The organism is Streptomyces longispororuber (assembly GCF_024448165.1).
Classification (GTDB): domain Bacteria; phylum Actinomycetota; class Actinomycetes; order Streptomycetales; family Streptomycetaceae; genus Streptomyces; species Streptomyces longispororuber_A.
On record NZ_JAMOLN010000076.1, the window covers coordinates 1 to 41,485 of the forward strand.

Genomic DNA, 41,485 nt, shown 5'->3' on the forward strand with positions numbered 1-41,485 from the left:
CGGGGCCGACGGGCCCTCCTCGGCGCGGGCCTCGGGGGACTCGCCCGCGTCCACGTCCGCGTTCAGGTCGACCAGCATCTCCTTGCTGAAGCCGAAGAAGTACGTGGCGAGGAAGCCGACGGCGTAGCCGACCAGGAGGCCGCCGCCGTAGATCGCGGCCGTCGTGCCCCAGCCGTGGTTGCCGTCGAGGAGCGGGAAGAGCGCCCAGCCGGACGGGCCGATGGCGGTCGAGCCGACCTTGTCGCCGAGCATCGAGAAGAGGCCGACGAACGCGCCGCCCGCCGCGCCGCCCACGCAGGCGGTGATGAAGGGACGGCCCAGCGGGAGCGAGACACCGTAGATGAGGGGCTCGCCGACGCCGAGGAAGCCCGCGGGGAGCGCCGACTTGATGGTGCTGCGGATCGACTTGTTGTGCTTGAGCCGCTTGTAGACGGCGATCGCACAGCCGACCTGGCCGGCGCCCGCCATCGCCAGGATGGGGAGCAGGACCGTGAAGCCCTGCTGCTCGATGAGGGTGGTGTGGATCGGGATCAGCGCCTGGTGCAGGCCCAGCATGACCAGCGGGAGGAAGAGGCCGCCGAGGACCAGGCCGGCGAACGCGCCGGTGTTGTCCAGGAGCCAGTTGGCCGCCGTGCCGATGCCGGTGGAGACCTCACCCGCCACGTACATCAGACCGAAGATCGTGACCAGGCCGGAGACCAGGACCGTGATGGTCGGGGTGACCAGGACGTCGACCGCCTCCGGTACCCACTTGCGGCACCACTTCTCCACGTACACGGCGAGGACCGCCGCGCCCAGCGCGCCGAGCACACCGCCCTGGCCGGGCGAGAGCTTCTGGCCGAACGCCTCGATGTTCGCCACGCCCGCGTACACGATGATGGCCGCGACCGCGCCGCCCAGGATCGGCGTGCCGCCGAACTCCTTCGCCGTGTTGTAGCCGACGAAGACGGCGATCAGCGCCATGAAGCCGGAGGCGATGGCGGCGAGCGCCGGGGTGACGCCCGGCAGCCACTCCAGGTTGACCAGCAGGCCGTTGATGCCGGCGATGATGCCGCAGCCGATCAGGGCCGGGATCAGCGGGACGAAGATGTTGGCGATCTTGCGGAGGAACAGCTTGAACGGGGTGGCGTTCTTGGCCTTCCGTGCCGCCCGCAGCTCTGCGCCCTGCGCGGCCAGCTCGTCCGCGGTCAGGGCGTGGGCCTCGGGGGCGGGCGCGGCGGCCTTGCCCTCGTTCACCAGCTCCTCGAACTCGGGGGTGACGCGGGCGACCTTCCCCGGGCCGAGGACGATCTGGTACGTGTCGTCCTCGACCACGCCCATCACGTCGGGAAGCGCCTTGAGCGCCTCGTCCTGGACGAGCGAGCGGTCCGCGAGACCCAGCCGGAGCCGGGTCATGCAGTGGGCTACGGAGGTGACGTTCGTGGCACCGCCGATGAGCGGCAGGATCGAGGCCGCCACGTCGCGGTTCTTGTTCTCAGCCATGGTGCGTGCTGCCTTGCTGTGCGGGGAGTGGTTCCGGTGGTTCTACGGGGTGGTGGTGGCCGCGAGGAGAGCGGCCCGCAGGTGACCCTGCGAGTCGTGCAGGAGGCGGGCGGCCGTGGGGCCGTCGACCTCGCCGAGGATGACGAGGATGGCGTTCTTGACCTCGCCGTCGGTCGCGGCGAGCGCGGCCTCGATGGCGGCGTCCTCGGCGCCGGTGGCGAGGGACACGATGCGGCGGGAGCGGGCCCGCAGCTTCTCGTTCGACGCGCGGACGTCGACCATCAGGTTCCCGTACGTCTTGCCGAGCCGGATCATGGTGACGGTCGAGAGCATGTTGAGGACCAGCTTCTGGGCCGTCCCCGCCTTCAGCCGGGTGGAACCGGTGAGGAGCTCGGGGCCGACGACGACCTCGATGCCGTGGTCGGCGGCGGCCGCGAGGGCGCTGTCCGCGTTGCAGGACAGGCCGACGGTGAGCGCGCCGTAGCGGGCGCGGGCGTGCTCGACGGCGCCGATCGCGTACGGGGTGCGGCCGGAGGCGGAGATGCCGACGACGATGTCGTCCGCGGTCAGGTCCAGGCCGTCCAGGTCCTCGGCCGCCAGTTCCTTGGAGTCCTCGGCCCCCTCGACCGCCTTCACCATCGCGGACGGGCCGCCCGCGATCAGGCCGACGACCTGGCCGTCGTACGTGTTGAAGGTGGGCGGGCACTCGGAGGCGTCCAGCACGCCCATCCGTCCGGCGGTGCCGGCGCCCGCGTAGATCAGGCGGCCACCGCGGGCCATCCGCTCGGCGGTGCCGTCGATCGCGGCGGCGATCTGCGGCAGCTGCGCGGCGACGGCGGTGGGGACGGAGGCGTCCTCACCGTTCATGATCTTCGCGATCTCCAGGGTGGAGAGCTGGTCGATCTCGGCGAGCTCGGGGCGGAACGCCTCGGTGGTGAGGGTGTCCAGCTGGGCGCGGAGCTCGGAGTAGGCGGCGTCGTCGGTGGTGGTCATGGCGGACGGCTCTTTCCGGGGTGACGAGGTGACGGGTGGCGGGGCGAGGGTGGGTGCGGGGCGCCGGGGCTAGCGGCCGCCCCGGCCGCGGGGCGAATGTCGGTGCGCGAGGGCTTCGTACGACGCCGAGAGGGCGGGGGCGGCCGTCTCGTAGCTGCGCTGGGCGACGCCCACGAACAGGCAGTCCACGACGAGGAGCTGGCTCGTGCGGGACGACATCGCGGCCGGCCGCAGCTCGCTCTCGCGGGCGATGGAGGTGGTCAGTATGTGGTCGGCGTACTGCGAGACGGGCCCGTCGGGGCGACCGGTGATCGCGATGGTCGTGGCGCCGTGCTCGAAGGCCACGCGCAGCGGCTCGATGACGTCGCCGGTGCCGCCGGAGTGGGTGATGGCGACCGCGACGTCGCCGCCGCGCAGCGTCACCGCGTTCGTGATCGCCAGGTGCGGGTCGCTGTGCGCGTGCGCGACCTGGCCGATGCGCAGCAGCTTCTGTGCGAGGTCCTGGGCGACGAGGCCGGAGGCGCCGACCCCGTACACGTCGACGCGGCGGGCGCCCGCGAGGGCGGCCACGGCGGCGCCGAGCTGCACGGTGTCCAGGCCGGCCGCGGTGTCGGCGAGGGTCTGCTGCTCGTCGTAGGCCAGCTTGGCGACGACGTCGGCGATCGGGTCGTCGACCGCGATGTCGGCGGTGACGGCCGGCGCCCGGCCCGACTGCTGCTGGGCGGCGAGCCCGGCGAGTGCCAGGCGCAGGTCCCGGTATCCGGGGTAGCCGAGGAGGCGGGCGGTGCGCACCACCGTCGCCTCGCTGGTGCCGGTGAGCTCGGCGAGGCCGGTGACGGTGAGGGCGGCGCAGCCCGCCGGGTCGCCGGCGACCGCCTCGGCGACCCGCTGCATCGAGCGGGTCATCGACGGCGCCAGCGTGCGCACCTTGGCCGCGAGGGCGGCCGGGGCGGGCGGCGCGTCGCTGGCGAAACTTTCCTTCACGTCATTGCTCACATAATGAAAGATATTTTCGCGGCGTGTCGCGGTCAAGGGTCCTTCGGCCGGGACGTGGGTCACATGTGAGGGGCGCGGGACAATGGGTGCATGGATTCCGTCAGCCCGCTCGAACAGGCCCTGCACGCCGCCCGCGCCCTCGTCCTCGCCGACCTCAAGGCGGTGGACGTCGCCGACGCGGACGTCGTCTCGCTCGTCGAGGAGTCGATCGCCTCGCGCCGCTGGTGGGTCGAGCAGTGGCCGGAGGGCGTCGAGTACGTGACCGGGCTCGTCGCCCAGGACGTCAAGGACGGCCTCCTGGAGCGCTACGGCCGGTGGCCGCTGTGCCCGGTGTGCGCCACCGGCGACCCGCACGCCCTGGACGTGGAGCCCGAGCTGGGGGCCGACCCGCACTGGGTCTGCTCCGAGGCCGGGGTGGTGGTCGCGCCGGTGGGGGCGCTGGGGACCGTGGCCGGATGACCGTCTACATCGACCCGCCGAACTGGCCGGGTCACGGCCGCATGTGGTCGCACCTGGTCAGCGACGTCTCGTTCGACGAACTGCACGTGTTCGCCGAGGGGTTGGGGGTGCCCGCCCGGGCCTTCGAGCGCGACCACTACGACATCCCCGCGCACCGGTACGCGGACGCGGTGGGCGCGGGCGCGGTGGAGATCGGCTCGAAGGAGCTGGTGCGACGGCTCACCGAGGCCGGGCTGCGCAGGCCCAAGGGGCGCCCCGCGTAAGGGAGTTGCCGGGAGGGAAGGGGTGAGGGGGCCGGCCCGGGACCTCTACTGCGGTGCCAGCAGGTCCAGTTCCGTCGTGAGGTTCTCGCGCGCCGGGGACGCCCAGTGCGCGATGCCGTGCGGAGTCCTGAACAGCCGCGGCAGGTCGAGGAGCTGGCGCAGGATCGCGGCCCGGCCGGCGCGGAACGCCTCGTCGGGGACGAACGCGTACTCCTCGCGGACCGCCCGCGTGTACGCGGCGTACGTCTCCGGGTCCGAGGCCAGGACGGCCAGGTCCGCGTCGCAGAGCGCCTCGCCGTTCGTGTCGCCGTCGGCCGGGTCGTGGCCGACGGTGAGCCGCACCAGACGGGCCACCTCGGCGACCTGAACATCCGTCAGCCCGGCTTCCGCCAGGGCCCGTTCGGCCAGCGCCGCGGACCGTTCCTCGTTCTCCGAGCGGTCCGGGCGGTACACCGCGTCGTGGAACCAGGCCGCCAGCCGCACGAGCTCCGGGTCCTCGGCGTGGTCCGCGAGGACGTCGACGTGGTCGAGGACCGCCGCGAGGTGGGCCGTGGTGTGGTACCGGCGCTGCGGCTCGGCCCAGCGGCCGAGGAGGTTGTCGGCGTACGGGTACGGGTCCAGGTCCGGGGTCCCCGTGGTCGCCCGCAGGGTACGGGCCCAGCGCTCGCGCAATCGGCCCGCGTCGGTCGGCTCGGTCATGGAACGACCTTAACCCCTGACGATTGCCTACCCCCCAGGGGTATGTTACGTTCCTCGGCGTCAGATACCCCAGGGGGGTATAAGTCAGCCAGGGAGGGAACAGTCATGGACGGGGTCAACCCACGGCGCTGGTGGGCGCTTCTCGTGCTCGCCACCGCTCAGTTCATGGTCATCATGGACACCTCGATCATCGGGGTCGCGCTCCCCGAGATGCAGAAGGACCTGGGCTTCTCCCAGGGCGAGCTGCAGTGGGTGTTCAACGCGTACGTCATCGCCTTCGGCGGACTGCTGCTCCTCGGCGGACGCCTCTCCGACCTGCTCGGCGCGCGCCGGGTGTTCGTCGGCGGCTGGACCGTGCTGATCGCCGGCTCCGTCGTCGCCGCGGCCGCGCAGACCGCCTGGGTCGAGGTCGCCGGCCGCGCCGTGCAGGGCGTCGGCGGCGCACTGATCGCACCCGCCGCCATGACGCTCCTGATGATGCTGTTCGGGCACGACCCGAAGGAGCTCGGCAAGGCGATGGCGCTGTACGGGGCCGCGGCACCGGCCGGCGGCACCGCCGGGGTGTTCCTCGGCGGTGTGTTCACCGAGTGGCTGAGCTGGCCCTGGGTGTTCATCGTCTACGTCCCGATCGGCCTGGCCACCCTCGCCGCGACCGGGCTGCTGCCCGCCGTCGCGCCGCGCCGCGGTGCCGTCGACGTGCTCGGCGCGGTGTTCGTGACCGCCGGGCTCGCGCTCGCCGTGTACGCCCTGGTGCGGGCACCCGAGACCGGCTGGGGCTCGGCCTCGACCGTCCTCCAACTGATCGGCGCGGCCGTCCTGCTGGGCCTGTTCCTGGTGGTCCAGAAGGTCGTCGGGCAGCCCCTCATGCCGCTCGGCGTGTGGCGGGTGCCGCGGCTCGGGTCCGCGAACCTGGCGATGGCGCTGCTCGGCGCGGCCTGGATCCCGATGTGGTACTTCCTCAACCTCTACCTCCAGCAGGTCATGGGCTACGGGGCGTTCGCGTCCGGCGCCGCCCTGCTGCCCATGACCGGTCTGCTGATGGTCTTCATGACCGCGGTCACCGGGCGGCTGCTCGGCCGGTTCGGCGCCAAGCGGCTGATCGGCGCCGGGCTGCTCGTGCTGGCGCTCGGCCTCGTGTGGCTGTCGGCGGTCGGGCCCACCGGGTCGTTCGTGGTGGACGTGCTGCCCGCGTCGCTGGTCGCCGCGCTCGGCATGTCGCTCGCCTACATCCCCGCGATGATGGCCGCCATGTCCGGGGCGCCGCAGGAGCAGGCGGGCCTGGCCTCCGGCATCGTCAACACCACCTACCAGGTGGGTTCCGCGCTCGGCCTGGCCGCGCTCACCGCGCTCGCCACCTCGCAGGGTGCCGGGCGGCTCGGTGACCTGCCGGCCCTGACGGACGGGTTCAGCGCCGCGTTCCTCGGCGCGGCGGGCATCGCCGCCGTGGCCGGAGTGCTCACGCTGACCGTGATGCGGGGCGAGCCGGCGGCGCAGGGGGCGGCGGCCGGGGAGCGGGTCGGTGCGTAGCGGCCCAACTGGTCCGTGTCCGGCGCCCGTTGCCCCCTCGCCGGGGCGGCGGGCGCCCTACCGTGTGGGCATGACTGCAGACGCCGTACGCCACGATGCGCCGCGGGACCCCGAACTGCCCGGGCGGCTCCTGACCACCGAGCGGGACGTCCTGATACCGCTGCTGCGGTCCCGCCCCGACGCGGACTTCGCGCTGCGGACCGCGTGTCCCGGGTGGACCGTGCGCGATGTGCTCGCGCACTGTTCGGCGGCGTTGTCCCGGGTGGTGGAGGGGCGGTTCGAGGAGGGGGTGTTCAGCCCCGAGTCGAACGACCGGGACATCGCCGAGCGGGCGTCCTGGAGCAACCAGGACGTCGTCGACGAGCTGGAGCGCGGCATGACCGGGGCGGGCGCGGCCATCGCGCGGGCCGGTGGGGCGCTGGACGGGGTCGCGCTGGGGGAGTGGGTGCATGCGGGTGACGTACGGGAGGCCTTCGGGGAGCCGGGGGCGTATGCGGGGGCCGGGCTGCCGGTGGCGTTGCGGTTGCTGGTGCGGATCAGTCGGGAGCGGGGACACGTGGCGCTCCGCGCGGACGTGGACGACGTGGACGACCCCCTCGTCCTCGGCTCGGCCGGGAGTCCGCCGGGGCGGTTCATCGGGGCTGCGGCGACGCTGGTCCGGCTCTATGCGGGCCGCCCGGTGATCGGCGTCCACTACGAACTGGCCGGGGTACGCGAGTCGGAACTCAACCTTTTCGGTTGAGCGGGTCCTCTGCGGGCCGGTGGGGGCTGGTCGCGCAGTTCCCCGCGCCCCTGAATGCCGACTGCGTCTGCTGGGCGGGGCTCTCGTCGCGGTCTGCAGGTGCGTGGGGCTTCTCGCGCAGTTCCCCGCGCCCCTGACGGGGCGCCCCGTCAGGGGCGCGGGGAACTGCGCGAGCAACCACGACGCACCCGCACTCGGCGGACGAACAGTGGTGGCTACGGCGCGTAGCCGTGCATTTAGGGGCGCGGGGAACTGCGCGACCAGCCACGACGTACCGGTACCCGGCGGACGAACAGTCGTGGCTACGGCGCGTAGCCGTGTTCTTCGAGGCGTGGGGCGTCGCCAAAAACCATTGGCAGACACACCCACCCGTCCCGTACACTCGCCGGTCTTGCCCGCCTCCCTTCGTAGAAGTCGGAGCGCCGCCGGCCGGACGGAAACCGGGCGGCCCGTCACGTACGCGTACCGGAGGCAGAACCCCGTGAGCCCGACCCCGCTCGACCGCGAGCGCACGCACCTCGTCTCGTCCCGCGCCGCCCTGCGCGCCATGCGCGAGGACGCACAGGCCCTGGACATCCGCGACGTCACCGCGAACTGGGTGAACGCCGAGGTGCTGCAGCGCCAGATCGACGAGCGGATCAAGGCGCTCGCCGACCTGAGCCACACCCCGCTGTTCTTCGGCCGCCTCGACTACCTGCACGCCCCCGGCGTGGAGCTGGCCGAGGGGGCGGACGGCGAGCAGTTCTACATCGGCCGGCGGCACGTGCACGACGCCGGCGGCGACCCGATGGTCATCGACTGGCGCGCCCCCGTCTCGCAGCCGTTCTACCGGGCCTCGAAGAAGGACCCGATGGACGTCGCGCTGCGCCGCCGGTTCGGGTACACCGGCGGTGACCTGACCGCGTACGAGGACGAGCACCTGTCCGACCCGGCCGAGGCGGCGCAGACCAGCAAGCTGCTCCAGCAGGAGATCGAGCGGCCGCGCGTCGGACCGATGCGGGACATCGTCGCCACGATCCAGCCCGAGCAGGACGAGATCGTCCGCAGCGGGCTCGCCGGCTCGGTGTGCGTGCAGGGCGGGCCCGGTACCGGGAAGACCGCCGTCGGCCTGCACCGGGTGGCGTACCTGCTGTACGCGCACCGCGAGCGGCTCGCCCGCACCGGCACGCTCGTCATCGGGCCGAACCGGTCCTTCCTGCACTACATCGAGCAAGTGCTGCCCGCGCTGGGCGAGTTGGAGGTCAAGCAGGCGACGGTCGACGACCTCGTCGCGCACGTCGAGGTGCGCGGCACGGACGACCCGGCGGCGGCCCTGGTGAAGGGCGACGCGCGGATGGCCGAGGTGCTGAGGCGGGCGGTGCGTTCGCACATCACCCTGCCGTCCGAGGGTGTCGTCGTCGTGCGCGGATCGCGGCGCTGGCGCGTCGCCTCGTACGAACTGGAGGAGATCGTCCGCGAGTTGATGGCCCGCGACATGCGGTACGGGGCCGCCCGCGAGGCCCTGCCGCAGCGGATCGCGCACGCCGTGCTCGTCCAGATGGAGCGGGCGGGCGAGGCGCCGGACGACCGGGTGCAGAACGCGGTCGCGCGCAACGCCGCCGTGAAGGCCGTGGTCAAGGACGCCTGGCCGGCGATCGACCCGGCGAAGCTGGTGCTGCGGCTGCTGTCCGACGCGGAGTTCCTCGCCGCGCACGCGGACGGGCTGCTGGACGAGGCCGAGCAGAAGACGGTGCTGTGGGCGAAGCCGGCGCGCAGCGTGCGCACGGTCAAGTGGTCCGCGGCGGACGCCGTGCTGATCGACGAGGTCGGCGATCTCGTCGAGCGCACGCACTCGCTGGGCCACGTGGTGCTCGACGAGGCGCAGGACCTCTCCCCGATGCAGTACCGGGCGGTGGGGCGGCGCGCGACGACCGGTTCGGTGACCGTCCTCGGCGACCTCGCGCAGGGCACGACGCCCTGGGCGACGCGGAGTTGGGGCGAGGCGCTGGCCCATCTGGGCAAGGCGGACGCCGTGGTGGAGGAGCTGACGGCGGGCTTCCGCGTGCCGACCGACGTCATCGCGTACGCGTCGCGGCTGCTGCCGTTCATCGCGCCGGGGCTGGCGCCGGTGGCGTCGGTGCGGGAGAACCCCGGGGAGTTCGAGGTGCGTGCGGTCGACGGTGACGCGGACGTCGTCGCCGCGTGCCGCGAGGCGCTGGAGCACGAGGGGTCCATCGGCCTCATCGCCGCGGACGCGCGGTGCGCGGGGCTCGGCGCGGCGCTGGCGGCGGCGGGGCTCCCGTACCTGTCGCCCGGCGAGGAGACGACGGCCGAGTCGCGGCTGACGCTGGTGCCGGCGTCGCTGGCGAAGGGCCTGGAGTACGACTACGTGGTCCTGGACGAACCCGTCGCCGTGGTGGACGGGGAGCCGGACGAGCGGACCGGGCTGCGGCGCCTGTACGTGGCGCTGACCCGCGCGGTGTCCGGGCTGCTGGTCGTGCACGGCGCGCCGCTGCCGGAGCAACTGGGTGTCCAGGGTCCGTGACCGGGAGCCGGGGGCCGGGGGCCGTACTCTCGCACCCGTGACCGAGCGAGAGCGTCTGCGGACCGTCGACCTGGCCCGGCTCGCCGGTGTGTCCACGCAGCAGATCCGCAACTACGAGGACGCGGGCCTGCTGCCCGACGTGCCGCGCACCGAGTCGGGCTACCGCGTCTTCGGCGAAGCGCACCGAAGGGCCCTGCTCACCTATCGCGCGCTCGCGGCGGGCTGCGGCGCCCTCGTCGCCCAGGACGTGATGCGGGCGGTCCGGGCCGGCGACGTGCCCGGGGCGCTCGCCCTGGTCGACGCGGCGCACGCGGCGGCGCACGAGCAGCGGCGCGCGCTGCGGGCGACCAGCGAGGCGTTGACGGCGCTGGCCGCTGCCGACGCGCCGGCCGGTGCGCCGGACGATCTGCGGATCGGCGAGGTGGCTCGGCTCGTCGGTGTGCGGACGTCGGCGCTGCGGGTGTGGGAGGCGGCCGGGCTGATCACGCCGCGCCGTGAACGCGCCACGGGGTACCGGGTGTTCGGCCCCGACGAGGTGCGCGACGCCCGGATCGTCCGGACGCTGCGCGCGAGCCACTACCTGTTTCCGCAGATCGCCCCGGTCCTGGACGAGTTGCGGGCGAGCGGCGGCAGTGAGGCGCTGCGCTCGGCCATCGGGGAGCGTGATCTCGCTCTGACTTCGCGGGCGCGGGCGATGCTGCGGGGCGCTGCCGCGCTGGACTCCTACCTGACGTTCCTCGACGACACCCGTTCCCAGCCCTCGGGGCTCCGCCCCGGACCCCGCTCCTCAAGCGCCGGAGGGGCTTGATCGAGGTGGGCCGCGCCTAGCCGTCCAGCGCCTCGCGCCACACGCGTACCGCGTCCGCCGACACCGGGGCGTCCCAGCCCGCCGGGCGGGAGGCTCCGCCGATGTGGAACGCCGAGATGCCGGCGGCCCGCAGGCCCGGTACGTGTTCGAGGCGGAGGCCGCCGCCCACCAGGATCTGCTGCTCGTACCCGGGCTCCCCGGTGGCGGCCCGGCCCGCCTCCGCGACCAGGACGTCGAGGCCCGCGTCGACGCCCTGCGCCGAGCCCGCGGTCAGATACGTGTCGAGCCCGGGCAGGTCCGCCAGCTGCTTGCGCAGGGCGTCCCGGTCCGCGGCCCGGTCGATGGCCCGGTGGAACGTCCACCGGCACCCGTCCAGTTCCGCCACGACCCGCTCCACGGCGGCCAGGTCGGGCCCGCCGTGCTCGTCCAGGAAGCCGAGCACGAACTCGTCCGCCCCGGCGGCCCGCATCTCGCGTGCCGCCCCGGCCAGTGCCGGCCCGTCGCCCGCGGCGAATCCGTCGGCCAGCCGCAGCATCACGCGCAGCGGGATGTCCACGGCGGCACGGATCGCCGCGAACGTCTCCACCGACGGCGTCAGACCGTCCGCCGCCATGTCGGTGACCAGCTCCAGCCGGTCCGCGCCCCCCGCCTGGGCGGCGACCGCGTCCTCGGCGTCGAGGGCGATCACCTCCAGGACTGCACGCTTGCTCATGAGGCTCCTGTCGCGTCGACCCACCCGGCACACCACAGCGCCGATAGGTCTAGTCCAATGTCCTCTCCAGCCTACGCCGCGTGCACCGTGAACGCAGCCGTCCTGACTTCTCCGTCGTGCTTGAAGTCCAGGAAGAGCCGGTACGTCCCGGCACTCGGCGCGGTCGCGGTGAAGGAAACTCCGGGACCGGGCTTGCCGTCGTGCGGGTGAACGTGGAGGTACGCGAGGTCGCCGGAGCGCAGCGCGACCAGGTGTCCGTACGCGCCGAGGTACGGCTGGAGGTCGGTGACGGGCTTCCCGTCCTTGCTGACGCTCAGCGTCAGCTCGCTCGCGGCGCCCGCCTTCAGCTCCCCGTCGACCCGCACCTCGTAGCCGTCGGCCACCCGCGCCGTCGTCGCGTGCTCGGGCAGCGGCGCCGGGGCGTACGTCCCCGCGACCCCGAGGCCCGCGCCCAGCGTCAGGCCCTCCTCCTCGCCGCGCGGCGTGAAGTCCGCGAAGACGCGGTAGTCGCCCGCCCCGGGCAGCGAGACGGGGGTGGACCAGGTGCCGTCCGCGGCCCGCACCGGGTGCAGGTGGCGGTAGGCGGTGAGGTCCCGGGAGGCGACGATCAGGTGCAGCTCCTTGCCGTGCTCCGTCTTGTACGAGGTCACGGGCTTGCCGGTGGCGTCCTTGCGGATGGTGAAGCGGATCTCGCCGGTCTTGCGGGCCAGCCGGTCCTTCTCCAGGTCCAGCGTGTAGCCGCGCTCGGAGACCTGGAGGCCGCCGGGGATCACGTCGGAGGCGGGCGCGGCCTCCTCGGCGTGCCCGCCGTGCCCGCCGCCGTCCGCGCCCTCTTCGCCGCCTGCGTCTTTCGCCGGCCCCTTCTCCTCGTGGCCGTGCTGCGCCGCCGCCGGCCGCTCGTCGGCGGTGACGTCACCGATCCCGCTGCCCACCCCGTACGCGGTGCCGAACGTGGCGGCGACGGCCGCGGCGAAGGCGGTGATCTTCAGTCCGGTGTGCATGACGGCTCCTCGGCTGCTGGTGGGTGCTCGTGGGTCGGTCGACCCGGCGTCGTAGTCACGAAGATACCCCTAGGGGGTATTAAGTCAAGCGGGGACCGCCCTTGCGTTCGATACCCCCTAGGGGTATAAATGGATCTCGTGACGGGGTACCCGCCCCGGGTACCCGCTCAACAGAGGAGGCACCATGTCGGCGCACACCGTCGCCCCACCCGCGCAGGTGGAACTCGCCATCGGCGGCATGACCTGCGCGTCGTGCGCCGCCCGCATCGAGAAGAAGCTGAACCGGATGGACGGCGTCGAGGCGACCGTCAACTACGCGACCGAGAAGGCCAAGGTCACCTTCGACGACGGCATCGAGGTCGCCGACCTGATCGCCACCGTCGAGGCCACCGGTTACACGGCGCAGGAGCCCACGCCCCCGGCCGCCGCGGCCGAGGGCGGCGCGCCCGCCGAGGCCGGCGACGAACTCCGGCCGCTGCGCGAGCGGCTGATCACCGCGGTGGTCCTCGCGGTCCCCGTGATCGCGATGGCGATGGTCCCGGCCCTGCAGTTCGAGTACTGGCAGTGGCTGTCCCTGACGCTCGCCGCGCCCGTCGTCACGTACGCGGCCTGGCCCTTCCACAAGGCGGCGTTCACGAACGCGCGGCACGGCGCCGCGACGATGGACACGCTGATCTCGGTCGGCACGTCGGCCGCGTTCCTCTGGTCCCTGTGGGCGCTGTTCTTCGGCACGGCCGGCGAGCCCGGCATGACGCACCCCTTCGAGCTGACCATCGCGCGCAGCGACGGCGCCGGGAACATCTACCTGGAGGCCGCCGCCGGAGTCACCGCCTTCATCCTCGCGGGCCGCTACTTCGAGGCCCGCTCGAAGCGGAAGGCGGGCGCCGCGCTCAAGGCCCTCCTCGAACTGGGCGCCAAGGACGTCACCGTTCTCCGGGACGGCGGACGCGAAGAGACCGTCCCCGTCGGCGAGTTGAAGGTCGGTGACCGCTTCCTGGTCCGGCCCGGCGAGAAGATCGCCACCGACGGCACCGTCGTCGAGGGATCGTCCGCCGTCGACGCCTCCATGCTCACCGGCGAGTCCGTGCCCGTCGAGGTCGCCACCGGCGACCCGGTCACCGGCGCCACGCTGAACGTCGGCGGCCGGCTGGTCGTCGAGGCCACCCGGGTCGGCGCCGACACCCAGCTCGCCCGGATGGCCAAGCTGGTCGAGGACGCGCAGAACGGCAAGGCGGCGGCCCAGCGCCTCGCCGACAAGATCTCCGCCGTCTTCGTCCCGGTCGTCATCGCGCTCGCCGTCGCCACCCTCGGCTTCTGGCTGGGCAACGGCGCGGGCTGGACCGCCGCCTTCACCGCCGCCGTCGCCGTCCTGATCATCGCCTGCCCCTGCGCCCTCGGCCTGGCCACGCCCACCGCACTCATGGTCGGCACCGGCCGCGGCGCCCAGCTCGGCATCCTCATCAAGGGCCCCGAGGTCCTGGAGACCACCCGCAAGGTCGACACGATCGTCCTCGACAAGACCGGCACGGTGACGACGGGCCGCATGACGCTGCTCGCCACGCACACCGCCGAGGGCGTCGAGCAGGCCGAGGTCCTGCGCCTGGCCGGCGCGCTGGAGCACTCCTCCGAGCACCCGATCGCCCAGGCCGTGGCCGCCGGAGCGGCCGCCGAGGTGGGCACCCTGCCCACCCCCGAGGACTTCGTGAACGTCGCCGGGCTCGGCGTCCAGGGCGTCGTCGACGGCCACGCGGTCCTCGTCGGCCGCGAGCAGCTGCTCGCCGAGTGGGAGATCCACCTCCCGGTCGGCCTGGCCCGCGCCAAGGCGGCGGCCGAGGCCGCCGGACGCACGGCCATCGCCGTGGCCTGGGACGGCGAGGCCCGCGCGGTCCTGGAGGTCGCCGACGGGGTCAAGGACACCAGCGCCGACGCCATCCGCCGCTTCCGTGAACTGGGGCTGCGCCCCGTCCTGCTGACCGGTGACAACGAGGCCGTGGCCCGCTCGGTGGCCGCCGAGGTCGGTATCACCGACCCGGCGGACGTCATCGCCGAGGTCCTCCCGCAGGACAAGGTCGACGTCGTCAAGCGCCTTCAGGGCGAGGGGCGTTCGGTGGCCATGGTCGGCGACGGGGTCAACGACGCGGCGGCGCTGGCGCAGGCCGATCTGGGGCTCGCGATGGGTACGGGTACGGATGCGGCGATCGAGGCGGGTGACCTGACGCTGGTCCGGGGTGACCTGCGCTCCGCGGCCGACGCGATCCGGCTCTCCCGCAAGACCCTCGGCACGATCCGCTCCAACCTCTTCTGGGCCTTCGCCTACAACGTGGCGGCGCTGCCGCTCGCCGCGGCGGGTCTTCTGAACCCCATGATCGCCGGTGCGGCCATGGCTTTCTCCTCGGTCTTCGTGGTCGGCAACAGTCTCCGACTGCGGAGCTTCAAGCCCGGGTTCTCGTCTGCCGGGTGAGGTCTCGTCGCCGGGTGCACCTGTCGCCCTGGCTGGTCGCGCAGTTCCCCGCGCCCCTGAAGGCATGCGCTGACGCGCAGCCTTCAGGGGCGCGGGGCTGTGTCATGAGCGGCTCCGCCGCGGGGCGCGAGAAGCCTCACCGGGCCCGCGGGCGGGGGCCGACCGGGTGGCCTGCGGCGCATAGAGTGACGTCGCGTGATTCAACGCGCACGGTGCGTAGCGCCGTACTTCCTCCTCGCCGCCTCCGTCGCCACCCTCCTCACCCTCACCACCACCCGGCCCACCCCCATGGCCGACGCCCTCGTCTACCGCGCGGAGGGCGCCGCCGCGGTCGCCGGCGGGCAGGACCTCTACGGATTCGCCGTCACGGAGTGGCAACTCCCCGCCACCTACCCCCCGTTCGCCGCGCTGCTCTTCGTCCCCACCGCCTGGCTCCCGGTCCCCGCCCTCAAGGCCGTCTTCCTCCTCGGCAACATCGCCCTCACCGCCCTCCTGGTCCACCTGTCCTGCCGCCTGGCGGGCCTGCGGTCCACGAGGGCGGCGGTCTGCGCGGCCACGGCGCTCGCGCTCTGGCTGGAACCGGTGTTCCAGACCGTCCTGTTCGGCCAGATCAACCTCGCCCTGACCTGCCTGATCCTGTGGGACCTCGGCAGGCGACCGGGCGCCCGCGGCAAGGGCGTCGCGCTCGGCGTGGCGGCCGGGATCAAGCTGACGCCGGCCGTCTTCATCGCCTACCTGTTCCTGACGGGACGGCGCCGAGAAGCCGCGTACGCCACCGCGGGACTCACCGGCACCGTGGCGCTCGGCGCGCTCGTCCTGCCGTACGCCAGCGTGGAGTTCTGGACCCGGCGCCTCTACGAGACGAGCCGCGTCGGCAAGGCGTGGATCGTGGACAACCAGTCGTTGCAGGGGCTCGTCGCCCGCGCGCTGCACACCACCGAACCGGGCCTGTTCTGGGCCGTCCCCGCCGCCCTCGTCGCGACGGCGGGGCTCCACGCGGCGGTCCGCCTCGCGCGCACCCCGGCCCACGGGATCACGCTCACCGCGTTCACCGCCCTGCTGGTGTCACCGATCAGCTGGTCGCACCACTGGGTGTGGTGCGTGCCGCTGCTCGCGCTGCTGTGGGCGGGCGGTCACCGTCGTACGGCCTGGGCGGTGGCGGCCCTGTTCACCGCCCGCAGCATGTGGCTGCTGCCGCACCAAGGGGATCTGGACCTGCGATTCCCCTGGTGGCAGCAGCCGTTGGCGTCCCCGTACTCGCTGCTCGGGCTCGCCGTCCTCGTGGCTTGGGCTCAGCTCTCGGCGAGCAGGTCGTCGGCGTCGACGATCCGGTACGCGTAACCCTGCTCGGCCAGGAACCGCTGCCGGTGGGCGGCGAAGTCCTGGTCGATGGTGTCGCGGGCGACGACCGAGTAGAACCGGGCCTCGTGCCCGTCCGCCTTCGGGCGCAGCACCCGGCCGAGGCGCTGGGCCTCCTCCTGGCGCGAGCCGAACGTGCCCGACACCTGGATGGCGACCGTCGCCTCCGGCAGGTCGATCGAGAAGTTCGCGACCTTCGACACGACGAGCACGGAGATCTCGCCCTCCCGGAACGCGTCGAAGAGCTTCTCGCGCACCGCGTTCGTCGTCTCGCCCTTGATGACCGGGGCGTCCAGGTGGGCGCCCAGTTCGTCGAGCTGGTCGATGTACTGGCCGATGACGAGCGTCTGCTCGCCCTTGTGCTTGCGCACCAGGGCCTCGGTGACCTTGCGCTTCGTCGCCGTCGTCGCGCAGAAGCGGTACTTCTCCTCGGCCTCGGCGGTGGCGTACGCGAGCCGCTCGGAGTCCGTGAGGTTGACGCGGACCTCCACGCAGTCGGCCGGGGCGATGTACCCCTGCGCCTCGATCTCCTTCCACGGAGCGTCGAAACGCTTCGGCCCGATCAGCGAGAAGACGTCCGACTCACGGCCGTCCTCCCGTACCAGGGTGGCGGTGAGGCCGAGGCGGCGCCGGGCCTGGAGGTCGGCGGTGAACTTGAAGACCGGCGCGGGCAGCAGGTGCACCTCGTCGTAGATGACCAGGCCCCAGTCGCGGGAGTCGAAGAGCTCCAGGTGCGGGTACACACCCTTCCGCTTCGTCGTCAGCACCTGGTACGTGGCGATCGTGACCGGCCGGATCTCCTTCTTCGTACCGCTGTACTCGCCGATCTCGTCCTCGGTGAGCGACGTCCGCTTGACCAGCTCGTGCTTCCACTGGCGGGCGGACACGGTGTTCGTGACGAGGATCAGCGTCGTCGCCTTCGCCTCCGCCATCGCCCCGGCTCCGACCAGCGTCTTGCCGGCGCCGCAGGGCAGCACGACGACACCGGAGCCGCCGTGCCAGAACCCCTCGACGGCCTGCTTCTGGTACGGGCGCAGCGACCAGCCGTCCTCGGCGAGGTCGATGGCGTGCGCCTCGCCGTCCACGTACCCGGCGAGGTCCTCGGCGGGCCAGCCCAGCTTCAGCAGCGTCTGCTTGATCTGGCCGCGCTCGGAGGGGTGCACGGCGACGGTGTCGGCGTCGATCCGGGCGCCGACCAGCGGCTGGACCCGCTTGGACCGCAGGATCTCCTCCAGGACCGGGCGGTCCGTGGTCGTCAGGACCAGGCCGTGGGCGGGGTGCTTGCTCAGCGTGAGACGCCCGTACCGGTCCATGGTCTCGGCGATGTCGACGAGCAGCGCGTGCGGCACCGGGTACCGGCTGAACTCCACGAGCGCGTCCACGACCTGCTCGGCGTCGTGCCCGGCGGCCCGCGCGTTCCACAGCCCGAGCGGCGTCAGCCGGTAGGTGTGGATGTGCTCCGGCGCCCGCTCCAGCTCGGCGAACGGCGCGATCGCCCGACGGCACGCGTCGGCCTGCTCGTGGTCGACCTCGAGGAGCAGGGTCTTGTCCGACTGGACGATGAGTGGACCGTTCACGCGACACCCTTTCTGCATGGCTCGGTGTGGCCAAACGTCCAGTGTGCCGCATCCCGTGGGGTGGGCGCCGTGACTCAGGTCGCCTCCGGCTCCCTCACTGGTCGGAGAGCTCCGCGACCCCCGTCACCCGGTGCAGCGGATACGTGCGGACCTCGTCGGCCGTGTGGTCGTACGCCGTCACGAAGCCGCCCTCGACGCGGATCGGGGCGATGACGCGCTGGCTCGCGGCGCCCTCGGCGTTGACGTAGCCGATCCACAGGGTGTCGCCCGTCATGACCGCCGCCTGCATCGTGGCGAGGGTGTCGGCGGGGGTGGTGCGGGGGAGTTCGCCGTTCGCGGCCGGGGCCTGCTTGCGCGGGGTCGTCGCCGCCGTGTCACCCGCCCTGATCGCGCGGATCGCGGCGTCGAGGAGGGTGCCGTCGGGCAGCGGCGGGCCGTCCGGGACCGGTTCGGGGGCCGTGCGCGGCGGGGTGCGGTGGGCGTGGGCGCGGGTGATCAGGACGTCGCCCTCGGGAGTCTCCGCGGCGGGCGCGAAGCCCATCGAGCGCAGGCCCTCCAGGAGCGTGCCGGGGTCCGCCTGGGCCGCGAGGACCGTGGGGGCCAGGCGGCGCAGGCGCAGCGGTGCCGCCCGCTTGTCCGCCATGATCTCGCCGAGCACGGCGTCGTCGTCGCAGCGCACGTAGGCCGAGGCGGCGCCGATGCGCAGATGGCCGTGGCGGCGGGCCACGTCGTCGATCAGGTAGGTGAGCGGCTGCGGCACCGGGGTGCGGGAGTGCGCGGTCAGGAACGTGTGCAGGTCGGACGCGGTGCGGCCGGCGTCCAGGGCGCGGCGCACCGAGCCCGGCGTGAACCGGTAGACGGTCGCGCCGCCCTTCGACTCGACGTCGGCCAGGACGGCGAGGGCGTCCGCGAGCGGCCGCTCCAGCGGACCGGGCGCCACCGCCGTCAGGTCCGCCTGCAGCAGGACGTGGTCGAGGGGGTCGGGCAGCAGCGGGGACAGCAGCTTCTCGGCGCGGGCCGCGGCGACGGACGCCTCCGGCGCGCCCGCCCCGTTCGCCCCGGTCTCGCCGGGCGTGGGCAGCAGCGCGCGGCCGTGCGCCGCGAGGGCCCCGCGCCCGGTCACCCCGAGCAGCTCGGCCTCCGCCAGGGTCCACCGGGCCAGACGGGTGCGCAGGTCGAGGGCGGCGGGGGAATCAAAGGGGCGCGCAGCGCCTTCGCTGGAAGGGCGGTGGTGGGTGACGGGCGGGCGCTCCCAGGTGAGGCGGGCCGTCAGCGACTCGGGTTCGGGCTCGGTGCCCTCCGGCAGGGCCGCCAGCAGGGCGAGGATCCGGTGGCGGACCTCGGGCGCCGCCGAACGGTCCAGGTGCGGGCCGAGCGCCGACAGCGTCCGGTCCTTGCCGTCCCGCCCGCCGACCAGACCCGAGGTGCGGGTCGCCGTCAGCCACGGCACCACGAGCCGCGTCCACCGCTCGGCCGGGGGCAGCTCCACCCACTCGTCGTACGCCGGGGTCGCCGCGTACCGTTCGTCGGCCTCGCCGTCCGACGCCAACAGCCCGGCCGCGTAGGCGAGTTCGACCCAGAAGGCGGCCGTCTGCTCGGTCGTGTCGAGGGCCGTCGCGGTGCGCTTGAGGTCCCGTACGCTCAGCCCGCCCGCGCGCAGCACGGCCGGGCCGCCCTCGTCCCAGTCCTTCAGCAGCTCCTCGACGGTGTCCAGCGCCGTGTGGGCCTGCGCCGCCGCCGTCGCGTCCACAACCTGTGGACGGTGCGCCGTCCGCTCCCGCACGGCGGGCGCCAGCGGCTCCAGCTCGCGGTGGGCGCGGCCGCCGCGCAGGTGCAGCGCCACCTCCCGGGGCAGCACCACGGTGCCGGGCGTGGTCGGCACCAGCAGGCCCCGGTCGAGCAGCCAGCGCAGGTGCGCCGCGGGCTGCGCGGTGACCTGCCCGTACGGCGGCCCCCACACCAGCCGGTTCAGTACGTCCACGGCCTCGGCCGGTGCCTCGTCGAGCAGCGCCGACATCCGGTCGGGCGTCGTGAACAGCTCGGTGAGCGCCGCCACCGCCGACACCGGGTCGTGCGTGGACGCGAGCCCGGCCGCCGCGACGATCTCCTGCACCCGGCCGGGCGACATGCCCGACGTGGCCTCCGCGACGGTCGGGCCGAGACCGGTGGGCGAGGGGTGCTGCGGGGCGGGGGAGAGCAGTTCGCGGGCGGTGCGGACGAGCCGGAGCTGGTCGTCGGCGCCCCACGCCAGGGCCTGCTCGCGCAGGCGCGCCACGGCGCGGGGCAGCGCCTCCTCGGTGCCGTCGCCGGGCAGCAGGCCGCGCAGCGTCGCGTACGCCGTCGGTTCGGGGGTCACCGCGAGCGCCTGCGCCACCTGCTGCGTGAACCGGTCGAGGCGGTCCAGGGCGCGGATCACCGAGGCGCGGGTCCCGGCGCGGGTGGCGAGCTGGGTGAGGTCGTTCGGAACCGGGCCGAGCAGGTCCGGCCGGGCCCGCAGGAGGCGGGCCAGGGAGGCGTCGTCCCGGGTTCGCAGGGCTTCCGCGAGGGAGCGGGGCGGCGCCGCCGGTGTCTGCTCGTTGGGGCTCATCTGACCCACGGTAGCGGGCCACGGTCCGGCCACCGCCGCCGAAGGCCGGGTGCGCTTCCGTCGTGGCTGGTCGGGCCCGCGACGGGGCCGCCGGCCGGCCCGGCCCCGCACCCCGGCCGGGCGCTGTACCGTCGTGGGGTCAACTGCGCCACCCCGGAGGGGACTTCGTGTCGATCGAGAGTGATCAGCTCGTCTTCGACTATCTGAGCCGGGTCGGGGACCTGGCCCAGCAGCGCCAGCTGCCGTCCGCGATGCGGATGCGCCTGGTGACGGAGCTGCGGGGCGAGATCGACCGGCACCGCGCCAAGGTCACCGTCGACAGCCCGGCCGCCGTGCGCCGCATCCTCGACCGGCTGGGCAGCCCGGACCAGATCGTGGGCGGCGCTCAAGAAAAAGGGGCAAGAGGTGCGGGAGGGGCGGGCGCTGACCCCGCCGCGCCGCTGACCAGGCCGCTGCCCGAGCAGCCCACCGGCAGGAACCCGGCCAGGGGCGGGCTGCGCCGCAAGGTGCCGCGCCCGCGCCGCGAGGCCCGCGACCCCGATCCCGTACGGGACGAGGCGCCCGCCCCGCCGCACCTCGCCGGCACGGACGAGCTGGGCTCGGCGGAGGGCGAGACGGACTGGTGGCGGATCGGAGACGGGCCAGGCGGGGTGCTGACCGAGACGGACAGCGTGCCGGGGTTCGTGGGCGGGGTGGAGATCCCGGACATCCTCAGGGCGCCGGGCAAGCAGGGCGGCAGGCCCGACCTGCGCAAGAAGCCGGTGCACGAGCCCGTGGCCGACGAGCCGGAAGCGGACGAGGACGACGAGGGCGCGGAGGACGCGTCCGGTGCCGCGCGGCGCGGCCGGCGCGCCGCCCGGCCGCGGCTCGGCCCCGTCGGCGGCTGGACGAACCCGCTGCTGCTCCTCGCGGCCGCGGCCCTCGTGGCCGGCGCGGTCCTCGGCAACATCCTCCCGCTGGTCATCGGCTGGGGCGTCGTCTATCTGTCCCGGCGGCTGACACTGGGGCAGAAGAAGCTGGCGGTGTTCGCGCTGCCGGGGCTCGCCGCGGCGGCCGGCATCGTCTGGCTGTGGGGCCGCACCGACGGCCGGTGGGGCGAGCCGATCGCCGACGGGCGGATGAGCGGCGCGCTGAACGAGACCTGGCCGTGGGTGCTGCGGGGCGCCGCGATCGCCTCCGCCCTGTATCTGGTGTGGCGGTCGCAGCGCCCCCGCGGCTGACGGTCTAGCGGGTCAGGTCGGACTGGAGTTCCGCGAGGATCTGGTTCGCCGCGGTGTAGCCGATGCCCTGGAGCCACAGTTCGTCGTCGACCTGGAAGACCTTGCCGTCCTCGACGGCCTTGAGGTTCTTCCACAGGCCGCTCGTCGTGGTCTGCGTGACCTTCGCCTTGCCGGGGCTGCCGTAGGTGGAGGTGAAGATGACGTCCGCGTCGGCCTTGTCGATCTGCTCGGGGCTGACGTCGTACGAGAACCCGTCCTTGGCCTTGTCGGTGATCGCGGGGCGGCCCACGCCGACGTCGGCGAGGATCGTGCCGATGTAGTTCTTCTTGCCGTAGATCCGGATGTCGGCGCCCTCGACGAAGCGGACGACGTTCACGTCCGTGGCGGCGGCCTTCGCCTTGCCGCCGAGCGCCTTGGTGACCGCCTCGGCGTGGTCCTCGTACGCGCTGATCGCCTTCTCGGCCTGCGCGGTGCGGCCGAGCGCGTCGGCGTGGACGAGGAAGTTCTGCTTCCAGGGGTAGCCCGTCGTCTCGGTGAGGACGGTCGGGGCGATGGCGCTGAGCTGCTGGTAGCGCTGGCCGTCGCGGACCTTGCTGCTGAGGATCAGGTCGGGCTTGAGGCCCGCGATCTTCTCCAGGTTGGGGGCGGCGATCTCGCCGACCTCGGTGATGTCCTTCGTGCTGCTCTTCGGCAGGTACGACAGGACGGCCTGTTCGGCGCCGGCCCGGGTGGCGCCGACCGGCCGCACGCCCAGGGTGACCGCCGAGTCGAGTTCGGCGGTGTCGAGGACGACGACGCGCTTCGGGTTGTTCTTGACCTTGACGTCGCCCATGGCGGTCCTGACGGTGTGGGTGCCGTCGCCTGCGGCGGTGCTGCCGGTCTTCTTCCCGGACTCGTCGGAGTCGCTGCAGGCCGTCAGGGCCAGGGCCAGGGCCGTGGTGAGGGCGAGGGTGCCGATGACAGTGCCGCGGTGCGTGTGCATGGGGTGCCTTTCGGGATCGCGTCTACCGGATTGACGTTCCTTGCCACGGGGCGCCGGGGACCACCAGCGGGGATCCGGTCACCGGGTCGGGGACGACCACGCAGTCCAGGCCGAAGACGTCGTGGACGAGTCCGGCCGTGACGATCTCGGCCGGCGGGCCCTCGGCGACGATACGGCCCGCCTTCATGGCGACGAGGTGGTCGGCGTAGCGGGCCGCCTGGTTGAGGTCGTGCAGGACGACCGCGACGGTGCGCTTCTTGTCGTGGTTGAGCTGGCGCACCAGGTCCAGGACCTCCACCTGGTGCGCGATGTCGAGGTAGGTGGTGGGCTCGTCGAGGAGGAGGATGTCGGTCTCCTGGGCGAGGGCCATCGCGATCCAGACGCGCTGGCGCTGGCCGCCTGAGAGTTCGTCGACGTTGCGGTCGGCGAGGGCGGCGACGTCGGTGCGCTCCATGGCCTCGGTCACCGCCTTCTCGTCCGCGTCGGACCACTGCTGCCACCAGCTCTGGTGCGGCTGGCGGCCGCGCGAGACCAGGTCGGCGACGGTGATCGCCTCGGGGGCCACGGGGCTCTGCGGCAGCAGGCCGATCTGCTGGGCGATCTTCTTGGTGGGGAGTTCGGCGAGCGCCCTGCCGTCGAGCAGGACGGAGCCGCCCGCGGGCTTCATGAGGCGGCCGAGCGCGCGCAGCGTCGTCGACTTGCCGCAGGCGTTGGGGCCGACGATGACCGTGACCTGCCCGTCGGGCACGGCGAGGTCGAGGTTGTGCACGACGGTGCGGTCCTCGTAGGCGAGCGTCAGGTCGCGGGCCGAGAGCCGGCTCATGCGGTGCCTCCGGAGCTGGAGCGGACGGTGCGGCTGCGGACGATCAGCCAGATCAGGTAGGGCGCGCCCACGGCCGCCGTGAGGACGCCCACGGGCAGTTCGGTGGGGGAGAAGAGGCGGCGGGCCAGCAGGTCGCCGACCACCACGATCACGGCGCCGAGGAGTGCGGAGGAGACCAGCGGGATCTGGGCGGTGCGGGTCAGCCGGCGGGCGATCTGCGGGGCGAGCAGCGCCACGAAGTCGACCGGTCCCGCCGCGCCGGTGGCGACGGAGGCCAGGATCACGCCGAGGGCGACCAGGCCGAGCCGGACCCGGCCGAGCCGCACGCCGAGGGCGGTGGCGGTGTCGTCGTCCAGGGAGACGGTGCGCTGGGCGCGGGCCGCCCATGCGACGGCCGGGGCGAGGATCAGCAGGATCCAGCCGAGCGGTTCGGCCTCGGGCCAGCCCCGCCCGTTGAGCGAGCCGGTCATCCAGATCTGCGCCTGCTGGGCGACCAGGTAGTCGCCCTTGGTCATGAAGAGCGTGGTGATCGAGCGCAGGGCGATCGCGAAGCCGATGCCGATGAGGACGAAGCGGGTGGCGTGCAGTCCGCCCCGCCAGGCGAAGAGGTAGACCAGGGCGGCCGCGACGACGCCGCCGGCCACGGAGACGTACGGCAGGACGGTGTACGAGGTCAGGCCGAAGGTCATCGCGGCGACCGTGACCGCGCTCGCGCCCTGGCTGATGCCGATGATGTCGGGGCTGGCGAGGGGGTTGCGGGCGACGGTCTGGATCAGCGCGCCCGCGATGCCGAAGGCCAGGCCGACCAGCAGTCCGACGACCATGCGGGGCTCGCGCAGCGTCCCGACGACCAGTTCGTCGGGCGACGGCTGCCCGGTGAGGACCTTGAGGACCTCGGCGGGGCTGGTGAACGTCTCGCCGACGCAGAGGTACGCGAGGCAGCTCACGGCGAGGACGAGGGCCAGGACGCCGGCCACCACGGTCGCCCTGCGGTGCAGCAGGAAGCGGGCGCGGCCCGCGCGGACGACCGCGTAGCCGGCCGGCCGGACACCGGTGAGGGCGCTCATGCGGGCACCGCCTTCCTGCGCACGAGGGTGACCAGGAACGGCACGCCGATCAGCGCCGTCATCACTCCGGCGGGCACCTCGCTCGGCGGGAAGACCACCCGGCCCACGGTGTCGGAGACCAGCAGCATCACGGGCCCGGTCAGCGCCGCCATCGGCAGCAGCCAGCGGTGGTCGGAGCCGACCAGGGCGCGGGCGATGTGCGGGACGGCCAGGCCGATGAAGGCGATCGGGCCGGCGGCCGCCACCCCGACGCCGGTGAGGATCGTCGCGCCGAGACCGCCGACGATCCGGACGGTCGCCACCCGCTGCCCGAGGCCCTTCGCCACGTCCTCGCCGAGCGCGAGCGCGTCCAGGCCGCGGGCGACGGACAGCACGAGGACGGTGCCGAGGAGCAGGAACGGCCAGACCTGGCCGACCAGTTCCGTGTCCCGGCCGGAGAGCGAGCCGACCTGCCAGAAGCGGAACTCGTCGAGCGCGGAGGCCTTCGTGGTGAGGATCGCGGTGGTGACGGAGACCAGCAGAGCGTTGATCGCGGCGCCGCCGAGCGCCAGTTTCACCGGGGTCGCGCCGCCTCTGCCACTGGACGCGATGGCGTACACGGCGACGGAGGCGAGGCCCGCGCCGACGAACGCGATCCACACGTAGCCGGTCAGGGTGTGGATGCCGAGGTAGGCGATGGCCAGGACCACGCCCACGGACGCGCCCTGGCTGATGCCGAGGATGCCCGGGTCGGCGATGGGGTTGCGCGTGATGCCCTGGAGGACGGTGCCGGCGAGCGCGAGGGCCGCCCCGACCATCAGGCCGATGAGCGTGCGCGGCAGCCGCAGGCCCCTGACCACCTCGGCGGCGTCGCTGTGCCCGCCGTGCAGCAGGGCGTCGAACACGGCGGACGGCGCGATCGCCCGGGCTCCCACCGCGAGGCTGAGCAGCACCGCGAGGGCCAGCGCCACCACCGCCGCCACGATCGCGACGGCGCGGCGTCTGACGGGCATGGGCGTGTTCTCTCCGCAGTAGGGTCCGGAATGTCTTGGCTTGGTAAGGCTTAGCTAAGTATTCCTCGGGAAAGCCCATCGTATGCCCGGGCAGAATGGCACCCATGGCTGACCTCCAGGACCCCACGCACCCCACCGGCCCCACGGTCGGCTTCGACCTCGACATGACGCTGATCGACTCCCGGCCCGGCATCCACGCCACGTGGCTCGCCCTGTCCGAGCGGACCGGCACGTACGTGGACGCGGACCTGGTCGTCACCCGGCTCGGGCCACCGCTGGAGACGGAGCTCGCCCACTGGTTCCCCGCCGAGCAGATCCCGGCCATGGCCGATCTCTACCGTGAGATGTATCCCACACACGCGATCACGGGCACGCTGCCGATGCCCGGCGTCCACGAGACGATCGCCGCCGTGCACGCGGCGGGCGGCCGGGCCGTCGTCGTCACCGCCAAGTACGAGCCCAACGCGAAACTGCACCTGCAGCATCTGGACATCGCGGCGGACGCCGTCGTCGGAAACCTGTGGGCCGAGGGCAAGGGCGAGGCGCTGCGCGAGCACGGCGCGAGCGTCTACGTCGGCGATCACGTCGGTGACGTGCGCGGCGCCCGCACGGCGAACGCGCTGTCCGTGGGCGTGACGACCGGGCCGTGCGACGCGGCGGAACTGCGCGCCGCGGGCGCCGACGTGATTCTCGCCGACCTGACCGAATTCCCGGCCTGGCTGGATCGTTACGTACGCGCCTGACGGCGCTGGGCCGCGATGCCGCGCAGTATGCCGGCGGCGGCCAGGAGAAAACCGACGCCCATCAGCATGCACACCGCATAAGCGACGGGCGGGAACGGGTCGGTGTCCAGAAACAGCGGGGCCATCGTGACCAGGGTGGCGATCGCTCCCACGAGGAAGACGATGCCGCCCGCTTTCACGAGTCCGTCGCCGGGTCCAGTATCGGTCGCCCGGGAATTGGCTTGGGTTTTGTCGCGCACCCGGTCAGGGTAGTTCCCAGCGCATAAGGACAAGTACGGAACCCTTCGGCGACGTCTTGTCACCAGCCCCGTTCCCCATAGTCTTGGTGGCGGCGGGTCGGAACACGACCCGCTGTACTGCTATCCAGAGCGTTTTCTTTCTAGTACGAGGACGAGGACTTCACGTGCCTACCGGCAAGGTCAAGTGGTTCAACAGCGAGAAGGGCTTCGGCTTCCTCTCCCGCGACGACGGCGGCGACGTCTTCGTGCACTCCTCCGTACTGCCCGACGGTGTCGACGCCCTCAAGCCCGGCCAGCGCGTCGAGTTCGGGGTCGTCGCCGGCCAGCGGGGCGACCAGGCGCTCTCCGTCACGATCCTCGACCCGACCCCGTCGGTGGCCGCGGCGCAGCGCCGCAAGCCGGACGAACTGGCGTCGATCGTCCAGGACTTGACGACGCTGCTCGAGAACATCACGCCGATGCTGGAGCGCGGCCGCTACCCCGACAAGGCCGCCGGCAAGAAGATCGCCGGCCTGCTGCGGGCGGTGGCGGACCAGCTGGACGTCTGAGCCGGAATCTTCTTACGGGTCCTACGGGAACGCGAGCGCGTCGGGGGCCAGGGCGGGCACCAGGCCCTCGGCCGCCGCCCGGGTCAGCAGTCCCCGGATCGCCGCGTAGCCGTCCTCGCCGAGGTCGGCGGTGAACTCGTTGACGTACAGGCCGATGTGCTGGTCGGCGACCGACGGGTCCATCTCCTGCGCGTGGTCCATCACGTACGCACGCGAGGCCTCCGGGTCGTCCCAGGCCATGCGCACCGACGTGCGGACGGCGTCCGCGTACCCGCGCAGCTTCTCGGCGCCCAGGTCGCGCCGGGCGATGATCGCGCCGAGCGGGATCGGCAGACCGGTCGTCGCCTCCCAGTGCTCGCCCATGTCGGCGAGCTTGTGCAGACCGTAGTTCTGGTACGTGAAGCGGGCCTCGTGGATGACGAGACCGGCGTCGATCTTCCCGTCCCGCACGGCCGGCATGATCTCGTGGAACGGCATGACGACGATCTCGCCGACGCCGCCGCCGGGCACCGTGTCGGCCGCCCACAGCCGGAACAGCAGATACGCGGTCGAGGTCTCGCTGGGCACCGCGACGCGCTTGTCGGAGAGGTCGACGCCCGGCTCGCGGGTCAGCACCAGCGGACCGCAGCCCCGGCCGAGCGCGCCGCCGCACGGCAGCAGCGCGTAGTCGTCGAGGACGTACGGCAGGACCGCGTAGGAGACCTTCAGGACGTCGTAGGCGTCCTCGCGGCGCTCGGCGACGCCGTTGGTGATGTCGATGTCGGCGAACGTCACGTCGAGCGCGGGGGCGCCCGGGACGCGGCCGTGGGCCCAGGCGTCGAAGACGAAGGTGTCGTTCGGGCACGGCGAGAAGGCGATGCGTACTGCCGCGGCTTCGTTGTCGGTCGTCATGAACTGCTCCAACTCGTGAGGACGGGCGCCGACTTCCCGAACGCGTCGGTGAGCGCGGCCAGCGCGTCACCGATCCGCCAGGCGGCGCGGTCGCGGGGCCCGACGGCGTTGGAGACGGCACGTATCTCGGCCACCGGTACGCCGTGCGCGGCGGCGGCCTCGGCGACCCCGAAGCCCTCCATCGCCTCGGCGACGGCGCCCGGGTGGCGCTGGGCGAGCAGCGCGGCGCGGTCGGCGGTGCCGGTCACCGTGGAGACGGTGAGCACGGTGCCGACGGCGGCGGCATCCAGGGACAGGGCCGCGGCGAGGTCTCGTACGAGGGATGCCGGCGGACGGTGGGTGACGGTCCCGAAACCGAGCTCGGTGACCGGGAGGAACCCCTCGGGGGTCTCGGCGCCCAGATCGGCGACGGTGATCGCGTCGGCCACCAGGAGGGCGCCGGGCGGGGCGGTGAAGCCGCCGCCGATGCCGGCCGAGACGGCCAGGGTGTACGGGCGGCCGGCCAGTGCGGCCGTGGTGAGCGCGGTGGCCGTGCCCGCGGCGGCGGCCGCGGGGCCCACCCCGACGGCGACCACGTCGACCGCCGGATGTGCGTCGAGCAGGCCCTGCGCCACCGCGTCCCGTTCGGCCGGGACGGCGGTGGCGACGAGGACGCGTGCCGCTGCCGGGCTACCGGTGGACGTCAGGAGTCCTTCTTGAGCTTGAACGACCACAGGCCGTACGCCTTGGAGTTGGCGCCCGCCAGGATGGTGACCGTGGTGGAGGAGCCGGTGGCGCCGTACTGCTGGTTGAAGAACACGCTGCCGGGAACCGTGCGGTAGGTCTTCTTGCTGGAGTCGGTCAGCGGCTGACCGTTCATCAGCAGCGTCCAGCCCTTGTCCGCGATCTCCGGGTCGACGCCGAAGCGGACCGTCGCGTCGGGGTCCACCGAGATGGACTTGGCGTCCTTGTCCTTCAGGCAGTCCTGGAGGGAGGACGGCTTGAGCGCTTCGCCGTCGTTGTAGCAGGAGGCCTCGGAGTGCACCGTGTTGCGGTCCACCGTGACGGTGGCCAGCGGGGTCGGCTTGTCGCAGGCGGAGAGGGCGAGCAGTCCGGCGCCGACGGCACCGACGGCAGCCATGGCGCGGCGGTGGCGCGCGGCGAAACGCTGGGAGGTCATGGCCGAAGGCTATCGGGAGGCATCGGCCCCGTTGCGAGCCGGGTACGGCGTGCCGCGTCCCTCCGGGTTTGCGTGGTCCCGCGTGGGCGTGTGCCGTGACCTGTCGCGTTGGCGTGTGCGGGTGATCTGTGGCCGGCCGCGCCCCGCGGCGGAGCCGCTGATGACGCAGCCCCGCGCCCCTGAAGGCATGCGCTGCGCGCGGCCTTCTCCCCCGGGGAGATGCCGCACGGAGTGCGCATCTCAGGGGCGCGGGGAACTGCGCGAGAAGCCCCACCGGCCCGCAGAGGCCGACGCGCCAGAAACCCGGCAGACGCTAGGCCACCCGAGCCGAACGCCCCGCCCCACCCCGTGCCGCGGCCAGAAGACCCCGCACCGTCGTCAGCCACCCCACCGCCACGATCCCCGCCGCCACCGAGAGCCCCAGCGCCCCGTTCAACGGCAGCGCGATCCCGATCGCCCCACCCAGCACCCACGCCACCTGCAACAACGTCTCCGACCTGGCGAACGCCGACGTCCGCACCGCCTCCGGCACGTCCCGCTGGATCGTCGCGTCCAGCGACAGCTTGGACAGGGCCTGCGCGAACCCGGCGACCGCCGCGAGGAACGCCGTCATCACCGCCCCGAAGAAGATCGCCGACGTGATCGCGACACCGAGCACCACCGCCACCACGGTCACGATGATGATCTCGGGCGCCCGCGCCTTCAGCCACGCCCCGACCGCCGTGCCCAGCGCGTTTCCCGCGCCCGCCGCCACGCCGACGATGCCGAGCGACACGGCCGCGCTCTGCCCGGTCATCGGATGCTCGCGCAGCAGGAACGCCAGGAAGAAGATCAGGAAGCCGGAGAGGGCCTTCAGCGAGGCGTTCGCCCCGAGGGCGTGGGTGACGGCGGGACCGACCGTGCGCAGCCCGGGCCGGCGCTGCCGCTTGCCAGGACCGTGCAGGTGCTCCTCGTCCGCCGCGAGCAGCGCCTTGCTCTCGCCCTTCGCCGAGTCGACCTTGCGCGGCATCGAGAACGACAGGAACATCCCGGTCACGTACAGCACGAAGGCCCCGAACAGCGGCCAGCGCGGCCCGATCGTCTGCAGTCCCGCCCCGACCGGGGCCGCCGCGGCCGTGGCGAGCAGCCCGGCCAGCGTGACCCGCGAATTCGCCTTCACGAGGGAGAAGCGGGCCGGCAGCAGCCGTGGCACCACCGCCGAGCGCACCACGCCGTACGCCTTCGACGCGACGAGCACGCCGAGCGCCGCCGGGTACAGCTGGAGGCTGCCGCTGACCACCGCGCTCGACAGGACCAGCGCGAGCAGCGCCCGCGCCAGCATCGAACCGGCCATCGCGGCCCGCCGCCCGTGCGGCAGCCGGTCGAGCAGCGGCCCGATGACGGGCGCCAGGAGGGTGAAGGGCGCCATCGTGATGGCGAGGTAGAGGGCGACCCGGCCGCGGGCCTCGTCCGTGGGGACGGAGAAGAACACCGTGGACGCGAGGGCGATGGTGATCATGACGTCACCCGCGCCGTTCACCGCGTGCAGTTCGATCAGTTTTCCGAGACCGGACTCGCCCGCGCCGTGCGCGTGGGTCGCTTTCCGGATGCCGCGCGCCGTGCCGGTGAACGGCAGGTGCAGGGCACGCCCGATCTTGCGGACGGCCCCGCGCACCGGGCCCGCACCGCTGTATTCGTACCGTGTCGCACCAGATGAACCGGACGAACGCGACGAACTCGCCGAGCTGGACGACGACGACCTTGCGGCAGTCACCCAGTCATAGTGCCCCTTGAACGCCCGTACTAGTGCCGATATGGGAGTGCGGGTCGGCTTTCGCGTCAGGTGCGGCTCGTACGTCGGTGTGGGCGCAGGGCGTGGAAGGAGGTAGCGTGCGTAGCGCGCCCGCGGCGGTTGTTCTCGGCCGCGCGCCTCTCGGCCATCCCGCAGAATGGATGGCGTAGGTGCGCCCGGAACGTCGGGCGTGGACGTCGACGCGGCCCCCTGGTCCGCTCCGTCCGCGCTCCCGCTCACCGGACGGCGCACTCGTGAGACGGCGTAGGAGAGAAGCGATACCTGTGAGCGCAGCGACAACGCGAAGCCGCACCCCTGACCGTCTGTGCGCCGAGGCGGTCGACATCGCCCGCGCCGCCGCCGAGGAGGCGGCCGCCCCCGGGGTGGTCGGTGAGCACGTCGAGACGGTCGTCGAGGGCGACCGCGTCGTCACGCACCTCTTCGAGTGCAAGGAGTTCGGCTACCGGGGCTGGCGCTGGGCCGTGACCGTGGCCCGGGCCTCCCGCGCCAAGCACGTCACGCTCGACGAGGTCGTGCTGCTGCCGGGCCCCGACGCGCTGCTGGCCCCCGAGTGGGTGCCGTGGAGCGAGCGGCTCCGTCCCGGCGACCTGGGCCCGGGCGACCTGCTGCCCACCGAGGCCGACGATCTGCGGCTCGAACCCGGCTTCTCCGGCGAGGACGCGCCGCCGCCGAACTCTCCGGTGTCCGAGGACATGGCCGAACTGGTCGAGGCGGAGGACGTCGAGGTGACGCAGGGGCCCGTGGCGGCCCTGCCCGTCGCGCCGGCCCGCGGCTCGATCGCGTCCGTCGCCGAGGAGCTCGGCATGCGGCGTGCGCGGGTCCTGTCGCGGTACGGGCTGCACGTCGCGGCCGACCGCTGGGAGGAGTCGTTCGGCGCGAAGACCCCGATGGCGCAGGCCGCGCCCGCGACATGCGTCTCGTGCGGCTTCCTCACCCCGGTCGGCGGCTCCCTCGGCCAGGCCTTCGGCGTCTGCGCGAACGAGTTCTCGCCGGCGGACGGGCGGGTCGTCTCGCTGTCGTACGGGTGTGGTGGGCATTCGGAGGCCGCGGTCATGCCGAAGCCGCCGCGGCCGGCGGAGCCGGTGATCGACGAGAACGTCGTCGACGCGTTTCCGCTCCGCGCGGAGCCGGATGCCGGGTCGGTCAGCGCTGCCCCCGCGACCGGCGCGGACGACCTCGGTCACTCGTAGGCAGGTCTCTGCCGCGTCGACGGCTGCGGCTCCGCCTCGGGGCGCGAGAAGCCCCACCCACCCGCACCCGGTGACGCGACGCCGGGTTCCGTGGTGCGGAGCGATAACGTTCGGCCCCGGACCTGACCACGCCGCCCAGAGGAGTCACCCGTGAGCGGGAGCAAGATCGCGCGTCCGGCGCCGGAGGGCATCGACCCGTTCGGCACCGCCAGACTCCGCCGAGGCGTGCTGGACGCGTGGACCGGCAGCGCAGCCCGGTTCCGGGAGGACGCCAACGCCGAGGAGGACCTCGCGCTCGGCGGCTACCGGGACCGGCTCGTCGTCGAACTCGCCCAGAACGCCGCCGACGCCGCCGCCCGCGCCGGAACCGAGGGCCGCCTCGCCCTGACCCTGAAGGACGGCGTCCTCGCCGCCGCGAACACCGGCGCCCCGCTGGACGCGGCCGGCGTCGAGTCGCTGTCCACGCTGCGCGCGTCCGCGAAGCGGGAGGACACCGAGACCGCGGTGGGCCGGTTCGGCGTCGGGTTCGCCGCCGTCCTCGCCGTCTCCGACGAGCCCGCCGTGGTCGGCAGGACCGGCGGCGTGCGCTGGTCGCTCGGCGAGGCCCGGCTCGCCGCCGAGGAGACCGCCCGGCACGCCCCTTCCCTCGGCACCGAGCTGCGCCGCCGCGACGGTCACGTCCCGCTGCTGCGGCTGCCGTTCGCCGCGGAGGGCTCGGCCCCCGAGTCGTACGACACCGTCGTCATCCTGCCGCTGCGCGACCAGGCCGCGGAGGCGCTCGCCGCCCGCCTCCTCGACGCCGTGGACGACACGCTGCTGCTCGCCCTGCCGGGCCTGTCCGAGGTCACCGTCACCACGGACGCCGGCACCCGCACGCTGCGCCGCCGCACCGACGACGTGTACACCGTCATCACGGACGACGCCCGGGAACCCGCCGAGCTGCGCTGGCGCACCGTCACCCGCAGCGGAGCCCTCGCCCCCGAACTGCTGGCCGACCGGCCCGTCGAGGAGCGGCTGCGGCCCCACTGGTCCGTCACCTGGGCCGTGCCCGTGAGCGCCGACGGCGCCCCGCAGAAGCCGGCGAGCGCCCCCGTCGTGCACGCGCCCACCCCGAGCGACGAGGCCCTCGGCGTGCCCGCGCTGCTGATCGCCTCGTTCCCCCTGGACACCGCCCGGCGGCACGTCGCACCCGGCCCGCTCACCGACCACCTCGTCGAGCGCGCCGCCGACGCGTACGCCGAACTGCTCGGCGCCTGGCGGCCGGTGGGCCCCGGCATCCTGGATCTGGTGCCGGGCCCGCTGGGCCGCGGCGAACTCGACGGCGCCCTGCGCGCCGCCGTCCTGGAGCGCCTGCCGCGCACGGCCTTCCTGCCGCCCGCCGTCGGCCCGCGGGACGAGGACGACGACCGGCCCGAGGCCCTGCGGCCGCGCGACGCCGAGGTCGTCGAGGGCGCGGGCGCCGACACCGTGCGGGTCCTCGCCGACGTGCTGACCGGACTGCTGCCCGCCGGGCTCGAACGCCGGGTCGAACTGCGCACGCTCGGTGTCGCCCGGGTCCCGCTGACCGAGGCCGTCGACCGGCTCGCGGGTCTGGAGAAGGAACCGGGCTGGTGGCGCAGCCTGTACGAGTCGCTCGCCGGGGTCGATCCCGACCGGCTCAGCGGACTGCCCGTCCCGCTCGCAGGGGGCCGCACCACCATCGGCCCCCGGCAGGTCCTGCTGCCCACCGCCGAGGCCTCGGGCGTGCCCGGCGACGCGCTCGCCCGGCTCGGCCTGAAGGTCGCCCACGCCGACGCCGCCCATCCGCTCCTGGAGAAGCTGGGCGCGCTGCCCGCCACCGCCCGCGCCGTCCTGACGACGCCTCAGGTACGGGCCGCGGTCGCCGCGTCGCTCGACGACGAGCCCGCCTGGGACGACGAAGGCACCCTGGGCGCCGACGAGTTGGCCGACGTCGTCCTCACCCTCGTACGGGACGCGCACCTCGACGTGGGTGACGAGCCGTGGCTGGGGGCCCTCGCGCTGCCCGACGACGAGGGTGAGCTGGTGCCCGCCGCCGAGCTGGTCCTGCCCGGCAGCCCGATCGCCTCGGTGCTGCGGGAAGGGGAACTGCCCTACGTCGACGACGAGCTGGCCGAGCGGTGGGGCGAGCAGCCCCTCGCGGCCTGCGGGGTGCTCGCCACCTTCGCGCTCGTCCGGGCCGCCGACGTGGTCCTCGACCCCGACGAACTCGAGCCGCGGGACAGCGACTTCCCCGAGCCCGACGACGCGGGGCTGCTCGACGCGGTCGACGTGTGGTGCGAGGACGTCCTCGACCGGCTGCCGGACTCGCCGGTGCCCCCGGTGGCCACCGAGCTCGTCGCCGTACGGGACCTGGACCTGGTCGACGAGGACCGCTGGCCGCAGGCGCTCGCGCTGCTGTCCAGGCCGCCGCTGCGCGACGCCCTCACCCAGCCCGTCCGTGTCCTGCTGCCCGACGGCACGCACGAGCTCGTCCGCCCGTACACGGCGTGGTGGCTGCGCGGGAACCCGGTGCTCGACGGGCGCCGGCCGGCCGGACTGCGGGCCGAGGGCGGCGATCCGCTGCTCGTCGGTCTCTACGAGCCCGCCGACGCCTCCGGTTTCGAGGACGAGCAGGTGCTCCGCGCCCTCGGGGTGCGCACGTCCGTCGCCGCGCTCCTCGAAGAGCCGGGCGGCGCCGCTGAGCTCCTGGACCGTCTCGCCGACCCGGACCGCCCGGTCGGCTCCGCCCAGCTCCACGCCGTCTACGGCAGGCTGGCCGACCTCGACCCCGAACAGGTCACCCTGCCCGACGAGTTGCGGGCGGTGCGGGACGGCGAGGTCGTGGTCGTCGACGCCGCGGACGCCGTCGTCGCCGACGCCCCCGACCTGATCCCGCTCGCCGCGGGCCGGGCGCTGCTGCCGGTCGCCCCGGCGAAGGCCGCGCACCTCGCCGAGCTCTTCCAGGTGCGGCGGCTGAGCGAGGCCGTCGACGCCGAGGTGACCGAGGAGGGGGAGACGCACCCCGTGCCCGACTCCGTGCGTGTCCTGCTCGGGGCCGCGACCCCGGCCTCGTACGTCGAGCACGAGGAGCTGTTCGTCGCCGGTACGGAGGTCGACTGGCGCCGCACCCCGGACGGCACCGTGCACGCGGCGACCGTGGAGGGCGTCGCGGCCGGTCTGGCCTGGGCGGCCGGGCAGTGGCCGCGCCGCTTCGAGGTGGCGGCGCTCCTGGAGGACCCGTCGCGCACGGAGGAACTGGCGCGGGACCGCTGGTTCGACTGAGGGCCGTTCCGCGGGGCTGCACGGCATCTCCGTAAATCAGTCACGAAATCTTCACTTGGCGTACAACCAGTCACGCGGGTCACGCGTCTACCTGGCGGGTCAACAGACCCCTAGACCACTTGGACCCGCGTGACAGCACCAGCACCGCGGGTCCCTTCTCCACCACTGGGGAACACATGCGCATTCGTGCCACCGCAGCTGCCGTGACGGTTTCCGGCGCCCTGGCCCTCACCGCGTTCGCCGTCCCGGCGGCGCAGGCCGGTGACAACGTGCTCGGCTCCGCCGCCGCCCAGCGGGTCGCCGACTTCCACAGCGGGCACGCCGCCTCGCGCGCCTCCACGTTCGCCGCCGCGTCCGGCTACGACGACCAGCTCGGCGACACCGCCCTCTCGAACGTCGTCGTGAACGGCGGCAAGGACGTCGTCCTCGGCACCTCCGCCAAGGCCAACTTCAAGGTGACCTTCACCGCCACGGACGACTCCGGCATCGACAACACCTCCGCGTTCGCGATCGTCTACCACGGCACGGACCTGGACTCCTCCGACAACGGCGCCCTGCAGAACGAGGCGGACGGCGCCACCACCTGCAAGACGGTCAACGCCACCACGTCGACCTGCACCCTGAGCTTCACGGTCGACCCGCGGGACCTGTGGAACGTGGACGCCGGCTCCTGGAAGGTGCTGGCGGGCGCGCAGGCCAACGACCTGGACTACTCGGTCCGCGAAAAGGTCAAGTCGTACAGCACCAAGCGCTACGCGAAGCTCACGACCAACGCCGCCCCCGAGCCGGTCAAGAAGGGCAAGACCATCACGGTCACCGGCCTGCTCTCCCGCGCCAACTGGGACACCGGCAAGTACATGGGCTACACCAAGCAGTCGGTGACCCTGCAGTACCGCAAGAAGACCTCCAGCACGTACACCAACGTCAAGACGGTCACGTCGTCCTCGACGGGCTCGCTGAAGACGACGGTCAAGGCGTCGGCCGACGGCTACTTCCGCTACAAGTTCGCGGGCACGTCGACCACCCCGGCCGTCACCTCCACCAGCGACTTCGTCGACGTCCGCTGATGAGCACGGCGGGCAACCGCTAGGCGGGGAAGCGGCGGTCGACCCACTTCCACAGGAATTCGAGGACGACCGCCGCCACCACCGCGACGCCCACCGCCGTCCACGGCATGGCGGCGCCGACCAGCTTCAGCGCGAAGAAGTCCTGCAGCCACGGCACGACCAGGACCAGCAGGAAGCCGAAGCCCATCGCCGCCACCAGGACGATCCGCCACCACGTGTAGGGGCGGGCCACGATGGCGAGCACCCACATCGAGATCAGGAACAGCGTCAGCGTCGCCGAACTGGTCTCCGCGTCCAGCGCGCCCGAGCCCGTGTAGTAGTGCCGGGCCACCAGGTACATCACGAAGGTGGCGATGCCCGCGACGGCGCCGCCCGGGATCGCGTACCGCATCACGCGTTTCACGAAGTGCGGTTTCGCGCGCTCCTTGTTGGGGGCGAGCGCGAGGAAGAACGCCGGGACGCCGATCGTCAGCGTCGACAGCAGCGTCAGGTGCCGCGGCAGGAACGGGTACTCGACCTGGAAGCAGACCACCAGCAGCGCGAGGATCACCGAGTAGACGGTCTTGACCAGGAACAGGGTCGCGACCCGCGTGATGTTGCCGATGACCCGGCGGCCCTCCGCGACGACCGAGGGCAGCGTCGCGAACGAGTTGTTCAGGAGCACGATCTGGGCGACCGCCCGGGTCGCCTCCGAGCCCGACCCCATGGACACCCCGATGTCGGCGTCCTTGAGCGCGAGCACGTCGTTCACGCCGTCGCCGGTCATCGCGACCGTGTGGCCGTGCGACTGCAACGCGCCGACCATGTCCCGCTTCTGCTGGGGCGTCACCCGGCCGAACACCGTGCCCGCGTCGAGCGCGTCGGCCATCCCCGCCTCGTCCTTGGGGAGCGTCCGGGCGTCGACGGTGTCCTCGGCGCCGGTCAGTCCGAGCTTGCCGGCGACCGCGCCGACGGAGACCGCGTTGTCGCCGGAGATCACCTTGGCCCTGACGTCCTGCTCGGCGAAGTAGCGCAGGGTGTCGGCGGCGTCCGGGCGCAGCCGCTGCTCCAGCACGACGAGCGCGGCCGGTTCGGTGCTCTCCAGGACCCGCGGGTCCTCCAGGTCCCTGGCCACGCGGGCGAGCAGCAGCACGCGCAGGCCCTGGTGGTTGAGGTCCTCGACCTCGGTGAGCGTGGGGTCGTCGGCGGGCAGCAGCACGTCGGGCGCCCCGAGCAGCCAGGCGCTGTTCGTCCCGTCGCCCTCGCTGAAGGCGGCGCCGCTGTACTTGCGGGCGGACGAGAACGGCAGGGACTCGGTGCAGCGCCAGTCGTCGCTGTCCGGGTAGGCGTCGATGACCGCCTGGAGCGAGGCGTTCGGCCGCGGGTCGGACTCGCCGAGCGCGCCGAGCACCTTGCGCACGTACCCCTCGTCGGCGCCCCCGAGCGGGCGCAGCTCGGAGACGTCCATGCCGCCCTCGGTGAGCGTGCCCGTCTTGTCGAGGCAGACGGTGTCGATGCGGGCGAGGCCCTCGATGGCGGGGAGTTCCTGGACGAGGCACTGCTGGCGGCCCAACCGGATGACACCGATCGCGAAGGCCACGGAGGTCAGCAGCACCAGGCCCTCGGGGACCATCGGCACGATGCCGCCGACGGTGCGCGCGACCGACTCCTTGAAGTCGTGCTCCTTGACCACGAGCTGGCTGATGACCAGGCCGATCGCGGTCGGGATCATCATCCACTGCACGTACTTGAGGATCGTGGAGATGCCGGAGCGGAGCTCGGAGTGGACGAGCGTGAACCGGCTCGCCTCCTCGGCGAGCTGCGCCGCGTACGCCTCGCGGCCCACCTTCGTCGCGGTGAACGCGCCGCCGCCCGCGACCACGAACGACCCGGACATCACGTCGTCGCCGGGCCGCTTGACGACCGGGTCCGCCTCGCCGGTCAGCAGGGACTCGTCGATCTCCAGGCCGTCCGCCTCCGCGCACAGCCCGTCCACGACGATCTTGTCGCCCGGCCCGATCTCGATCAGGTCGCCGAGCACGATCTCGGAGGTGGACACCTCGGCCGCGATCCCGTCGCGGCGCACCGTCGGCTTCGCCTCGCCGATCACCGCGAGCGAGTCCAGGGTCTGCTTGGCCCGCCACTCCTGGACGATGCCGATGCCGGTGTTCGCGATGATCACGAAGCCGAAGAGGCTGTCCTGGATCGGTGCGACGAACAGCATGATCAGCCAGAGGATGCCGATGATCGCGTTGAAGCGGGTGAAGACGTTGGCCCGGACGATCTCCGTGAGGGAGCGCGAGCTGCGCACCGGGACGTCGTTGACCTCGCCGCGGGAGACGCGCTCCGCGACCTCGGCGCCGGTGAGCCCCGTGGCCCGCTCCGGCACGGGTATCGGGTGGACCGGGTCGAGTTCGGCACCCGCGTCGATATGGGTCATGAGTTCGACGTTACGGGGGGATGTGCCGGTTCACCCCTTGAGCGGGCGAAAGATCCGACCAGGGGAGGACCCCCGTGGTTCCGTGGTTGTACGGCCCGTCGGGCCCCCGTCAGGTACGGCCCTCGGCGGCCGCCCGCTTGATCGCCGCGTCCCGCCCCCGCACGTACCAGATACCGATGAGCCCGAGGCCCGCGCCGGCCAGGCACGTCCACACCCACCAGGTGTGTCCGTGGTCGTCGAACCAGCCGTAGAACGGCAGCTGTACGAGGAAGAGGACGAACCAGAGGATCGTGCCGCCGGTGATGGTGGCGACCACGGGACCCTCCAGGGGTTCCGGTGCCTCGTGCTTGGGGGTCCACTTCGCCATGCGCACAGCTTACGAGGAGGTCCCCGGGGGTGTCACAGGCCCCGTATCAGCCGGGTCTACGCGCGGAGATAGCGAATTCCGCCTCATATGTTCATACTGAAACGGCCTGAGTCTGGCCACTTCTGTTCGTATGAAACACCAGAGGATGCATCGGGGAAGCCCTCTGGTGATCACTCGACAGCCAGGCTCGATCACTTCCCGCCCGTAGATCGCCGTAGATCTGCTCACTGCTGAATACCGCTGAGGTCATCCATGTCCACTTCGGCCACCGCCCCGGTCGACGTCAACCCGCAGCCGCCGTCGGCTCCGAAGAACGGCTTCGACCGGTACTTCAAGATCTCCGAGCGCGGTTCGACGATCCCTCGTGAGATCCGTGGCGGCTTCGCCACCTTCTTCGCGATGGCCTACATCATCGTGCTGAACCCGATCATCCTGGGCAGCGCGAAGGACATGTACGGGCACCAGCTCGACAACGGCCAGCTGGTCACCGCCACCGCGCTGACCGCCGCGTTCACCACGCTGCTCATGGGTGTCATCGGCAACGTGCCGATCGCGCTCGCCGCCGGCCTCGGCGTGAACACCGTGGTCGCCCTGCAGCTCGCGCCGCGCATGTCGTGGCCGGACGCGATGGGCATGGTCGTCCTCGCGGGCTTCGTCGTGATGCTGCTCGTCGCCACCGGTCTGCGGGAGCGCGTCATGAACGCGGTGCCGCTCGGTCTGCGCAAGGGCATCGCCATCGGTATCGGCCTGTTCATCATGCTGATCGGCCTGGTCGACTCGGGCTTCGTCTCGCGCATCCCGGACGCCGCGCACACCACGGTGCCGCTGCAGCTCGGCGCCGACGGTCACCTGAACGGCTGGCCGGTTCTCGTCTTCGTGCTCGGCGTGCTGCTGACCCTCGCGCTGATGGTGCGCAAGGTGCCGGGCGCGATCCTGATCTCGATCGTCGTGATGACGGTCGCCGCGGTGATCATCAACGCCGTCGCCACGGTGCCGTCCTGGGGTCTGACCACCCCGAAGTGGCCCGGCAACCCGGTCTCCACGCCCGACTTCGGGCTCGTCGGACAGGTCAGCCTGTTCGGCGGCTTCGAGAAGGTCGGCATCCTGACCGGCGTGCTCTTCGTCTTCACCGTGCTGCTGTCGTGCTTCTTCGACGCGATGGGCACGATCATGGGCATCAGCGACGAGGCGAAGCTGACCGACGCGAACGGTCAGATGCCCGGCATGAACAAGGTGCTCTTCATCGACGGCATCGCCGTCGCCGCCGGTGGCGCCTCGTCCTCCTCGGCCACCACCTGCTTCGTCGAGTCCACCGCCGGTGTCGGCGAGGGCGCGCGCACCGGCCTGGCCAACGTCGTCACCGGCGGTCTCTTCGCCGTCGCGCTGTTCCTCACGCCGATCGCCACGATGGTGCCGTCCCAGGCGGCCACGCCCGCGCTGCTCGCGGTCGGCTTCCTGATCCTGTCCGGCGGCATCCGTGCCATCGACTGGGACGACTGGACGATCGCCATCCCGGCCTTCGTGACGATGCTGATGATGCCGTTCACGTACTCGATCACGAACGGCATCGGCATGGGCTTCATCACCTTCACCGTGCTGCGCGTGGTCGCGGGCCGGGCCAAGGAGGTGCCGGTCGCGATGTACGCCGTGTCGGCGGTGTTCGCCTTCTACTACCTGATGCCGGCACTCGGCCTCACGTGAGCCGATAGCCCGCGCGGACCTCAGGCGGCCCCGTAGAACTTCTCCGTCTCCTCGACGGCCGTCTTGAAGCGTTCGTCGAAGTCGTCCCGAATGAGCGTCCGGACCACGTAGTCCTGGACGCTCATTCCTCTTTTGGCGGCGTGGGTCTTGAGCCGGTCGAGCAGCTCACCGTCTATCCGCAGGCTGAGCACAGTCGATCCCATGCGGAACAGGGTCCCGGTGTGTCGTGGCCGATTGCGTCACTTTCCGAATCCGGATCACTCGTTTGAGTGACGCGAGGTTTCCCGTGGCCTGGATCACTGGTCACGCGGGGCTTTTGCGGTGGTCGTTAGACACAGTAATGAGTTACGCTAACAAACATGCCGGACCTCCTGCATGGCGACGATGCCGCCGCCGTGAACTCCCTGCGCTCCGCAGTGATGCGCCTGTCGCGCCGACTCAAGCACCAGCGGGTCGACGAATCGCTGAGCCCCACCGAGATGTCGGTGCTCGGCACCCTCGCCGGATGCGGCTCCGCGACACCGGGTGAGCTGGCCCGCAAGGAGCACGTGCAGCCGCCGTCGATGACCCGCATCGTCGCGCTCCTTGAGGCCAAGGGACTGGTCAGGCTGGAGCCTCACCCCGAGGACCGTCGGCAGAAGGTCGTCACCTCCACCGAGCAGGCCGAGGCCATGCTCAAGGAGAGCCGCCGCAAGCGGAACGCATGGCTGGCCGGCCTCGCCGACGGTCTCGACGAGGACGAGTGGGCCAAGCTGCGCGCGGCCGCACCCGTCCTCGAGAAGCTCGCCCACCTCTGACAGACGACCGCCGAGG

At 72.8% G+C, this 41,485-nt stretch carries 36 protein-coding genes; 16 read left to right on the plus strand and 20 right to left on the minus strand.

The features are described 5' to 3' along the window. From M4J07_RS21670 to M4J07_RS21680, 3 genes are all read right to left on the minus strand, one after another. A partial coding sequence (locus tag M4J07_RS21670) for a PTS transporter subunit EIIC (RefSeq protein ID WP_255974409.1) occupies positions 1-1,482 on the minus strand: 1,482 nt, incomplete at its 3' end. A gap of 42 nt (positions 1,483-1,524) precedes the next feature. Then, positions 1,525-2,475, minus strand: coding sequence for an N-acetylmuramic acid 6-phosphate etherase (gene murQ / locus M4J07_RS21675; RefSeq protein ID WP_255974411.1), 951 nt, complete (start codon positions 2,473-2,475; stop codon positions 1,525-1,527). A gap of 69 nt (positions 2,476-2,544) precedes the next feature. Continuing rightward, on the minus strand, positions 2,545-3,471 hold the full coding sequence (locus tag M4J07_RS21680) for a MurR/RpiR family transcriptional regulator (RefSeq protein ID WP_255974412.1): 927 nt from the start codon (positions 3,469-3,471) through the stop codon (positions 2,545-2,547). A gap of 90 nt (positions 3,472-3,561) precedes the next feature. On the opposite strand from M4J07_RS21680, the gene M4J07_RS21685 reads away from it, so the two are divergent. Continuing rightward, positions 3,562-3,930, plus strand: a complete 369-nt coding sequence (locus M4J07_RS21685; RefSeq protein ID WP_255974413.1) for a hypothetical protein — start codon at positions 3,562-3,564, stop codon at positions 3,928-3,930. After that, positions 3,927-4,193 (plus strand): DUF4031 domain-containing protein, encoded by a 267-nt coding sequence (locus M4J07_RS21690; RefSeq protein ID WP_255974415.1) that lies wholly within the window; start codon positions 3,927-3,929, stop codon positions 4,191-4,193. Before M4J07_RS21685 ends, M4J07_RS21690 begins: the two co-directional genes overlap by 4 nt. A 45-nt stretch (positions 4,194-4,238) precedes the next feature. Here M4J07_RS21690 and M4J07_RS21695 read toward each other — a convergent pair whose 3' ends face one another. After that, positions 4,239-4,892, minus strand: coding sequence for an HD domain-containing protein (locus tag M4J07_RS21695; RefSeq protein WP_255974417.1), 654 nt, complete (start codon positions 4,890-4,892; stop codon positions 4,239-4,241). A 105-nt stretch (positions 4,893-4,997) separates the two neighbouring features. Here M4J07_RS21695 and M4J07_RS21700 point away from each other — a divergent pair, with 105 nt between their 5' ends. The 4 genes from M4J07_RS21700 (at position 4,998) to M4J07_RS21715 (ending at position 10,493) form a co-directional block, all read left to right on the plus strand. Then, positions 4,998-6,419, plus strand: a complete 1,422-nt coding sequence (locus M4J07_RS21700) for an MFS transporter (RefSeq protein ID WP_255974419.1) — start codon at positions 4,998-5,000, stop codon at positions 6,417-6,419. Between the two features lie 70 nt (positions 6,420-6,489). Next, positions 6,490-7,161, plus strand: a complete 672-nt coding sequence (locus tag M4J07_RS21705) for a maleylpyruvate isomerase family mycothiol-dependent enzyme (RefSeq protein ID WP_255974421.1) — start codon at positions 6,490-6,492, stop codon at positions 7,159-7,161. A 547-nt stretch (positions 7,162-7,708) separates the two neighbouring features. Further along, a complete protein-coding gene (locus M4J07_RS21710; protein ID WP_255974468.1) occupies positions 7,709-9,685 on the plus strand; it encodes a HelD family protein in 1,977 nt (658 codons plus the stop codon). 37 nt (positions 9,686-9,722) lie between these two features. Continuing rightward, on the plus strand, positions 9,723-10,493 hold the full coding sequence (locus M4J07_RS21715; protein WP_255974422.1) for a MerR family DNA-binding transcriptional regulator: 771 nt from the start codon (positions 9,723-9,725) through the stop codon (positions 10,491-10,493). Between the two features lie 16 nt (positions 10,494-10,509). Here the strand turns inward: M4J07_RS21715 and M4J07_RS21720 are convergent, their stop codons facing one another. Further along, complete coding sequence (locus M4J07_RS21720) at positions 10,510-11,205, minus strand: copper homeostasis protein CutC (RefSeq protein ID WP_255974424.1); 696 nt, start codon at positions 11,203-11,205, stop codon at positions 10,510-10,512. Positions 11,206-11,276: 71 nt separating this feature from the next. Further along, positions 11,277-12,206, minus strand: coding sequence for a hypothetical protein (locus M4J07_RS21725; protein WP_255974426.1), 930 nt, complete (start codon positions 12,204-12,206; stop codon positions 11,277-11,279). A 184-nt stretch (positions 12,207-12,390) separates the two neighbouring features. Between M4J07_RS21725 and M4J07_RS21730 the strand changes: the two genes are divergently transcribed. Next, on the plus strand, positions 12,391-14,667 hold the full coding sequence (locus M4J07_RS21730) for a heavy metal translocating P-type ATPase (protein ID WP_255974428.1): 2,277 nt from the start codon (positions 12,391-12,393) through the stop codon (positions 14,665-14,667). A 195-nt stretch (positions 14,668-14,862) separates the two neighbouring features. After that, the gene (locus M4J07_RS21735; protein WP_374215064.1) at positions 14,863-16,008 is read left to right on the plus strand and encodes a glycosyltransferase 87 family protein; all 1,146 of its coding nucleotides are present in this window, start codon (positions 14,863-14,865) and stop codon (positions 16,006-16,008) included. Here M4J07_RS21735 and M4J07_RS21740 read toward each other — a convergent pair. Next, positions 15,960-17,603, minus strand: a complete 1,644-nt coding sequence (locus M4J07_RS21740) for a DNA repair helicase XPB (protein ID WP_255974430.1) — start codon at positions 17,601-17,603, stop codon at positions 15,960-15,962. The two genes, M4J07_RS21735 and M4J07_RS21740, sit on opposite strands and share 49 nt — an antisense overlap. A 94-nt stretch (positions 17,604-17,697) precedes the next feature. After that, on the minus strand, positions 17,698-20,190 hold the full coding sequence (locus M4J07_RS21745; RefSeq protein WP_255974432.1) for a helicase-associated domain-containing protein: 2,493 nt from the start codon (positions 20,188-20,190) through the stop codon (positions 17,698-17,700). Positions 20,191-20,357: 167 nt separating this feature from the next. On the opposite strand from M4J07_RS21745, the gene M4J07_RS21750 reads away from it, so the two are divergent. Continuing rightward, on the plus strand, positions 20,358-21,410 hold the full coding sequence (locus tag M4J07_RS21750) for a hypothetical protein (RefSeq protein ID WP_255974434.1): 1,053 nt from the start codon (positions 20,358-20,360) through the stop codon (positions 21,408-21,410). A 4-nt stretch (positions 21,411-21,414) separates the two neighbouring features. On the opposite strand, the gene M4J07_RS21755 is transcribed toward M4J07_RS21750, so the two are convergent. From M4J07_RS21755 to M4J07_RS21770, 4 genes are read right to left on the minus strand one after another with little or no spacing between them, the layout of a single operon-like run. Then, positions 21,415-22,392, minus strand: coding sequence for an ABC transporter substrate-binding protein (locus M4J07_RS21755; RefSeq protein WP_255974436.1), 978 nt, complete (start codon positions 22,390-22,392; stop codon positions 21,415-21,417). Positions 22,393-22,414: 22 nt separating this feature from the next. Continuing rightward, entirely contained in the window at positions 22,415-23,215 is an 801-nt protein-coding gene (locus M4J07_RS21760; protein WP_255974438.1) for an ABC transporter ATP-binding protein, read from the minus strand. After that, positions 23,212-24,282 (minus strand): FecCD family ABC transporter permease, encoded by a 1,071-nt coding sequence (locus M4J07_RS21765; RefSeq protein ID WP_255974439.1) that lies wholly within the window; start codon positions 24,280-24,282, stop codon positions 23,212-23,214. The genes M4J07_RS21760 and M4J07_RS21765 overlap by 4 nt, the downstream gene beginning before the upstream one ends. Further along, positions 24,279-25,274 carry a FecCD family ABC transporter permease gene (locus tag M4J07_RS21770; RefSeq protein WP_255974441.1) on the minus strand — a complete coding sequence of 332 codons (996 nt, stop codon included), beginning with the start codon at positions 25,272-25,274 and terminating at the stop codon, positions 24,279-24,281. Before M4J07_RS21770 ends, M4J07_RS21765 begins: the two co-directional genes overlap by 4 nt. Positions 25,275-25,369: 95 nt before the next feature. Here M4J07_RS21770 and M4J07_RS21775 point away from each other — a divergent pair, with 95 nt between their 5' ends. Further along, positions 25,370-26,017: an HAD family hydrolase gene (locus M4J07_RS21775; protein WP_255974443.1), complete on the plus strand. Its 648-nt coding sequence runs from the start codon at positions 25,370-25,372 to the stop codon at positions 26,015-26,017. Here the strand turns inward: M4J07_RS21775 and M4J07_RS21780 are convergent. After that, the gene (locus tag M4J07_RS21780; protein WP_255974445.1) at positions 26,002-26,256 is read right to left on the minus strand and encodes a hypothetical protein; all 255 of its coding nucleotides are present in this window, start codon (positions 26,254-26,256) and stop codon (positions 26,002-26,004) included. The genes M4J07_RS21775 and M4J07_RS21780 overlap by 16 nt on opposite strands. A 164-nt stretch (positions 26,257-26,420) precedes the next feature. Between M4J07_RS21780 and M4J07_RS47940 the strand changes: the two genes are divergently transcribed. Beyond that, the gene (locus M4J07_RS47940; protein ID WP_043226786.1) at positions 26,421-26,804 is read left to right on the plus strand and encodes a cold-shock protein; all 384 of its coding nucleotides are present in this window, start codon (positions 26,421-26,423) and stop codon (positions 26,802-26,804) included. A 21-nt stretch (positions 26,805-26,825) separates the two neighbouring features. On the opposite strand, the gene M4J07_RS21790 is transcribed toward M4J07_RS47940, so the two are convergent. The 4 genes from M4J07_RS21790 to M4J07_RS21805 all read right to left on the minus strand — a co-directional run bounded on the left by M4J07_RS21790 (position 26,826) and on the right by M4J07_RS21805 (position 30,508). After that, on the minus strand, positions 26,826-27,695 hold the full coding sequence (locus tag M4J07_RS21790; protein WP_255974447.1) for a 1,4-dihydroxy-6-naphthoate synthase: 870 nt from the start codon (positions 27,693-27,695) through the stop codon (positions 26,826-26,828). After that, complete coding sequence (locus M4J07_RS21795; RefSeq protein WP_255974449.1) at positions 27,692-28,408, minus strand: futalosine hydrolase; 717 nt, start codon at positions 28,406-28,408, stop codon at positions 27,692-27,694. The genes M4J07_RS21790 and M4J07_RS21795 overlap by 4 nt, the downstream gene beginning before the upstream one ends. Further along, positions 28,378-28,854 carry a DUF2771 domain-containing protein gene (locus M4J07_RS21800; protein WP_255974451.1) on the minus strand — a complete coding sequence of 159 codons (477 nt, stop codon included), beginning with the start codon at positions 28,852-28,854 and terminating at the stop codon, positions 28,378-28,380. The genes M4J07_RS21795 and M4J07_RS21800 overlap by 31 nt, the downstream gene beginning before the upstream one ends. A 313-nt stretch (positions 28,855-29,167) precedes the next feature. Then, positions 29,168-30,508 carry an MFS transporter gene (locus M4J07_RS21805; RefSeq protein WP_255974452.1) on the minus strand — a complete coding sequence of 447 codons (1,341 nt, stop codon included), beginning with the start codon at positions 30,506-30,508 and terminating at the stop codon, positions 29,168-29,170. A 401-nt stretch (positions 30,509-30,909) separates the two neighbouring features. On the opposite strand from M4J07_RS21805, the gene M4J07_RS21810 reads away from it, so the two are divergent. The 3 genes from M4J07_RS21810 (at position 30,910) to M4J07_RS21820 (ending at position 36,185) form a co-directional block, all read left to right on the plus strand. After that, complete coding sequence (locus M4J07_RS21810) at positions 30,910-31,836, plus strand: DUF3027 domain-containing protein (protein ID WP_255974454.1); 927 nt, start codon at positions 30,910-30,912, stop codon at positions 31,834-31,836. Positions 31,837-31,986: 150 nt separating this feature from the next. After that, on the plus strand, positions 31,987-35,118 hold the full coding sequence (locus M4J07_RS21815) for a sacsin N-terminal ATP-binding-like domain-containing protein (protein ID WP_255974456.1): 3,132 nt from the start codon (positions 31,987-31,989) through the stop codon (positions 35,116-35,118). A 176-nt stretch (positions 35,119-35,294) separates the two neighbouring features. Beyond that, complete coding sequence (locus M4J07_RS21820) at positions 35,295-36,185, plus strand: DUF5707 domain-containing protein (protein ID WP_255974458.1); 891 nt, start codon at positions 35,295-35,297, stop codon at positions 36,183-36,185. 19 nt (positions 36,186-36,204) lie between these two features. Here M4J07_RS21820 and M4J07_RS21825 read toward each other — a convergent pair whose 3' ends face one another. Continuing rightward, entirely contained in the window at positions 36,205-38,604 is a 2,400-nt protein-coding gene (locus tag M4J07_RS21825) for an HAD-IC family P-type ATPase (RefSeq protein WP_255974460.1), read from the minus strand. A 109-nt stretch (positions 38,605-38,713) separates the two neighbouring features. Beyond that, the gene (locus M4J07_RS21830) at positions 38,714-38,971 is read right to left on the minus strand and encodes a DUF2530 domain-containing protein (protein WP_255974462.1); all 258 of its coding nucleotides are present in this window, start codon (positions 38,969-38,971) and stop codon (positions 38,714-38,716) included. Between the two features lie 252 nt (positions 38,972-39,223). Here M4J07_RS21830 and M4J07_RS21835 point away from each other — a divergent pair, with 252 nt between their 5' ends. Beyond that, on the plus strand, positions 39,224-40,672 hold the full coding sequence (locus M4J07_RS21835) for an NCS2 family permease (RefSeq protein WP_255974463.1): 1,449 nt from the start codon (positions 39,224-39,226) through the stop codon (positions 40,670-40,672). A gap of 20 nt (positions 40,673-40,692) precedes the next feature. Here M4J07_RS21835 and M4J07_RS21840 read toward each other — a convergent pair whose 3' ends face one another. Then, complete coding sequence (locus M4J07_RS21840) at positions 40,693-40,875, minus strand: BrnA antitoxin family protein (protein ID WP_255974465.1); 183 nt, start codon at positions 40,873-40,875, stop codon at positions 40,693-40,695. A gap of 156 nt (positions 40,876-41,031) precedes the next feature. Between M4J07_RS21840 and M4J07_RS21845 the strand changes: the two genes are divergently transcribed. Continuing rightward, entirely contained in the window at positions 41,032-41,469 is a 438-nt protein-coding gene (locus M4J07_RS21845; protein ID WP_255974467.1) for a MarR family winged helix-turn-helix transcriptional regulator, read from the plus strand. Positions 41,470-41,485 lie beyond the last annotated feature (16 nt).

What these genes read in the sequence shown, in the direction of transcription:
- M4J07_RS21765 (WP_255974439.1), bottom strand. Translation starts at nt 24,282, where the DNA reads ATGAGCGCCCTCACCGGTGTCCGGCCGGCCGGCTACGCGGTCGTCCGC.
- M4J07_RS21800 (WP_255974451.1), bottom strand. Translation starts at nt 28,854, where the DNA reads ATGACCTCCCAGCGTTTCGCCGCGCGCCACCGCCGCGCCATGGCTGCC.
- M4J07_RS21840 (WP_255974465.1), bottom strand. Translation starts at nt 40,875, where the DNA reads ATGGGATCGACTGTGCTCAGCCTGCGGATAGACGGTGAGCTGCTCGAC.
- M4J07_RS21830 (WP_255974462.1), bottom strand. Translation starts at nt 38,971, where the DNA reads ATGGCGAAGTGGACCCCCAAGCACGAGGCACCGGAACCCCTGGAGGGT.
- M4J07_RS21835 (WP_255974463.1), top strand. Translation starts at nt 39,224, where the DNA reads ATGTCCACTTCGGCCACCGCCCCGGTCGACGTCAACCCGCAGCCGCCG.
- M4J07_RS21700 (WP_255974419.1), top strand. Translation starts at nt 4,998, where the DNA reads ATGGACGGGGTCAACCCACGGCGCTGGTGGGCGCTTCTCGTGCTCGCC.
- M4J07_RS21710 (WP_255974468.1), top strand. Translation starts at nt 7,709, where the DNA reads ATGCGCGAGGACGCACAGGCCCTGGACATCCGCGACGTCACCGCGAAC.
- M4J07_RS21825 (WP_255974460.1), bottom strand. Translation starts at nt 38,604, where the DNA reads ATGACCCATATCGACGCGGGTGCCGAACTCGACCCGGTCCACCCGATA.
- M4J07_RS21705 (WP_255974421.1), top strand. Translation starts at nt 6,490, where the DNA reads ATGACTGCAGACGCCGTACGCCACGATGCGCCGCGGGACCCCGAACTG.
- M4J07_RS21845 (WP_255974467.1), top strand. Translation starts at nt 41,032, where the DNA reads ATGCCGGACCTCCTGCATGGCGACGATGCCGCCGCCGTGAACTCCCTG.
- M4J07_RS21720 (WP_255974424.1), bottom strand. Translation starts at nt 11,205, where the DNA reads ATGAGCAAGCGTGCAGTCCTGGAGGTGATCGCCCTCGACGCCGAGGAC.
- M4J07_RS21690 (WP_255974415.1), top strand. Translation starts at nt 3,927, where the DNA reads ATGACCGTCTACATCGACCCGCCGAACTGGCCGGGTCACGGCCGCATG.
- M4J07_RS21730 (WP_255974428.1), top strand. Translation starts at nt 12,391, where the DNA reads ATGTCGGCGCACACCGTCGCCCCACCCGCGCAGGTGGAACTCGCCATC.
- M4J07_RS21755 (WP_255974436.1), bottom strand. Translation starts at nt 22,392, where the DNA reads ATGCACACGCACCGCGGCACTGTCATCGGCACCCTCGCCCTCACCACG.
- M4J07_RS21695 (WP_255974417.1), bottom strand. Translation starts at nt 4,892, where the DNA reads ATGACCGAGCCGACCGACGCGGGCCGATTGCGCGAGCGCTGGGCCCGT.
- M4J07_RS21790 (WP_255974447.1), bottom strand. Translation starts at nt 27,695, where the DNA reads ATGACGACCGACAACGAAGCCGCGGCAGTACGCATCGCCTTCTCGCCG.
- M4J07_RS21775 (WP_255974443.1), top strand. Translation starts at nt 25,370, where the DNA reads ATGGCACCCATGGCTGACCTCCAGGACCCCACGCACCCCACCGGCCCC.
- M4J07_RS21820 (WP_255974458.1), top strand. Translation starts at nt 35,295, where the DNA reads ATGCGCATTCGTGCCACCGCAGCTGCCGTGACGGTTTCCGGCGCCCTG.
- murQ (WP_255974411.1), bottom strand. Translation starts at nt 2,475, where the DNA reads ATGACCACCACCGACGACGCCGCCTACTCCGAGCTCCGCGCCCAGCTG.
- M4J07_RS21745 (WP_255974432.1), bottom strand. Translation starts at nt 20,190, where the DNA reads ATGAGCCCCAACGAGCAGACACCGGCGGCGCCGCCCCGCTCCCTCGCG.
- M4J07_RS21725 (WP_255974426.1), bottom strand. Translation starts at nt 12,206, where the DNA reads ATGCACACCGGACTGAAGATCACCGCCTTCGCCGCGGCCGTCGCCGCC.
- M4J07_RS21685 (WP_255974413.1), top strand. Translation starts at nt 3,562, where the DNA reads ATGGATTCCGTCAGCCCGCTCGAACAGGCCCTGCACGCCGCCCGCGCC.
- M4J07_RS21770 (WP_255974441.1), bottom strand. Translation starts at nt 25,274, where the DNA reads ATGCCCGTCAGACGCCGCGCCGTCGCGATCGTGGCGGCGGTGGTGGCG.
- M4J07_RS21760 (WP_255974438.1), bottom strand. Translation starts at nt 23,215, where the DNA reads ATGAGCCGGCTCTCGGCCCGCGACCTGACGCTCGCCTACGAGGACCGC.